At 47.5% G+C, this 47,274-nt stretch carries 36 protein-coding genes and 1 tRNA gene; 23 read left to right on the top strand and 14 right to left on the bottom strand.

Features of this window, described 5'->3' with window-relative positions; all coding sequences use genetic code 11:
- Positions 1-1,296 (bottom strand): IPT/TIG domain-containing protein (locus HMPREF0650_RS12065; RefSeq protein ID WP_004351140.1); only part of this gene is annotated, 1,296 nt, incomplete at its 3' end.
- Between the two features lie 560 nt (positions 1,297-1,856).
- Here HMPREF0650_RS12065 and HMPREF0650_RS12060 point away from each other — a divergent pair.
- Entirely contained in the window at positions 1,857-2,459 is a 603-nt protein-coding gene (locus tag HMPREF0650_RS12060) for a nitroreductase family protein (protein ID WP_004351138.1), read from the top strand.
- A 238-nt stretch (positions 2,460-2,697) separates the two neighbouring features.
- On the opposite strand, the gene HMPREF0650_RS12505 is transcribed toward HMPREF0650_RS12060, so the two are convergent.
- Both HMPREF0650_RS12505 and HMPREF0650_RS12050 read right to left on the bottom strand, forming a co-directional pair.
- Positions 2,698-3,420 (bottom strand): porin family protein, encoded by a 723-nt coding sequence (locus HMPREF0650_RS12505; RefSeq protein WP_050774880.1) that lies wholly within the window; start codon positions 3,418-3,420, stop codon positions 2,698-2,700.
- 101 nt (positions 3,421-3,521) lie between these two features.
- The gene (locus HMPREF0650_RS12050) at positions 3,522-5,186 is read right to left on the bottom strand and encodes a S41 family peptidase (RefSeq protein ID WP_040563382.1); all 1,665 of its coding nucleotides are present in this window, start codon (positions 5,184-5,186) and stop codon (positions 3,522-3,524) included.
- Positions 5,187-5,361: 175 nt separating this feature from the next.
- Between HMPREF0650_RS12050 and HMPREF0650_RS12045 the strand changes: the two genes are divergently transcribed.
- Positions 5,362-5,435, top strand: a tRNA-Asn gene (locus HMPREF0650_RS12045).
- A 145-nt stretch (positions 5,436-5,580) separates the two neighbouring features.
- Here HMPREF0650_RS12045 and HMPREF0650_RS12040 read toward each other — a convergent pair.
- Positions 5,581-5,997, bottom strand: a complete 417-nt coding sequence (locus HMPREF0650_RS12040) for a DUF2442 domain-containing protein (RefSeq protein ID WP_004351134.1) — start codon at positions 5,995-5,997, stop codon at positions 5,581-5,583.
- Positions 5,998-6,009: 12 nt separating this feature from the next.
- Positions 6,010-6,240 (bottom strand): DUF4160 domain-containing protein, encoded by a 231-nt coding sequence (locus HMPREF0650_RS12035; RefSeq protein WP_004351133.1) that lies wholly within the window; start codon positions 6,238-6,240, stop codon positions 6,010-6,012.
- Positions 6,241-6,407: 167 nt separating this feature from the next.
- Between HMPREF0650_RS12035 and HMPREF0650_RS12030 the strand changes: the two genes are divergently transcribed.
- Positions 6,408-6,614, top strand: coding sequence for a hypothetical protein (locus HMPREF0650_RS12030; RefSeq protein WP_004351131.1), 207 nt, complete (start codon positions 6,408-6,410; stop codon positions 6,612-6,614).
- A gap of 205 nt (positions 6,615-6,819) precedes the next feature.
- On the opposite strand, the gene HMPREF0650_RS12025 is transcribed toward HMPREF0650_RS12030, so the two are convergent.
- Complete coding sequence (locus HMPREF0650_RS12025) at positions 6,820-8,307, bottom strand: NAD-dependent epimerase/dehydratase family protein (RefSeq protein ID WP_211205590.1); 1,488 nt, start codon at positions 8,305-8,307, stop codon at positions 6,820-6,822.
- A gap of 830 nt (positions 8,308-9,137) precedes the next feature.
- Here HMPREF0650_RS12025 and rimP point away from each other — a divergent pair.
- The 7 genes from rimP to HMPREF0650_RS11990 all read left to right on the top strand — a co-directional run bounded on the left by rimP (position 9,138) and on the right by HMPREF0650_RS11990 (position 19,082).
- On the top strand, positions 9,138-9,605 hold the full coding sequence (gene rimP / locus HMPREF0650_RS12020) for a ribosome assembly cofactor RimP (protein ID WP_004351129.1): 468 nt from the start codon (positions 9,138-9,140) through the stop codon (positions 9,603-9,605).
- Between the two features lie 50 nt (positions 9,606-9,655).
- Positions 9,656-10,921 carry a transcription termination factor NusA gene (gene nusA, locus HMPREF0650_RS12015; protein ID WP_004351128.1) on the top strand — a complete coding sequence of 422 codons (1,266 nt, stop codon included), beginning with the start codon at positions 9,656-9,658 and terminating at the stop codon, positions 10,919-10,921.
- A gap of 116 nt (positions 10,922-11,037) precedes the next feature.
- Positions 11,038-13,950 (top strand): translation initiation factor IF-2, encoded by a 2,913-nt coding sequence (gene infB, locus HMPREF0650_RS12010; RefSeq protein WP_004351127.1) that lies wholly within the window; start codon positions 11,038-11,040, stop codon positions 13,948-13,950.
- Between the two features lie 198 nt (positions 13,951-14,148).
- Positions 14,149-15,600: a Fe-S cluster assembly protein SufB gene (gene sufB, locus HMPREF0650_RS12005; RefSeq protein WP_040563390.1), complete on the top strand. Its 1,452-nt coding sequence runs from the start codon at positions 14,149-14,151 to the stop codon at positions 15,598-15,600.
- Between the two features lie 25 nt (positions 15,601-15,625).
- Positions 15,626-16,375, top strand: a complete 750-nt coding sequence (gene sufC / locus HMPREF0650_RS12000; RefSeq protein WP_004351125.1) for a Fe-S cluster assembly ATPase SufC — start codon at positions 15,626-15,628, stop codon at positions 16,373-16,375.
- On the top strand, positions 16,375-17,715 hold the full coding sequence (sufD, locus tag HMPREF0650_RS11995; RefSeq protein WP_040563388.1) for a Fe-S cluster assembly protein SufD: 1,341 nt from the start codon (positions 16,375-16,377) through the stop codon (positions 17,713-17,715). The genes sufC and sufD overlap by 1 nt, the downstream gene beginning before the upstream one ends.
- A 152-nt stretch (positions 17,716-17,867) precedes the next feature.
- Complete coding sequence (locus HMPREF0650_RS11990) at positions 17,868-19,082, top strand: aminotransferase class V-fold PLP-dependent enzyme (RefSeq protein ID WP_004351121.1); 1,215 nt, start codon at positions 17,868-17,870, stop codon at positions 19,080-19,082.
- Here HMPREF0650_RS11990 and HMPREF0650_RS11985 read toward each other — a convergent pair whose 3' ends face one another.
- Complete coding sequence (locus HMPREF0650_RS11985) at positions 19,083-19,358, bottom strand: hypothetical protein (RefSeq protein WP_040563387.1); 276 nt, start codon at positions 19,356-19,358, stop codon at positions 19,083-19,085.
- A gap of 132 nt (positions 19,359-19,490) precedes the next feature.
- Here HMPREF0650_RS11985 and rnhB point away from each other — a divergent pair, with 132 nt between their 5' ends.
- The 8 genes from rnhB to HMPREF0650_RS11945 all read left to right on the top strand — a co-directional run bounded on the left by rnhB (position 19,491) and on the right by HMPREF0650_RS11945 (position 34,115).
- Positions 19,491-20,102 carry a ribonuclease HII gene (gene rnhB, locus HMPREF0650_RS11980; protein WP_004351119.1) on the top strand — a complete coding sequence of 204 codons (612 nt, stop codon included), beginning with the start codon at positions 19,491-19,493 and terminating at the stop codon, positions 20,100-20,102.
- 209 nt (positions 20,103-20,311) lie between these two features.
- Positions 20,312-21,256 (top strand): helix-turn-helix transcriptional regulator, encoded by a 945-nt coding sequence (locus HMPREF0650_RS11975; protein ID WP_004351118.1) that lies wholly within the window; start codon positions 20,312-20,314, stop codon positions 21,254-21,256.
- Positions 21,257-21,785: 529 nt separating this feature from the next.
- Entirely contained in the window at positions 21,786-23,075 is a 1,290-nt protein-coding gene (locus tag HMPREF0650_RS11970) for a Fic family protein (protein ID WP_004351117.1), read from the top strand.
- Between the two features lie 430 nt (positions 23,076-23,505).
- Positions 23,506-26,730, top strand: a complete 3,225-nt coding sequence (locus tag HMPREF0650_RS11965; RefSeq protein ID WP_211205589.1) for a SusC/RagA family TonB-linked outer membrane protein — start codon at positions 23,506-23,508, stop codon at positions 26,728-26,730.
- A 21-nt stretch (positions 26,731-26,751) separates the two neighbouring features.
- On the top strand, positions 26,752-28,446 hold the full coding sequence (locus tag HMPREF0650_RS11960) for a RagB/SusD family nutrient uptake outer membrane protein (protein ID WP_004351115.1): 1,695 nt from the start codon (positions 26,752-26,754) through the stop codon (positions 28,444-28,446).
- Between the two features lie 250 nt (positions 28,447-28,696).
- Positions 28,697-29,713, top strand: coding sequence for a phosphate acetyltransferase (gene pta / locus HMPREF0650_RS11955; RefSeq protein WP_004351113.1), 1,017 nt, complete (start codon positions 28,697-28,699; stop codon positions 29,711-29,713).
- A gap of 337 nt (positions 29,714-30,050) precedes the next feature.
- Positions 30,051-31,250, top strand: coding sequence for an acetate kinase (locus HMPREF0650_RS11950; protein WP_004351111.1), 1,200 nt, complete (start codon positions 30,051-30,053; stop codon positions 31,248-31,250).
- Between the two features lie 771 nt (positions 31,251-32,021).
- A complete protein-coding gene (locus HMPREF0650_RS11945; RefSeq protein WP_040563384.1) occupies positions 32,022-34,115 on the top strand; it encodes an outer membrane beta-barrel family protein in 2,094 nt (697 codons plus the stop codon).
- A gap of 256 nt (positions 34,116-34,371) precedes the next feature.
- Here the strand turns inward: HMPREF0650_RS11945 and HMPREF0650_RS11940 are convergent, their stop codons facing one another.
- The 6 genes from HMPREF0650_RS11940 to rpmH all read right to left on the bottom strand — a co-directional run bounded on the left by HMPREF0650_RS11940 (position 34,372) and on the right by rpmH (position 39,616).
- Positions 34,372-35,025: a NigD1/NigD2 family lipoprotein gene (locus tag HMPREF0650_RS11940; protein WP_004351107.1), complete on the bottom strand. Its 654-nt coding sequence runs from the start codon at positions 35,023-35,025 to the stop codon at positions 34,372-34,374.
- The gene (locus HMPREF0650_RS11935; protein WP_004351106.1) at positions 35,019-36,167 is read right to left on the bottom strand and encodes a 1-acyl-sn-glycerol-3-phosphate acyltransferase; all 1,149 of its coding nucleotides are present in this window, start codon (positions 36,165-36,167) and stop codon (positions 35,019-35,021) included. The genes HMPREF0650_RS11940 and HMPREF0650_RS11935 overlap by 7 nt, the downstream gene beginning before the upstream one ends.
- Positions 36,168-36,176: 9 nt before the next feature.
- On the bottom strand, positions 36,177-37,178 hold the full coding sequence (locus HMPREF0650_RS11930; RefSeq protein ID WP_004351104.1) for a D-alanine--D-alanine ligase: 1,002 nt from the start codon (positions 37,176-37,178) through the stop codon (positions 36,177-36,179).
- Positions 37,179-37,197: 19 nt separating this feature from the next.
- Positions 37,198-38,265: an RluA family pseudouridine synthase gene (locus HMPREF0650_RS11925; protein ID WP_004351103.1), complete on the bottom strand. Its 1,068-nt coding sequence runs from the start codon at positions 38,263-38,265 to the stop codon at positions 37,198-37,200.
- 6 nt (positions 38,266-38,271) lie between these two features.
- Entirely contained in the window at positions 38,272-39,081 is an 810-nt protein-coding gene (locus HMPREF0650_RS11920; RefSeq protein WP_004351100.1) for a PASTA domain-containing protein, read from the bottom strand.
- 379 nt (positions 39,082-39,460) lie between these two features.
- A complete protein-coding gene (gene rpmH / locus HMPREF0650_RS12910; RefSeq protein WP_004351099.1) occupies positions 39,461-39,616 on the bottom strand; it encodes a 50S ribosomal protein L34 in 156 nt (51 codons plus the stop codon).
- Positions 39,617-39,808: 192 nt separating this feature from the next.
- On the opposite strand from rpmH, the gene efp reads away from it, so the two are divergent.
- From efp to HMPREF0650_RS11895, 4 genes are all read left to right on the top strand, one after another.
- Complete coding sequence (gene efp, locus HMPREF0650_RS11910; protein WP_004351090.1) at positions 39,809-40,375, top strand: elongation factor P; 567 nt, start codon at positions 39,809-39,811, stop codon at positions 40,373-40,375.
- 317 nt (positions 40,376-40,692) lie between these two features.
- Positions 40,693-41,745, top strand: a complete 1,053-nt coding sequence (locus HMPREF0650_RS11905; protein WP_040563376.1) for a glycosyltransferase family 2 protein — start codon at positions 40,693-40,695, stop codon at positions 41,743-41,745.
- Between the two features lie 10 nt (positions 41,746-41,755).
- Positions 41,756-42,505 (top strand): RadC family protein, encoded by a 750-nt coding sequence (gene radC / locus HMPREF0650_RS11900; RefSeq protein ID WP_004351087.1) that lies wholly within the window; start codon positions 41,756-41,758, stop codon positions 42,503-42,505.
- A 147-nt stretch (positions 42,506-42,652) separates the two neighbouring features.
- Entirely contained in the window at positions 42,653-43,828 is a 1,176-nt protein-coding gene (locus tag HMPREF0650_RS11895) for a 3-keto-disaccharide hydrolase (protein ID WP_004351084.1), read from the top strand.
- Positions 43,829-44,219: 391 nt separating this feature from the next.
- On the opposite strand, the gene kbl is transcribed toward HMPREF0650_RS11895, so the two are convergent.
- Positions 44,220-45,407 carry a glycine C-acetyltransferase gene (kbl, locus tag HMPREF0650_RS11890; RefSeq protein WP_004351083.1) on the bottom strand — a complete coding sequence of 396 codons (1,188 nt, stop codon included), beginning with the start codon at positions 45,405-45,407 and terminating at the stop codon, positions 44,220-44,222.
- Between the two features lie 330 nt (positions 45,408-45,737).
- On the opposite strand from kbl, the gene HMPREF0650_RS11885 reads away from it, so the two are divergent.
- Complete coding sequence (locus HMPREF0650_RS11885; protein WP_004351082.1) at positions 45,738-47,027, top strand: ATP-binding protein; 1,290 nt, start codon at positions 45,738-45,740, stop codon at positions 47,025-47,027.
- Positions 47,028-47,274 lie beyond the last annotated feature (247 nt).

Below are 47,274 nucleotides of genomic sequence, written 5' to 3'. Positions count from 1 at the left end.
TACATAGCCCGAGTACTGGTGGTCAGCCGTATAATTGCTTCGGCCCACCGCAATGCTGGCAACGCCGTCAGGCGTGAGTTTCCAGATACAGTGATTGCCACTATCAGTAAAATAGAAGTCATATAACTCGCCGTCTGGACGAGGATTATTTACATACTCTCGGTTCTTAACAAATACACCCGCCCAGGTTGTGTGGAATCGAGCGGTTGAACCAATACCTTCCTGTGCTCCCCTTTGGGTCAGTGAGCCTGCTATGATGGTCAGGCCCTCGAACATGTGGGTTGTTGGGTTATAGTTAGAACGTAAAATAGCTCCACGCTTTTTACTGAACATATACATGTATTTACCCGATGGATGGAGGATCATCACCGTTTGTTCCCCACCTGTTGCAACCAGCTGATCTAGCTTGAAGCATAATACGCGGTCATTATCTACATGTGGTATTCCACCAGAGTTATCACCCATGCGATAGACGGCTGCATTTTTCCAACAGCAATAAAATTTGTAACCATCAGGCATGCATACCATGGCGTAGCTGCAAGGGGCATAGTTGTATGGACGTATCTTGCGGAAATTTTCAGACCGAAGCGCATAATAGATATTGGCCAGCTGTGAACTGGTAGCTTGTCCGTTGTCATCTGGGAAGAACAGCGTGTCACCGTCCACAGAGAAAGTAAAGGAGTGCATGCTTTTATATTGCGACCTTGGGAACAGTCGAGTGACGGTTCGCTGGGTAAGGTTCAGTACCCGCAGCCCATCGTAATAGTTACTTGAGAACAATAGTTTATCCCCACCGTTTTGTGGTTTGGGGTCGAATACCAACCAGTCGTTTGATGGAACCGATGCCTCTCCGTCAAAACTGCCGTCCGAGAAACCCGACTCGTTGTTCTCATCCACTTTACGAAGCAAGGTGCCTACGACCGTTCTTGTGTTGTAGGTAAATTTCTGGTCAAACGTGTAGGTCTGCGCCGTATCGCCCTTCTCGCCTTCCATCATTACTACAACTTCTCCGCTGTAGGCCCGACTTGGCACCATACAATAGATAGTGTTGCCGTCGGTTCCAATGACCTTGGCGCGTTTGCCACCGATGTTTACATGAATTTTGGATTCATCTGTACCAAAGTTGCTGCCTTTGATGTACATGCGTGTGCGCACGGCACCTTCTGTGGGCGTGAATTCCGTAAAGGTAGCCGGTCGGTTGGGGTCATAAGGCTGACCACTATCCGTGCTGTCGTCTTTACAGCCTACCATACACAGACATCCTAATAATAAGGATAGGTAAAAGGTTTTTTTCATAGACTCGTATATTTGATATTTAGGTTATCGTTTCAATTCGTATTATTTTTTTTCTGGAGCATGACGAATCATCGACCAGTCAAAAATGGTACGCAGAAATGTTTTTCAGTATGTTTGGTTTTAGGTTGTTACTTGTACTGGGCAAATTTAAATTTTTTATTTAAAATAACCAAATATTAAAACAAAAAAAATCGTGTCTGTGAGGCGTTGCCGTTATGTCTCTTTTATGTCTCTCATTGCAGAAATCTCAACAGCGGGCGTCCCAAATCAGAGTATGCCTACAGGATATGAAGATAGAGAATGCCCAATAGTAGCTCTGTAATGTTTATGACAGATGGAGGGAGTTTCATTTTGTTCTGCCCCATTCAAACATCATTTCCCGGTAGGTTATATTCGCATGTAGGTTATATTAAATAAGGTGTCACCCCATTTTTTCTACATTTTCTTCGCCGAACGAGTGGGGGTGTGCGGAATTTTTGATATATTTGTAACATGGATTTCTGATGAAATTGATAGTCAGAAGTTTATTTTTTACATCCAACTAAAGTAGAATACGAATTATGAGCAGAAGTTTTTTAGATGCCGTTGCGCATCGCCGTAGTTATTATGCATTGAAAAATGAATCGCCCATCACAGATGATGCCCTCCGTGAATTGGTGGCGCAGGCCGTGAAGCATGTGCCGTCGGCGTTCAACAGTCAATCGACACGCATCGTCGTGTTGCTGGGTGAACACCATCACAAGTTGTGGGAGCTGACCAAGGATGTGCTGCGTGCCATCGTTCCTGCCGACGCTTTCGCCAAGACGGAGGCGAAGATCAACGAGTCTTTTCAGAGTGGTTATGGCACCATTTTGTATTACGAAGCGCAAGCTCCCGTGCGACAGTTGCAGGAAAAATTCCCCACTTACGCAGACAATTTCCCCGTTTGGTCAGAACATACCAACGCCATGCACCAGTTTACCATCTGGACAGCCCTTGAAGATGCTGGTTTCGGCGCATCCTTACAGCACTACAATCCGATTATTGATGAGGTGGTTGCCAAGGAATTTAAGATAGATGCCGACTGGAAACTCCGTGCGCAGATGCCCTTTGGCGTACCTGCGGGCGAGCCGGGAGAGAAGACTTTTGAGCCGTTGGAAGAGCGATTGTTGTTCTTGAAGTAAAGCTAGGTTTCATCGCTTTGTGGCGGATGTATCAAAACCTTGCGTGAGTATTTTGATGCACTGTTACGTTGTGTCTGGAACGTAACAAACTACGTTCCTATATAACTGAACAACAGGCTGCTGCAAACTCAATGCCTTTGGTGCACAAACCCATTGACTTTGGCCTTCAAAGTCAATGGGTTTGTCCTTCAAAGTCTATGCGTTTGATGTCGCAATGCTACACCGTGTTCTGTCGTTCTCAAAACCGATAGCCCACCGTAGCTTGAAACACAAAATGATGGGGGGTGGCGGTTCCTAAGAGTAAGGCTTGAACCACTTGCAACACAACGTCTTCCTTCACGATGGGTTGGTTAGTTACGGGGGTGAGTCCAAAGCTTGTTTCGACCCCAATGATGATTCGATTGATGTCCAGCTCCACACCAGATTGAAGTCCTACGTCCATGCGTTTGAACTTTGGTAGTTCCACCAATTTCTTTTCTTCATTATAGCTGTTGCCCAGCATCTTGCTTCCTTGCTCAAACAGATTCTCCTTGAAGGTGTGTTTGTAGTCGCTATTCGCCATGCTGACTTTGGCCTTGCTGTTAAGACCGCATGCGATGTAAGGCCCTGTGTAGAGATTCAGGTAAAGGTCATCGGTCAGGTGAATGTGGGCGACAATGTTCAACGGCAACTCAACGTAGTGCATGTTGACATGATAGTGCGCCTCACTGATTTGCTCGTTGCCGAAATATCCGTTAAACTTGAAACCTTTATTGGCCAGATAAAGGGATGGCTGGAAGTAGAAAGTGCGGCCCAAGGGTACTGCCATACCCCCGCCCAGCCGATAGGACAGCTGTGGAGATTCTCCACTGTTGGCGATGAATGCACTGGACCCCAATGCTCCCTTGACGTTCCATGTTACTTTTGCCGTGGCGAAAAGAGGCCACACGACGAGTGCAAGACTCCATAATTTTTTGCGCATAACCATGATGTTTGTTTATAGACAGAACATCAGGTTCGCAGGAATCTTGCATGCGAAGAGATAAAATAAAACAGAAAACGTGAGCTGTTATCGTGTGTGGCTCATTTCTTGGGCATGAGAAGTTTGTTGTATTCTTCAGGCATCTGGAGCAGTTTGATGGCCTCTTTCGTCTGTTTGTCGTATCTCAAACCAAGCTGAACCGCCCCGGCTTGGAAATAATAAGCCGTAACAATGTCTGTGGCAATCATTTGTTTCAGTTCATCCTTGTTCAGCTCCAAGTCTTTTGCCACGTCGTGTGTCAGCTTTTTCTTCAAAGCCTCAAACTCAGGCTTGGCATCCTCATAATACTTTTCAAATTTAGCCATCTTCTCCAATTCGGCCAAAATCTTCTCCGTTCCGGGGTCGTAGGTGAACTTGTTTTTCAAAACCAGCCGCTTAAACTCGTTGTATTCGGTGTCCGTGAGCGTAAATTCGCTGGCGGGAGCGATGGTCTTGTGCTTGCTGATGTAGTCAACCACATAGTTGAACATCGTCTCCGTGCTGTCTCCGCGTTGCAGATAAGCCGAGATGTTGGCGATGGTGTCGGGCTTGATTTCCACATCCGGCATGATGCCTCCGCCGTCCCTTACCTCGCGTCCGTTCTTGGTGTGGAACACGCTGGTCAGCGAGTCGGGCAGCTGTGTGGCACTGTTGCGCCCTGCCGTGTGTTTGTAATTGATGGCCTGGATGCAGCGTCCGCTGGGAATGTAATAATGAGCTGTGGTCACTTTCATGTTGGCGTTGTAGGGCAGCTTTGTGGTCATCTGCACCAATCCCTTGCCGAAAGTGCGGGTTCCCATGATGACCGCGCGGTCTAAGTCTTGCAGCGACCCAGCCGTAATCTCGCTGGCGCTGGCCGTCATGCCGTTGACCAGAATCACGATGGGCATGGAGGCATCGACTGGTTCCATGCGCGTTTTGAACGTTATGTTGGCACGTTTCAGCTTTCCTTTGTTCGTTACCACCGTGATGTCCTTTGGAACGAAGATGTTCACGAGGTCTACCGCTTCCTGTTCGGAGCCACCTACATTGTTTCTCAGGTCCAAGATGAGACCTTTGGCTCCTTGCTTTTTCAGGTCGATGAAAGCCTGTCGCACCTCTTTCGCACAGCCTTCGTAATACTGAAGCAGATTGATGTAGCCCACGTTTCCGGCCACCATGCCGTAGTAGGGAATGGCGGGCATCTGAATGGCACGGCGCTTCACCTTGAATTTCATCACCTTGCCCGTTGACGGTCGCTTAATCTTTAAGACGAAGGTCGAGCCTGGTTCTCCCCTCAGATGCTCACTCACATACTTCGTGTCTTTGCCTACCATCGTCGAATCGTCTATCTGTAGGATGATGTCCCCTTTCTTCAACCCCACTTCCGACGACGGCATGTTGGCATAAGGCTCGTCAATCACGGCGTTCTTCAGCTGTTGGTTGTAGCGGATGAGCGCACCGATGCCGCCGTATTTTCCAGACAGGGCCTGCCGCAATTCTTGCGTTTCGCTCTCTGGGTAATATTCTGTGTAGGGGTCCAGACTGCGCAGCATGCTCTTGATGCCTGTGCCAATCACGTCATTGGCATCAAGGGTGTCTACGTACATCAGGTCCAGATTTTTATAAACGGCGTTGAACAGTTCCATGTTTTTGGCCGCCTCAAAAAGGTGGTTTTTGTCCTTTTGGGCGAATAGACTGTTAGGCATTAGTCCCAACAGCAAGAGATATAACAGTAGTTTTTTCATTGTCACAACATCAATTTGTTGAGCAAAGGTAACATTTAAGACCATAATATAGGTGGGTGCGTTCGCTTTTTTATTGTATTTTAGCTTTCCGGTCTATTTTTTTTGCAAAATGTTTGGAGGTTTCAAAAAAACGTTCTACCTTTGCATCCGCAATCAAGAATATTGATTTGTCATTGCTTCAATAGCTCAGTTGGTTAGAGCACCTGACTGTTAATCAGGGGGTCGTTGGTTCAAGCCCATCTTGAAGCGCAGAGAGCGGAAGTCCTATTGAACGGGGTTTCCGCTCTTTTTCGTAAGAAAAAAGGCTGTCAATGAAGAAAACAAGAACATATTGGAGTATGTATTTGGCAAAGATGTTTTATTTAATGTGTATCTTCTTTGTTTATTATTCAATTTACACGGCTGCCAATTCTCTTCCTAAAGCACGTAGAGCATTTTTGATTTGACAAACTCTTTCCGCACTCGGATTCTTTATACCATAGATGTATTTTGACAATAAACTTTTGTTAATGCCAAGATTTCTCGCTACTTCCGAAACATTTAATTGTGGGAAACGCTTAAACAACATGGCAATCTCATTATCATATTTCGGTTCGTCTTTTGTATAAAAACTTGAAATATGTATATCTTCGTCCAACTCAGTCCATCGTAGAGCCTCTCCATGTAATTCTATTGTATAATCCATTCGTTGCCTTTCTGTTGCATCTTTGAGCAATGGAAAAGCCTCCAAAGGGCGGCTGTACACCTTATCCTCGCTTGACAGCATATATATACGCCCTTTCTCAAACCATATATTCTTTATTGTTTCCATAATGATACTCATTTAATGATACTCGTTCCAGACATTGATGATATCCTCTTTGTACATCCCTGCAAGTTCCAAAGCTCGTTTCAAATCTTTGGCTTTTAATCCATGGTTATATACTAACTTAACTTCATCTTCTATCTGTATCTTTGCATCATCGTCACCTTTTACAACATGAACATGGATTGGTCTATGTTCGTCAGAGTAAAAGAAAAAACGAAGTCCAAATATTTCAAATATTGTAGGCATATTATTATTTTAAATCACACTACGAATATAGGGATAATATTTTATCCCTGCAAATATTTTGAAAACTATTTTACCCTCTCATCCACCCTTTATTTCTTTGTTCTATTGGTTCGTAAATCACTGCTTTTATGTAAATTTGCAAGAGTACTATTACAAACAGGTAAGATATGACGACACTGGGATTTGTCTTATTGATAATTACTTGGATAATTGTTGGCTTGGCAACAAAAGGCAGAAAGCATACGCCGCAAAATCAGTGGCAGCGGGAAGATAAGAGAAAACGCTTGGAAGAGGAGTATGCACAAAACCTTAAGGTGTGGCAGGAGTGTAAGGAAGATATGAAGAGAAGGTTAAAAGACTTTTTCGGTCGTTAATCGTATGCTTCAAGGATACTCAACGAATCTGCCTCAAATTGCAATCAACATCAGATTCTCAAGACTAATTTTGAAAAGCAGGCTAAATGTTCTTATGCTCAAACCGCAAATTAAAATTAGAGTCTCGCCACGGTTATATATTAGGTAGTAAGTCCAACAAAAAAATAGTTATTCCTTCATAAAGTTTTTCCACCTTCTTCCTTTTTCACCCTTGCACCCCTTTGATAATAGTTTCGTCATACACGTTGTGCTCGTCAGGGCTGTGCAGAGGGTTCCATACCTGGGCAAAGAACGGGTTGCGTTTGGCCTCCTCGTCGTAATTCCACGGCATGGGGAAGCACTCGGGGCACCAGTGACCACCTAATAGTACCAGTCGGGGAGAGGCTTTGAAACGATGCCCAAAGGCGCATTGCCATTCCAACTGTGTGGACAGGTCGCCGCGCACCATCTGCTTGGACAGGCATTTGCCGCCCCTGAAGGCTGCCGCTTGCCGCATATCTTCTATATCCAGTTCGTCTTTTGGTTTCGACTCGTCATATCCATGGTCCAACATCACGGGCTGAGGCGATGGGTGATACAGTTTAAACTCGTTCCAACCCGGAATAGCTCTCCATGCGTCCATGCTTCCATAGAAAGCCGTGATGCGGGGTTCGATGTTGTGCTTCGTCCAATATAACGGTCCCAAGGGCTTCTTGGCGGTGGGCTTCAACACCAGATGTTTGATGAGGCAGGAAGGGAGAAAGCCTCCTAATTTCATCTTCAATGGTGCTTTTTCAGCCATTTCTTGAATGAATTGGTCTATCTTTCCACTTCTGAAATGCAGGTACGATTCAAGGATATCAGAATCGGTGTACCACTGTCCGTGGAAGTTGCGCAGCACAAACCAGTTGGGTTCGGTGAGGTCTTTGAGGTTTCCTAAGTTCAAAGCCGTGAAGGTGTATTGCATAAACGCCCAGTTAACGGTGCGATATTCCGCTCCTCCGCCAATGTTGTAGATGCGGCACCAGAAGTCTTCGGGCAGGTCTTGATTGCAGACATGCGACAGCAGTACGCCCGAATCTTTGGCCGTCACCCATTCCAACACGCCGTTCAGAGGTTGGTGAAACATGATGGGGTCTAATGTGTTGAGAATGGAAGGGTATAAGATGCCCGTTTGACGGAGCGACACCCAATGCTTCAACCCCGATTCGATGACCTCTCTTTCGGCCAAGGCTTTCGACAAAGCGTAGATGTCATAGACGCTAATCTTGATGGGGTCGCCCACGCGTCCCCAGTGAATGGGATCGTTGCGGTCGCCCGTTTGCGCCACCGTTCCGATGTATACCAGATGTACCCGATCGGGATTGGGCTGTGCCTTGATGGCTCGGATGATGTTTTTCACCGCCCCCACGTTAACCTGCATGGTCTTTTGCGGAAAATAATCGGCTGCCGGCGACACCATTCCGCCCACATGCAGCACATAATCGGAGTCCGTCACCCCTCGCAACACGTCGTCGTAATGTGTCAAATCGCCATAAATCACTTCCACGCCCGGCAGCGAAGCGTAGGGCGAAATGGCCTTACGGTCGTTCTCGGTGGGCAACACCAGCAGGCGAATGTCAAATTCGTCACGCCGTTTCAATAGCTGTTTCAAGCCCTCTGACCCCATGTGTCCGGTGGCACCCGTGAGGAAAATCGTCTTTTTTTGCATCATTCTCATCCAGATTAGGTTGTTCAACACTCCTTGCAAAAATACAATAAATATATGGTAATGTCAACTATCTTTTGTGCAAATTCGTCGCTGTGTTTTCATTGTGCCGTGTTCGTTGCGTGTTGGTGGAATTGAAGTCATGGGGTCAATACGTTAGGAAAATATTTAACAACCAACCTCTTCATGTTTCACCTGTGGACAACCAACCTGGCTCTTGGTTGAAAATACGCTCAAAATGAGCGAAGTTTATATGTGTTTGATATTTAATTACTTGTGCCTATGTGACCTGTGTAGCCTCTGTTTTTTCGTGCATTTTTCGGCCAAAAACATGGCTTTTGTCGTGAAATAAGCATGGGTTTAGCCGTCAAAGTCATGTTTCTAACGCATCAAAGTGATACTTCTAAGGACGCAAAGTCAATGCTCTAATCGTAAAATCTGCATTTTCTTGCCCAGCCATTGCCTTGATGCTCCCCGCAGGCCTATTGATTTTTTCTAGATTGCCAGTAGACAAGTGCCGTTTTATAGGCCTTTTTTGATAAAAACAATTTACTTCCTTCGTTCATTTCCGAAGCTCATTCAACGCGCGTAGATGGTTGCGATGTGTCATCACTTTGGTGCGACGCCTGGCCGTAGCACATTATTACGATGTGAAAATTTCGTGAATAATCGCCGTTTTATTTGGATATTTCGTTGAAAAAACCTATCTTTGCACCGTTCAGTGGAATGAGGGGCTTCGCAGAAAGCTCCTCATTTTATTTTGAATACGGCCGGCATCGCTGCTTGGAAGATGCTTGGCACGAGCGGTAAGAATATATAGTACTAATTAAATATATATGATTGATAAAAGTGTCGTAAAAGGATTGGTTGAAGATTGGCTTCAGGACAAAGACTATTTCTTGGTGGATGTTGAGGTCAGTAAAGACGACAAGATTGTTGTCGAAATCGACCATGCAGACGGCGTATGGATTGAAGACTGCGTGGAATTGAGCCGGTACATTGAAGATCGGCTCGACCGTGACGATGAAGATTATGAGTTGGAGGTTGGCTCGGCTGGATTGGGTCAACCTTTCAAGGTGCCACAGCAGTACATCAATTTCATAGGAAAAGAGGTCGAGGTGCTGGATGGCGACGGACTGAAATACCGGGGGGTCTTGAAATCGGTAGATGGGAACGACTTTGTTGTGACCGTTGACGAGAAGGTGAAGGTTGAAGGAAAGAAACGCCCAGAGCTACAAGCCGTGGATCATACTTTCCAGATGGACAAGGTGAAGTATACCAAGTACCTCATCAACTTTAAATAATGAGGCAGAAACTGATCATTGAATGAAACTAATATATAACATATAACGCTATGGCAGCAAGAAAGAATGTAGAAGAAACCATCAGCATGATTGACACCTTTCGTGAATTTAAAGACACGAAAAACATCGACCGTGCCACATTGGTAAGCGTGTTGGAGGAAAGTTTCCGCAACGTGCTAGCCAAGATTTATGGTAGCGATGAGAATTTTGACGTTATCGTAAATCCAGATAAGGGCGACTTCGAAATATACCGTAACCGCATCGTTGTGCCGGATGGCGAGGTGGCGGACGAAAATAAGGAAATATCGCTGAAAGAGGCTCGCGAGATTGAAGACGACTATGAAGAGGGCGAAGAGGTTTCTGAACAGATCGACTTTGCCAAGTTTGGCCGCCGTGCCATTTTGAATCTTCGACAGACATTGAAATCAAAAGTGCTGGAGCTGGAACACGACTCGTTGTACAATAAGTATAAAGACCGTGTGGGACAGGTTATCTCCGGCGAGGTTTACCAGATATGGAAGCGCGAGGTGCTGTTGGTAGACGATGAGAACAACGAGCTGATACTGCCTAAGTCAGAGCAGATTCCGGCCGACCAATACCGCAAGGGCGAGACCATTCGCGCCGTCATCCTGCGGGTGGACAACGAGAACAACAACCCCAAGATTATCCTCTCGCGTACCAGTCCGGTATTCCTGGAACGACTGTTGGAGGCCGAGGTGCCCGAGATTAACGACGGACTCATCTCCATCAAGAAAATAGCCCGCATGCCGGGCGAGCGCGCGAAGGTGGCTGTAGAGAGCTACGACGACCGTATTGACCCGGTAGGTGCCTGTGTTGGCGTGAAAGGCAGTCGTGTGCACGGCATCGTTCGCGAGCTGTGCAACGAGAATATTGACGTTATCAACTACACGTCAAACATCAAACTGTTCATTCAGCGCGCGTTGAGTCCCGCTCGCATCAGCAGCATCAACCTGGATGAGGAAAATCGCAAGGCCGAAGTTTACCTGCAACCCGAAGAGGTGAGCTTGGCCATTGGTCGGGGAGGACTGAATATCAAGTTGGCTTCCATGCTGACAGAATTTACCATCGACGTGTACCGGGAAGTTTCAGATGCCGACGCTGACGAAGACATCTACTTGGAAGAGTTTAATGACGAAATCGATCAATGGATTATCGACGCCATCAAAGGCATCGGTCTTGATACAGCTAAACAGGTGTTGAACGCACCTCGTGAAATGTTAATTGAGAAAGCCGACTTGGAGGAAGAAACCGTCGATCACCTGATTCGGGTATTAAAATCAGAATTTGAACAGTAACACCCCGTGACGCATGCAGCCCTCTGCGAACGAGGACGCTGTGGAAAAACGTCTGCATATGGGCAGAACAGTTGGGAGTGTGAACATCAATAAGAACAAGAGTTAAATAATTATCAATGAGCATCAGATTAAACAAAGCATTACGTGAATTAAACATAGGACTTCAAACGGCAGTTGAATTCCTTGAAAAGAAAAGTGAGCTGGGAGAGGTAAAGGGCGAGCCAAGCTTTAAGTTGAGCGACGCACAATACCAAGCCCTGGTAGAGGCTTTCAAGCAAGACGCAGAGGTGCGCAATCAGGCGGAAAAGATCTTTCAGAAGAAGCCCAAAGAAAAGAAACGCACTTCGGAGGCAAAGGAAGAGCGTGTTGAAGAAGTAGTCGAGACAGCTTCATCGCAGCAGCGATACAAACCGCTCGGCAAGATTGACTTGAGCGTATTCGACAAGAAGCCTGCCGCTAAGAACGCTGATGCTCAAGACGATCAAAAGGCATCGGAATCACAAGAAAAACCGACAAAGAAGGCTGCTGCCGTCAGCCCAAAGCCTAAAAAAGAAAAAGTAGAGAAGCCCGCAGAAACACCAAAGGCAGCACCAACTGTGGTGGAAGAAAGCAAGAAGGACGACCAAAAAGCGGAAGTCAAGACCGAGGCACCAACTGTAAAGAAGGCGCAAGTGGACCAGAAACAAAAGGTTGACGAGCGTATTGAACCACAGGAAAGTGAAAAGCCACAGGAAAGTGAAAAGCCACAGCAAAACGCCGAACCACAGGAAAGTGACAAGGAGCAGGAAGGCACCGAACTTTTCCAAACCAAGGGTGAGCTGCGCTTGCAAAATGCGCCGAAGGTGAATGTGCTGGGTAAAATAGACCTTAGCACCATCAACCAGAGTACTCGACCCAAGAAGAAAACCAAGGAAGAACGTCGCAAAGAACGTGAAGAAAAACGAGGCGATGGACGCAAAAAGCGCGCACGCATTAACCAACAGCGGGTTGATATCAATGCTGCTTCTCGACAAATTGGAAACAATGGCGGTGGCAATGCTAACAAGTCTGCGTATGCTGACGGCCGAAATGCTAATAAGAAAAATCGAAAGGGCAGAGGACGTAACCAGAAACCCTTGGAGGTGAACGAGGAAGAGGTGGCACGCCAGGTAAAAGAAACGCTGGCCAGACTCACCAGTAAGGGCACCCAGAACAGGAAGGGTGCTAAATACCGTAAGGAAAAACGTGATGCCATGCAAGAACGCATGAGTGCGGAAGCAAGAGCAGAACGTAAGGAAAGTAAGGTATTGAAGCTCACCGAATTCGTGACAGTCAGCGAATTGGCTACCATGATGGATGTGGATGTCAACAAACTGATTGGAACCTTGATGAGCATAGGTGTGATGGCATCTATCAATCAACGATTGGATGCCGAGACCATCAACTTGGTTGCCGATGAGTTTGGCTTCAAGACCGAATATGTGAGCGCAGAGGTTCAAGAGGCTGTCGCTGAAGAAATCGACGACGAGAACGACCTGTTGCCTCGCGCACCCATCGTTACCGTGATGGGACACGTAGACCATGGTAAGACATCTCTGTTGGACCACATCCGAAACACCAATGTGATTGAAGGAGAGGCCGGTGGCATTACCCAGCACATCGGTGCTTATAACGTACAGCTGGAGAATGGACGATTCATCACATTCCTGGATACTCCTGGTCATGAGGCCTTCACTGCCATGCGTGCTCGCGGTACACAGGTGACGGATATCGCCATCATCATCATCGCTGCCGACGACAGTGTGATGCCTACTACCAAGGAGGCCATCGCGCATGCGCAGGCTGCCAACGTGCCCATGGTGTTTGCCATCAACAAGATTGACAAGCCAGGAGCCAACCCAGATAAGATTCGTGAAGACTTGGCTCAGATGAACTTGCTGGTTGAAGAGTGGGGTGGAAAATACCAATGTCAGGAAATCAGTGCTAAAAAAGGTATAGGTGTTAACGAATTGTTGGAGAAAGTTCTCCTCGAGGCCGACATGCTTGACTTGAAAGCCAATCCCAATCGTCGTGCGACAGGTAGTGTCATCGAGTCGAGTTTGGACAAGGGACGTGGATATGTTTCTACGGTTCTGGTCAGCAATGGTACGCTGCGTGTGGGTGATGACATCATCGCCGGGACGAGCTGGGGACGCATCAAGGCCATGTTCAACGTGCGCAACCAGCGTATTGAGTCAGCCAAACCTGCCGAACCTGCCATCATTCTCGGACTGAATGGTGCGCCCACGGCCGGTGATCAGTTCCATGTGCTGGAAACAGAGCAAGAGGTTCGAGATATCGCCAACAAGCGTATGCAGTTGCAGCGTGAGCAAGGCTTGCGTACACAGAAGCGCCTCACGCTGAGTGACATCTCGCATCGTATCGCTCTTGGGTCATTCAAGGAACTGAACATTATAGTGAAAGGTGACACCGATGGTAGTATCGAGGCATTGAGTGACTCGTTTATTAAGATGTCTACCGAGAAGATTAACGTCAATGTTATCTTCAAGTCGGTAGGTCAGATTAGTGAAAGCGACGTTACCTTGGCAGATGCTTCCGACGCTATTATTGTGGGCTTCCAGGTTCGCCCGTCTGCTTCTGCTCGTAAACTGGCCGAACAGAACGGTGTTGAAATCAACACCTACTCCGTCATCTACGACGCCATTGATGACGTGAAGTCGGCTATGGAAGGCATGCTTGACAAGGTAACCAAGGAGGTAGTCACTGGCGAGGTTGAGGTGAAGCAAGTTTACAAGATTTCAAAGGTGGGAACCGTAGCTGGTGCCATGGTGACCGATGGAAAGGTACACCGCTCAGACAAAGCTCGAGTTGTTCGCGACGGAATCGTCGTTCACACTGCTGCCATCAATGCGTTGAAGCGGTATAAGGACGATGTCAAGGAAGTGGCAACCGGTTTCGAGTGTGGTATCAGTCTGGTTAATTTCAATGATATCCAGGAAGGTGACATCATAGAAACCTTTACAGAAATAGAAGTAAAGCAAACGTTGTAAGTTTGAGCGTGTGAGTTTTGAGTTGATAAGTTTGTGAGTTGATAGGTTTTTGAGTTCGTAAATACTTCAATTTATGAACCCTTGAGCACCAACAACTCGTCAACTCGTTAACTTGTAAACTCGTCAACTAACAAACTAATCATATCATCTATTGCAGGGGCGTCCATGAAACATCAGGGAGTTCCTGCATTTACATTTATGGAAGAAGTAAATAACACGAACAACGAATACGTCAGAAAGCTGACCGAACAGAAGTACGAGTTTGGCTTTACCACTGACGTTCATACCGAGATTATAGAGAAGGGGCTTAATGAGGATGTCATTCGGCTCATTTCCGACAAGAAAGGAGAGCCGGAATGGATGCTCGAATTTCGCCTGAAAGCGTATCGACATTGGCTGACAATGACACAACCCTCATGGGGACATGTGACGTTGCCCGACATTAATTACCAAGAAATCTCCTATTATGCCGACCCAATGGCGAAGAAACCGGCCAACAAAGAGCTTGATCCGGAACTGGAGAAAACATTCGACAAGCTGGGCATTCCATTGGAAGAACGGTTGGCACTTAGTGGAACGGCCGTTGATGCCATCATGGACTCTGTGTCTGTGAAGACCACCTTCAAGGAAAAGCTGAAGGAGAAAGGCGTCATCTTCTGTTCCATGGGTGAGGCTATCAAGGAGCATTCTGCCTTGGTGCGTCAGTACTTAGGCACGGTAGTTCCTTATCATGACAATTTCTTCGCAGCCCTGAATAGTGCCGTTTTCAGTGATGGCTCGTTCGTTTTCATCCCCAAAGGCGTGCGCTGTCCCATGGAGTTAAGTTCGTATTTCCGCATCAACGCGCGTAATACCGGACAGTTTGAACGAACGTTGATAGTGGCTGAAGACGATGCGTATGTGAGTTATCTCGAAGGATGTACCGCTCCGATGCGCGATGAGAATCAACTTCATGCCGCAATCGTGGAAATCATCGTGATGAACAATGCCGAGGTAAAATACTCAACCGTACAGAATTGGTACCCCGGAGATGAACATGGTAAGGGCGGAGTGCTCAACTTAGTCACCAAAAGGGGCGATTGTCGGGGAGTCAACTCCAAGCTCTCGTGGACGCAAGTTGAAACAGGTAGCGCCATTACATGGAAATATCCATCTTGTATCTTGCGTGGAGACGGCTCGCAGGCCGAGTTCTATTCGGTGGCGGTGACCAATCATCATCAAGAAGCCGACACGGGTACGAAGATGATTCACATGGGAAAGAACACCACGAGTACCATCATTTCAAAGGGAATCAGTGCCGGACACAGCCAGAACTCCTATCGAGGATTGGTTCGTGCAACCGCCAATGCTGACAATGCGCGCAACTACAGCTCGTGCGACAGCCTGCTGTTGGGAAGCGAATGTGGTGCCCATACGTTCCCCTACATGGACATTCATAACGACAGTGCCATCGTTGAGCATGAGGCTACGACGAGCAAAATCAGTGAAGACCAGCTGTTTTATTGCAATCAACGAGGCATTCCTACTGAAGATGCCGTTGGCCTGATTGTCAATGGATATGCCAAGGAAGTATTAAACAAGTTGCCGATGGAGTTCGCTGTCGAGGCGCAAAAGTTGCTTTCCGTCTCGCTGGAGGGAACCGTTGGATAAACCGATTTATAACAAAAGAATCATTATGTTAGAGGTAAAGAATTTACATGCCACCATCAACGGCAAAGAAATATTGAAAGGAATCAATCTTGTCATCAAGACAGGAGAAGTACATGCCATCATGGGACCTAACGGTTCGGGCAAGAGTACCTTGAGCGCAGTGCTTGTGGGCAATCCGATGTACGAGGTTACGCAGGGCGAAGTGACATTCAATGGCAAAGACCTGTTGGCCATGCCGCCAGAAGATCGCGCACACGAGGGATTGTTTCTCTCTTTCCAATATCCCGTGGAAATCCCCGGTGTGTCCATGACTAATTTCATGCGGGCAGCCATCAACGAGAAGCGAAAGTATCAAGGACAGGAGCCGATGAGTGCCGGCGACTTCATCAAGTTGATGAAGGAAAAGCGAAAGGTGGTTGAGTTAGACAGTAAACTGTCCAACCGCAGTGTGAACGAGGGATTCAGTGGCGGAGAGAAGAAGCGTAACGAAATCTTCCAAATGGCGATGCTCGAGCCCACGCTCTCCATTCTCGATGAGACGGATTCGGGCTTGGATGTAGATGCGCTGCGCATAGTTGCCGAAGGTGTCAACAAGCTGAAGAGGCCCGATACCAGCACCATTGTCATCACACATTACGACCGTTTGCTCGATTTAATCAAGCCCGACATCGTTCATGTGCTATTCAATGGACGCATTGTGAAGACCGGAGGGCCTGAATTGGCCAGGGAAATCGAAGACAAAGGGTACGACTGGATTAAGGCGGAGGCAGAATGATGAACAGTGAGAAACAATATGTCGACCTGTATGCGGATGCCCGCGCCATGATCTTTCAGCATGGTTCGCCCGTGATGAACGACGTTCGTGACGCTGCTTTCGAAGATTTTAAGCGCCAAGGCTTCCCCTCACGCAAGGTCGAACGCTATCGCTATACGGATATGGCGGCGCTGTTTGAACCCAATTATGGATTGAACCTCAACCGGCTGGATATCCCCGTAAAACCCTATGAGGCTTTCAAGTGCAGCGTACCCAACTTGAGTACTTCGCTTTACTTCATCGTCAACGACGCTTTCCACGCCAAGGCGCTGCCCAAAGCGACACTGCCCGAAGGCGTCATCGTCGACTCTTTGCAGAAGGTGGCCAACACGCATCCGCAATTGGTGAGCAAGTATTATGCCCAACTGGCCGAGACAAAGGACGATGCCATCACGGCACTGAACACCATGTTGGCGCAAGATGGCCTCTTCATCTATGTGCCCAAGCGGGTTAAGATTGACCGTGCTGTCCAGGTGGTGAACCTCCTTCGCTCGGATGTTGACCTGATGGTGAACCGACGAGTGCTCATTGTGCTGGATGAAGGAGCCGAGGCCAAGTTCCTTTTCTGCGACCACACCATGGACGATAAGCATTTTCTGGCCACGCAAGTAATCGAGGCTTATGTGGGCGAGAATGCCTCGCTCGACCTTTATTGCATGGAGGAAACGCACGAACACAATACCCGTGTGAGCAACGTGTATGTGGAACAGCAGGCCAACAGCCACTTCAATCACAACGTGCTAACCTTGCACAATGGCATTACGCGCAACCAACTCAATTTGGTGTTCCGTGGCGAAGGGGCGTCTTGTTGCTGTAACGGATGTGTCATTGCTGACAAGAAGCAGCATGTGGACAACAACACGTTCATCCGTCATGCCGTGCCTCACTGCGAAAGTCATGAACTGTACAAGTATGTTCTCGATGGGCAGGCCACGGGAGCCTTCGCCGGTAGGGTGCTTGTAGAGAAGGGAGCGCAGAAGACCAACTCGGAGATGCGCAACCAAAACCTCTGCACCACGAAGCAGGCACGCATGTACACGCAGCCTGAGTTGGAGATTTATGCCGATGATGTGAAATGTGGTCATGGTTCTACCGTGGGTCAACTCAACGACCAGGCCATGTTCTACATGCGCCAGCGCGGCATCAGTGAGCAGGAAGCCAAGCTGTTGTTGGAGTTTGCTTTCATCAATGAGGTGGTCGACAGCATGCAGCTCGAACCGTTGAAAGACCGTCTGCACTACTTGGTTGAGAAGCGCTTCAGAGGCGAACTCGACAAGTGTGCGGGATGTAGAAATTGTTAATTAGCCCATCATTGCCTCCCCCAAGTGCTTTCAAAAGCAAACTTGGGCGGAGGTTTTTTCGTGAACGTTCAAACCAATCATTCGTGACTGGCCCAACCGACAGTGGGTTCCAATCGACCTTGCGGCCAGTCCCATCCATACAATTTCATTCTATGTACGATATTTCTTCCATCCGTCAGGATTTTCCCATCCTCTCCCGAAAGGTCTATGACAAGCCTTTAATTTACCTGGATAATGCGGCCACCACGCAGAAACCCTTGTGCGTGTTGGATGCCATGCGTGACGAATACCTCAACGTCAACGCCAACGTCCACCGCGGCGTGCATTGGATGTCGCAGCAGGCCACCGATCTTCACGAGGCTGCCCGCGAGACGGTGCGCCGCTTCATCAATGCCCGCTCGGCCGCTGAGGTGGTTTTCACCCGGGGCACCACCGAGGGTTTGAACCTCATCGCCGCCACCTATTGTCAGGCGTTCATGCACGAAGGCGATGAAGTAATCGTGTCTGCCATGGAGCATCATTCCAACATTGTGCCGTGGCAGCTGCAAGCTCAGCAAAGGGGCATCGTGCTCAAAGTGATTCCGATGACCGATACGGGGGAGCTGATGCTCGACGAATACGAAAAGTTGTTTACCAACAAGACCAAACTGGTGAGCCTCACGCAGGTGAGCAACGTGCTGGGTACCGTCAATCCTGTAAAGCAGATGACGGCCACGGCGCATGCCCATGGCGTGCCGGTGGTGATAGACGGTGCGCAGAGTGCGCCCCACTTCAAGGTGGACATGCAAGACATTGATTGCGATTTCTTTGTTTTCAGCGGCCACAAAGCATATGGCCCCACGGGCATTGGTGTGCTGTATGGTAAGGAAGAATGGCTCGACCGTTTGCCACCCTATCAGGGAGGAGGCGAGATGATCAGCCATGTGTCGTTCGACAAGGTTTCTTTCGAGCGGCCACCATTGAAGTTCGAGGCGGGTACACCCGACTACATTGCCACGCATGGGTTGGCCGTTGCACTCGATTACCTGTCATCCTTAGGCATGGACAACATAGCCAAGCATGAACACGAGCTGACCGCTTACGCACTTGAGCGCATGCAAACCATTCCCGGGATGCGCATCTTCGGAGAGGCGGCCCATCGTGATGCGGTCATCAGCTTTCAGGTTGGACACATTCACCACATGGACATGGGCACCTTGTTGGATAGGCTCGGCATCGCCATCCGCACGGGGCACCACTGCGCGCAGCCGCTGATGCAGCGGTTGGGTGTTTTGGGAACAGCGCGCGCCTCCTTCGCTTTGTACAACACACGCGAAGAGGTAGACCAACTGGTTGCGGGCATTGAGCGCGTCAGTCGGATGTTCTAATCAGAACACTTGCTTGCATTTCCACAAGGCGTTCAGCAGCCATAGGCAGCAAACCACGCGCACGGCGAACGGCGCTTCGATGGGAAACACGGTCATCACGAATGCCAGTTGGGCATTCAGCAGCAACAGCGTCTGCCTCGTGTTCACATCACGTTCCATCACTTTGGCGTAATAACGCCGCAAAAGTTCTATCGGCATCAATAATTTTCCGATGACGTGCTGATAATTGAAACGTGCCGAGGGTGTGCTTTCTGATAAAAGAATGTTCTTTTCCATTGTCGTTCGTATTTGATGGTTCATGTTCTGTTTGATACGGCAAAAGTACGACAAGAGTTGGAACTCATTTTTCCACACCAAACAAAGGTTGTTAATACTTGTTGTAGGTTAACTTTATTTCACATGTAGAGGATGCACAACACTTTGAAATCTCATTATTACCCCAATCTCATCGAGGCTGGATGCGATGAGGCGGGGCGTGGATGCTTGGCCGGAAGTGTGTTCGCTGCCGCCGTCATCCTGCCGCCCAACTATGACAATGCGGACCTGAACGATTCGAAACAGCTCTCGCGCAAAAAGCGCGACGCATTGCGCCAAGCCATTATCAACGATGCCGTGGCGTGGGCAGTGGGCGAGGTAACACCGCAGGAGATTGACGAAATTAACATCCTGCGCGCCAGTTTTCTGGCCATGCACCGCGCGTTGGACCAGCTCACCACGCGCCCGCAGGCCATCATCGTGGACGGAAACCGCTTTACGCCTTATCACGATTTGCCCTACACCACTATTATAAAAGGTGACGGCAAGTACCAGGACATCGCCGCAGCCAGCATCTTGGCCAAGACTTTTCGGGATGATTACATGGACCGCCTGGCGCAAGAATACCCGCAATACGACTGGCAATCGAACATGGGCTACCCCACACGAAAGCACCGGGAGGCCATCCGTGCGTATGGCATCACGCCCTATCACCGCCGTTCGTTTAATCTTTTGGGCAGTGCAGAGCTATCCTTAGATTTCTAATGCACTGCCTTTTGTCCAACTGATGCACGTTGCATCAGTCTTGTCTTATAAGATTGCGTGCTTTAGCTTGATATGCGTTGGCTTCTGATGCTTGAATGCTTAGCTTGCTGCTATAGGAGGAATCCAGCATGCACACATCCTCGTCAACTCACCAACTTAAAAACTTAAGAACTTAAAAAACTCAAAAACTCACCAATTCCTCTTTCCCCATGCGATTAGAAAAATTCGGAAACGAGCTCAAGCTGCTGCTGTTGCTCACCGACAATAACAATTACACCGCCCAGCAGTTGGCCGACAGGCTTCACGTCACGCGGCGCAACCTCTACTATTATCTCGACTATCTTCGCAACAGCGGGTTTCAGGTCATCAAGACCGGAGCCTATTACCGCCTGGACCCCAATAGTAAGTTTTTCAGGCGACTGCACGACAACATTGTTTTCACCAAGGAAGAGGCCGCGTACCTGCGCCGAATGCTGGAGGCCAGCAACAAGAAAGACCTTATCCTGGCGACCCTTAAAACCAAACTCGACCGCTATTACAGTTTGGAAGGGTCGTTCTCACCAGCCGCTTTGAAGCGCATCCACAACAACGTGCGCACCTTGAAAGAGGCCATGGAGACACAGAGCGTCGTGGTGCTCAGGGGCTATTCGTCGCCCCACAGCAAGACCGTTTCCGACCGCGTGGTGGAGCCCTACCTGCTGATGAACGACGATTTGGACGTGCGGTGTTACGAGATGCAGTCGGACATGTGCAAAACGTTCAAGGTGTCGCGCATCAAGAGCGTTGAGGTGATGGATGTATTTTGGATGAACCAGGCTAAGCACCGCGACCTGTTCACGGATATTTTCATGTTCAGTGGCGACGAAAAGCTGCCCGTGAAACTGCGTTTGGGGCAGTTGGCATACAATCTTTTGCTCGAGGAGTACCCGCAGTCGCATCCTTTTCTGGCTCCTGAGAAGGATGAGAAACACTGGATTTTCAAAGCCGACGTGGCCAGCTATCTGGGCATCGGCCGATTTGTGTTGGGTTTGTTCCAAGACATCGAGGTTCTGCAAGACCAGCGTTTCAAGCAATACATCGCCGACTGTGTAGAGCAGATGAGCCAGAAAGTTTCCGGCTCCCGTCCTGTTCGCCCACCAAAAATTGAACTTTGACATGCGCCGACTATCCTTTTCTGAATCCCAACCAGGGGAGGGTATCTTTCCTCACTCCATTTTACATTTGGAACATGTCAAGACCTCTCCGTCTTTCGGTTTTTGGACATCTGTTTCTCTCTGTATTTCAATCAGTTGCAATAGCATTGAGTTTCCCCTCCAATTGCATAGACTTTGACCTCCAATAGCATAGACTTTGGACGGTAAAGTCAAAGAGATTGAACCGGCAGCCTATTGCTACCCAAAAAAAATCCACTGTGTTTGTACTGTAGCATCGTAGGGGCGTGATTCATCACGCTCCGCCACGTTGTTGGTAAAATGGCGGGACGTGCGGGTGTGCGGAACGTGATAAATCACGCCTCTACGACGTTGGCCAATTGTACCCAATCAGGATAGTACTAAAAAATCTGCAAAAAAATGGTACTATTTCGAGTTCCCTACTTGTAAATGCGACAAAAAAAACATATATTTGTCGCAAATTTTGCGACGTTATTGCGCGATTTAGGTTGCACTCACAACTTAATAAAATATGTATATCTACGAAAGAGAAGATTGGACTGCGTTTAGATGGGATGCACTCAAATTTACGGCTGTCCTTGAAGAGGTGAATCGAAAGCAAGGTTTACTGTATGGCAGGCTTTACTCGCTTGGCTTTGACAGCAAACTGAAAGCCATGGCCGAAAATTTGACAAATGACGTGGTGTTTTCTTCAGAGATAGAGGGCATTCGTCTGAATGCGGACGAGGTGCGTTCGTCTGTCGCTCGAAAGCTGGGACTGGAGAATGTCAGGCAGACGGCACCTTCTCATTATGTAGATTCTGTTGTGGCGGTCATGCTCGATGCCTTGCATCATGTTGACCAACCATTGACCAAAGAAAAATTGTGTGCTTGGCAAGCAGCGTTTTTCCCAACAGGCTTTAGTGAGGGTTTTAAGATTGAAGTGGGAAGATACCGCACCCATGAAGAACACATCGTATCTGGTATCTTTGGCAGAGAGAAAGTGCATTACGTCGCTCCTGCTCCAGAGCGAGTGGAGGGAGAAATGGAGAAGTTTCTTCACTGGTTTAATGAAGATGAGCCAGTAAGTTCCACGATTCGTTCGGCCATAGCGCATCTGTGGTTTGTCAGCATTCATCCTTTTGAAGACGGCAACGGGCGGTTGGCTCGTATTTTATCGGACATGTTGTTGGCTCGTGCCGACAAGAGCGAATTTCGTTTCTATAACATATCATCTCAAATCAATAAGGATAAGAATCGGTACTATGAGATTTTGAAGAAAACACAGAACGGTGATGGAGATGTTACGGAGTGGATTTTATGGTATGCCAACACGCTGTCTAAAGCGCTTGACGAGGCTAAGGTGAATGTGAATACGATTTTGAACAAGAGTCTTTTTTGGCAAAATGCTTCATCCGTGGCGTTCAGTCAGCGCCAGAAGGATGTGCTAAATCTTTTCTTGGATGGCTATGAAGCAAAGATAACCTCTAAAATGTGGGCTTCACTTGCCAAATGTTCTAAGGACACCGCCATTCGTGACATACAGGATTTGGTGGCAAAAGGCATTCTACGTGAGGATTTTCCAGGTGCCAAGCGTCCAAGTTATTCCATTCGGTATAGCTCGGAGGATATCTCTGAATGTTTTTCGGATGTGGCTATCGAAGAGCAAGACGGATTTTATGTTCTGACAGCAACATATAAAAGAAATACGCCTGTGCGTGAAAGATTGCAGTCTTTGGATGCAGAACGCTTTGCAAAAGGTGATTTGCCGTTAGAAAATCTGCTTGACAAATATTGTTCATATATGAATATGTATCCCTGAACTGGGTGTATCTGTTGATATATGTAAGAATATTTTATGGAATAGATTCTTTTTCTTGAGCATGCCCTATGGGGCTGGTATGCCACATCCACCCGCTTTAGCTGTACCGTACTTACTCGGTAAAGGCAGTGTCAGAGATAGGTTATTTTAATCTTTATTCGCTAAAATATGTTAAAAAGCACACCAATTAACTCATTTTTGTTTACTTTTCGCACAAATCTCCTATATTTGTAAATTGTTAGCAAAAAGGGATGTGATATCTCCGAATGGTTCAAAGGGGTAGACCTTCGTTTACAGACTGAAATGTAAACAGGCGGGCGAGGAATGAAACCTGTATAAATATCTATCGCTAAGAGCTACTTTAATACTACTGAACAAACCATTAATAATAAACAATATGTTAAATTAGCGATTGAAAGGAGAAATTTCTATGGAAAAAAGACTAACATTGTTTCTCGCGTGCCTGTTCCTAAGTATAGGTATGGCAATGGCACAAATGCCAGTGAAAGGCGTGGTAACTTCTTCTGAAGATGGTCAGCCAATCATTGGTGCTTCGGTAAAGGTTGTCGGTACATCGACAGGAACCATTACAGATACCAATGGACGGTTCTCACTGAATGTTCCAAATGCAGGTAGCCGCTTAGAGTTTTCCTATATCGGTATGCTGTCAAAGACATTGACAGTGAAATCCGAGATGAATGTGGTGCTCGAACCCGAAAACAAGAGCTTGGATGAAGTTGTTGTGGTAGCATTCGGTACACAAACAAAATCTGCCTTTACTGGTTCAGCTACATTTATGAACTCCAAAGACTTGCAAAAGCATGTGACGACAAACGTTGCCAATGCTTTGGTAGGAAACGTTTCGGGTTTACAAATGCGTAGCAGTTCTGGTGCTCCAGGTGCTGGTGCTGGTGCCATGAACATTCGTGGTATTTCATCTTTGTATGCAGGTACCGACCCATTGATTATTGTCGATGGCGCGCCTTATACAGCCAGTCTTTCCAATATTCCACAAGGTGATATCGAATCTGTCAGCGTATTGAAAGATGCAGCCTCTGCTGCTTTGTATGGTGCGCGTGGTGCCTCTGGCGTCATCATCGTGACCACTAAAAAAGGTAAATCACGTGAAGCTGTTGTCAATGTGGATGTAAAATGGGGTGCCAATACTCGTGCGGTACAAGAGTATGACGTGCTTGATTCACCAGCGGCTTACTATGAGTCTTACTATACGCTGTTCAACAACTACGCCAAGAACGCGGGGAAGAAGAATGATGCAGACGCCAACCTGTGGGCTAATCAAATGATGATGAAGCAATTGGGTAACTACAATGTCTACACGCTACCAGAGGGACAGAACCTTATTGGTATGGACGGACATGTGGTGCCTGGTGCTAAATTAGGACGTGTATTCAAGGGTACAGATGGCTTGGATTACTATTTGACACCAGATGACTGGACTGACACAGCTTATAAATCGGCATTGCGACAAGATTACAATGTCAGTGTAAGCGGTTCTACCGATCGTTCTTCGTTCTACGTCAGCGCAGGTTACCTCAATGAAGACGGTATTATAGAGCATTCAAGCTACGACCGTTTCTCCTCTCGTATCAAGGCAGACTACCAAGCAAAGAAATGGCTTAAGTTGGGTGCAAATGTAGCATTCGTGCATTCAAACCAGTTGTCTAATCCAAATATGAGTGCTGATTTGGGACAGGTCAACTTGATGTACTATACTTCAATGATGGCACCAATCTATCCTATTTATGTGCGTACGCTTGATAAGCAAGGCAATCCTGTTATTGCAGTGGATAAATATGGACACCAACGCTTCGACTATGGTTCGTCTGGTAGCAACGGTGGCTTGACACGTGCATTTATGTTGGGTAACCCTATCGGAGCCAATCAGTATAATGAGTACAAACGGATAGGCAACCAGCTGAATGGTAACTTCTTTATGGACGTGAACATTACCGACTATTTGAAGTTTAACATGACCAACACCGTTATCTGGGGACAAACGCAATTGTCCGACTATGGTAGCTCATTTGTATTGCCAAAGAGTTCGGTAGGCGGTGAGTTGACCAAGTCGGTGAGCAACACTTTGCGTACCAACTTTGTTCAAACCCTTACGTTCTTCAAAGAATTCAATAAACACGATTTGAACGTGATGTTGGGTCATGAATACTACAAGGAGGAAGTGAACTTCCTTGAAGGCACAGCCAAAGGTAACTTCTCGCCAGACATTAAGGAGTTGGCAGCATTTGCAACCAAGTCGAACAACACTTCTTATAAAACACCATATAACGTAGAGGGTTACTTCGGAAACGTACAATATAACTACGACAAAAAGTATTACGGCTCTGTTTCCTACCGCTACGATGCAACATCTCACTTTGCCAAAGAACATCGCTGGGGTAGCTTCTGGTCGCTGGGCGGTGCCTGGATTATGAACAAGGAAAGCTTCCTCTCGGATGTGAAATGGTTGAATGTTCTGAAACTCAAGGCATCTGTAGGACAGCAGGGTAACGACAATATCGGTAATTATGCTTACACCAATCTTTATAGACTTTCCAAGGCAAGTGAAACTGCAATGAGTCCTAAATTCTGGAGAATTGGTAATCCAGAGATTACTTGGGAAACAACGACAAACTTTAATGTCGGTGTAGAGTTCGACCTTTGGCAAAGCCGCTTGACAGGTAACATCGACTTCTATTCAAAGAAGACAACCGATTTGCTTTTCTGGCTGTCTGTTCCCGAGTCAATGGGTTCACGCGGATATTACGGTAACGTGGGTGACATTCGAAACTCAGGTGTTGAAGTAAATCTTACAGGTGCTATTATCCGCACGAAAGATATAGATTGGACTGTTTCGCTGAACCTTGCACACAACAAGGGTAAGATATTAAAGTTGCCAGCTTCCAAGGTTTTGGATAATGGTGGATTCTTAGAAAGTCCTTATTGGTATGAGGAAGGTGGTGAAATGTTGAACTACATGACCTATGCTTATGCGGGTGTAGACGAAACGGGACAAGCCCTTTATTGGTACGACGAGGATATGAGTACGTTAGGTAAGGCTGACGCTACGATCACCAACCGTCCTGGTAAGAAGTATTCGGGTAAAACAACCGATCCTAATAAGGCAAACCGTTACGCACATGGTTCTAATGCTCCCGACCTTTTCGGTGGTTTCAGTACCAACTTCCGTTTCGGTAACTTCGACCTGTCATTGTCATTCGATTATCAATTGGGTGGAAAGGTTTACGATGCGCGTTACCAAACGCTGATGACTCCCCAGGCTTCAAAAGCTGAAGGATACAACTATCACAAGGATTATATCAAGGCATGGAGTGCTACCAATACAACAAGCAACATTCCACGTTGGCAATATAAAGATAAGTATGCTGCACAGGCATCAGATCGTTGGCTCACCAATGCAAGCTATCTCAACTTCCAATCATTTACGGTGGGATATACCTTGCCTAAGAATCTCGTGCCTTACATTTCAAACATCCGTATCTATGCTGCTGGCGAGAACCTTTATTTCTGGTCTAAGCGTAAAGGACTTGACCCTCGTTATGCATTCGATAGAAATGAAAGCGTGAACGTATATTCTCCAGTAAGGAATATTTCTGGTGGTGTACAATTGACATTCTAACAACTTAATAAGGAAACAACAATGAAAAATATCATAAAGACTTTTGCTGTTGCGACATTAGCTTTCAGCATGACGGGGTGTATTGAAGAATATGACCCTCAAAGTTCCACTGTGGCACAGAAACAAGTTCAGGAAGCCCCCTCAGCCTTTCAAAGTTTGGTAGATGGCATCACGTCTACTTTGGTTGGACAATTCACATATAGAGGTAATGGCAGAGCGGCCGGAAACGATTTTGGTTATCCAACATTCTATCTCATGCGCGATGTTCAGGGACAGGACATTCTGCAGCCACACATCAACTGGTATGAGGGTTTCTACATTTCACAATACTTAGGTCCTACATACGCTAACCCACAGATGCCGTGGACCTATTATTTCGGTTGGATAAAATCTTGTAATGACGTCATCGCCATTGCAGGCGAGAATCCACAGGGCGACCGTGTGGAAGGAGCAGGTATCGCTCATGCCATGAGAGCTCTCTACTATCTCGACTTGGCACGTATGTTCGCCCCTAAGACTTATGCGAAAGATAAGAATGCCGAGACGGTGCCTATCCAAAAGGAAAACATGACGACAGAACAGGCTGCGCACAATAAGCGTGCAACCAACGAACAAATCTATGCATTTATTCTGTCTGACCTTGACAAGGCTGAGAAGTACTTGGCAAATTACTCTCGTACAACCAAGACCACACCCGACCTCTCTGTAGTCTATGGTCTAAAAGCTCGTACTTATCTTACCATGGAAGATTGGGCAAATGCCCGCAAGTATGCGAAGATGGCACAGAAGGGTTACAACATCATGTCAGGTGAACAATACACCGACCGCATGACAGGTTTCAATACGCCAAATGATGCATGGATGCTCTGTGCTACTTACAAACTTGATGACCCCAACATCCGACTGAACGACGGTGACTCAAGCTGGGGATCACAGATGTGTCTCGAGGTTGACCCTGAAACATCAGGATGTGGCTATGCTGCCAGCTATGGACAGTTCTGGCTCATCGACCGCCATCTCTATGAAACGATACCACAAACGGATGTGCGCAAAAAATGCTTTGTAGACTTTGCTATTGATGATTTGAAGGGTGCTGACGACAAAGCAACAAAAGCAATGAAACTAAAAGCACTCGAGGCATATACCGACTATCCTGCTTGGGTTTACAGAACAGGCTACAACACTACAACCAATTATGTCGGTGTTGGCGGTCTGCCACTGAAGTTTAGACTTGCTGGTGGTGAAGCTGGACGTCACAACCAAATGCTTGGCTTTGCGGTATCAGTTCCAATGATGCGCGTTGAGGAGATGTATCTCATAGAAGCCGAAGCTGCAGGTATGATGAATGAGGCAGAAGGTATAGCTCTCTTGACCAAGTTTGCCAAGATGCGTGACGCTGATTATGTTTATGGTAAGCACAACGAAGCATACGGCAACACATCAACATCTAAGTTCCAAAATGAATGTTGGTGGCAACGTCGTGTTGAGTTCTGGGGAGAAGGATTGGCTACATTCGATATCAAGCGCCTGAACAAGGGCATTATCCGTAGTTATCCTAAGAGCAACCACGTTGATGGCTACCGTTGGAATACCACAACAACTCCTGAATGGATGAACTGGTGTATCGTACAAACCGAAACCAACTATAATGTAGATTGCACCAACAACCCTGCTCCAGTAGCACCAACAGGCAACACACCTGAGCATAAATGGTAAAAACCATTGGTTAACAAATAGAAGAAAAAAAGGACTGTATTCTTTCGTGGAATACAGTCCTTTTTGCGATGTTTAGTATTTTTATAGACGTTTCATTCCGCATGTCAATAATATTTGTTATTTTTGCAATTGCAATGCAGGGTGGATGTCAACGAGTTAAATCTTTCTTTTTTGCTTTGATGTCTACCGTGGGTTGCGGGCATGTGGATGCCGCTATTATGACACAAATCAAAATATAAATAACAACATCATGGATTTATTACAGCAAATTGTTGAGCGAGCAAAAGCCGACAAACAACGTATTGTGCTCCCCGAAGCATTGGAGGAGCGAACGCTACGTGCCGCTGACCGTGTATTGGCCGACGACATTGCAGACATTATCTTGATTGGTAACCCAACGGAGATTCACAAAATGGCAGAAGCGCGAGCGCTGAAGAATATTGACAAGGCTACCATCATTGACCCTGAAAACAATCCCAAGAGTGAGGAATATGCCACGCTGTTAGCCGAACTTAGAAAGAAAAAGGGCATGACACTCGAACAAGCACGCGAGTTGGTGAAGAATCCTTTATACTTAGGCTGCATGATTATCAAGACCGAAGGTGCCGATGGACAGATTAGCGGAGCGCTGAGTACGACGGGAGATACGTTGCGCCCTGCACTGCAAATCATCAAGTGTGCGCCCGGTGTCACTTGCGTGAGTGGTGCCATGCTGTTGATTACGCAGGCAAAAGAGTATGGCGAGAATGGAGTAGTGGTTATGGGTGACGTGGCAGTTACACCTGTTCCCGATGTGGATCAGTTAGCTCAAATTGCCGTGACTACCGCTGAAACAGCAAAGAGTGTGGCAGGCTTTAAGGAACCACGCGTGGCCATGTTGAGCTTCTCTACCAAAGGCAGTGCCTCTCATGAGGTCGTTGCGAAAGTGGCAGAAGCCACAAAATTGGCTAAACAGCGTGCTCCACAACTCAAAATCGACGGCGAGTTGCAAGCCGATGCCGCTTTGGTGATGTCGGTAGGACAAAAGAAAGCACCGGGAAGTGCTATCGCTGGCAATGCCAATGTATTGGTGGTTCCCAATTTGGAAGTAGGAAACATTAGCTACAAGCTGGTACAACGTTTGGGCAATGCCATTGCCATAGGTCCTATCTTGCAAGGTATTGCGCGCCCAGTGAACGACCTTAGCCGTGGTTGCTCGGTAGATGATATCTATTATATGGTGGCCATCACCGCTTGCCAGGCACAAGATGCCAAGAAAGAGGAGTAGGAGTGATATAGTTTACAAGTTACAGCCCCACCCCTTAACCCCTCCCCGAAAGGGAGGGGAATAGATAGTTGGTTTAATTGATAAGCTCACAAATTGATAGTTCTACAACATAATTCAACATCATACAGCTAACTACTCCCCTCCCTTTTGGGGAGGGGCAGGGGGAGAGGCTTTAACAAAGAAAAATAATACAAGCCAAGCCATCTACTTCCCTCCCTTTTGGGGAGGGGCAGGGGGAGAGGCTTTAACAAAGAAAAATAATACATGCCAAGCTAACTACTCCCCTCCCTTTTGGGGAGGGGTAGGGGGAGAGGCTCTTTAATTCATAAACTTACAAATGAACATCTTAGTATTAAACTGCGGAAGCAGCTCTATCAAGTATAAACTCTACAACATGACCGACGAGTCAGTGTTGGCTCAAGGTGGTGTAGAACGTATTGGTCTCGATGAGGCCTTTGTGAAAGTAACATTGCCCAATGGCGAGAAAAAGAAAATCATGCACGACATGCCCGACCACAAAGAAGGCGTGAACTTCGTGTTCTCTTTGCTCACCGACCCCGAGATTGGGGCTATCAAGTCATTAAACGAGATTGATGCCGTAGGCCATCGCATCGTGCAAGGCGGCGACCTGTTCGAGGATAGCGTGATTGTAGATAAGCATGTGGAAGACGGAATCGAGAGCCTGTGCGACCTGGCTCCCGTACACAATGCCGGTCATCTGCGTGGCTTGCGTGCCGTGGATGCACTCATGCCCACCACACCACAGGTGTGTGTGTTCGACAATGCGTTCCATAGCACCATGCCCGATTATGCTTACCTCTATGCCGTACCATACGAACTGTACAAAAAATATCATGTACGTCGTTACGGCTTCCATGGTACCAGTCACAAATATGTGTCACAACGTGTGTGTGAATTCTTAGGTAAGGACATCAAGGACATGCGCATCATCACCTGCCACATCGGCAATGGAGCCAGTGTTACAGCCATCAAGGGCGGCAAGTGCATCGATACCTCCATGGGATTGACCCCCTTGGCTGGTGTGATGATGGGTTCGCGTTCGGGCGACATCGACCCTTCGGCCGTTACCTATCTCATGGAGAAGTTGGGCAAGAAGCCTCAAGAGATGGCCGATTTCTTGAATAAGGAGAGTGGTGTACTCGGTATTACCGGCATTTCATCGGACATGCGCGAGATAGAATCGGCAGCCGAAGAGGGCAATGAGAAGGCTCTGTTGGCACTGAAGATGTACAACTACCGCATCAAGAAATACATTGGTGCCTACGCTGCTGTTATGGGTGGCGTTGACATCATCGTGTGGACGGCTGGCGTAGGCGAGAATCAGATAAGTACTCGCCTTGAGGCTTGCAGCGGATTAGAGTTCTTGGGTGTAAAGATGGATGCCGAAGCCAACAAGGTTCGTGGCAAGGAAGCCATCATCTCTGCCCCCGACTCGAAGGTCACCGTTTGTGTGATTCCTACCGATGAAGAGATTGTCATCGCACGCGACACCATGCGATTGGTGACAGAAAAATAACTTTCTTCGATATAAAAACAAGTCAAAGGGGATATGCCAAATGGTGTATCCCCTTTTAAGTTTACGCTTTGTTCACGTTGACAGAATGAGAATCATGCGTGTCCGTATGTATATTTTTCTTGACAACGTGCCTCTTCATGCTTGGCGTATTTGCAAACAACCTTGCGTCTGACCGAAAATACGCTAAGGATAAACAGCTTTTGTATCTCTTTGATAAATAGGGTTTTATGGGTTTATACTGACAATTGGCTCTCATGCTTCATGCGTTTTGTAGACAAAAGCATTGCTTTAAGCGAGCAATATGCATGCTTTAGCATGCCAACAGCCTGTAGATTAAAGGCCAAAGTGAAACCTTTAATCAGGTTAAGGCATGCTTTTGATGGTAAATAGCCGAATTTCTTGACCCAATTACTCCCTGTTTACCTCCTGCCAGCCTATTGATTTTTTCCAGATTGAAAGTTTTGAATGGCTGTTTTTAGGGGGAAATTTGGTAAAAATAGTCAACGAATTATAGGTGCTTGCCAAACGCCTATTTCCCTTGCCAACTCTCTTTCACAGAACGAACATCGGCACTGCTAATCGATGGAAAGGCCTCTTTCTTCATCATAGGATTATCCCCCCAAAGCGCTGTGCCTTTTCCTTGATGCTTCTGTTGGTAATGCTATCATTGCCACTTATATACAAGTTTTTTGGGGATTCATGATTTTATTTTATAAATTTGCGCTGTATTCATTAGTCGAATCAGTCAAACTCAACCAACATCAGCAGCAAATGAGATGTAGAATGTTTTTCTTGGGATGTATCTTGGCATCCACCTTATCCATTCACGCACAAGTGCAAAGTTCAAAGGATTCACTCACCATGGAATCCATGATGCACAATCTTCCTGAAGTAATGGTAAAGGGCTCGCGCCCCATCGTCAAGGCTGAGCGTGGCATGCTATTGTACAATATGCCGCTGCTGTTGAAGCAGTTGCCTGCCGACAACGCTTATGGGGCTCTCACACGCATTCCCGGTGTCAGCGATGCCACTGGTAGTATCTCCCTCTTGGGCAATGCGGTGACGCTGATTGTCAATGGACAAGCCACTACGTTGACGCAAGAACAGCTGGCAGACAGACTGAAAGCGATGCCTGCCGCACAGTTGGCAAAGGCCGAGGTGATGTTGTCTGCCCCAGCTCGCTATCATGTTCGTGGCATGGCTATCAACATTGTTACGAAAGATTATGCTGGCACCAATCAGTTGTCGGGACAGATGGTTGGCGGATTGCAGCAAAGCAAATATTCAACTGGCTTTGGCAATCTTTACCTTTCCATGCAAAGAGGCAAGTTTGGACTGGATGCGCAATATCAATACGTTAACGGCAATTCATACAGTGAGTCTTCACGCATAGCCAATCATCCTTTGGGCAGCAAACGTGTAAACTATTATGACGAAACTTGGCAGAAGTCGTTTGGCATCACACACGACTACCGATTGGGTATGAATTATGCGTTCAGCAAGAATCATCATCTCGACATTGCCTATACCGGAAATTGGGAAAAGGCCAGCTCCAACATCCAAACGACTGGTTTGAGTGTAGGCAGAACGCACCATGATAGTCATGAGTATCTGCACAATGTGGATGTCAACTACTCACTTCCTTTCGGACTTATCCTTAGCGGCTCGTACACTTACTATCGCACGCCGCAGCAACAATGGCTTGACGGCACGTTGCAGGTGGATGAAAATACGACTGAAACAGAACGCAACCTGACGAGTAGCAGTGAGCAGACCATCAATAAATGGATGTTTACGGCAGACCAAACCCATTCATTGTCACATGGATGGGGATTGTCGTATGGCGTGCAAGGACAGTTTGCGAGCAACAAGAGCTATCAGAACACCCTCGATAAGAAGGGAAACATTTTACCCGATGCGACCAGTAGTGTTGACATCAATGAGCGGATATGGAACATGTATGCAGGTTTCAGCAAGCAGGTCAACAAGGCAATCAGTCTTGAGGCTTCCGTTGCTGCCGAGCAATACCACTCCCCGATGTGGGATAAATGGCGCATCTATCCTACGCTCAATGCTTTGTGGAGCATCAACGACAACCATTTGCTCAATCTCTCCTTCAATTCCAATTCAGTGTTTCCGAGCTATTGGTCAACCATGAGCAATGTGTTTTACTCATCCACCTACACAGAGGTACATGGCAATCCCGATTTGAAACCATACTCCTATTATAATGTCAACCTGATGTGGCAGATCAAGAGACGTTATACGCTGATGGCTTTCGCAAGTCTGAAGCCAGATTATTTCGTGCAGTTGCCTTATCAGACAGCAGACCGAGTGGCTGTCATCATGAAGGAAACCAACTTCGATTATTCAAATAACTTCGGACTACAGGCCTCTGCCATCTTCAGTGCGGGCAAATGGTTCAACGGAAACGTGTTTGCCGTAGGAACCTACAAGCACGAGAAGAGCAGCCATTTCTTCGACTTGCCATTCAATCGAAAGAAACTTTCTGCTATATTTGGAGGTACTGCATCGGTAAAACTTTGCAAAACACAGGACTTGCGTCTTATTCTGAATCCTTTCTTTCAGTCAAAGGCAATACAGGGAGTTTATGACATCAGTCCCATCTTCCGAATGAATGCCAAACTGCAATGGTCGTCAAACGATGGAAAATGGGGGCTGCGCCTCAATGGCAACAACATCTTCAACTACAAATACGACACTCGTTCCGTACAAGGCAACCAAGACTATCGTATGAAGATCAACAACAGTTGGTCTACCGTTACTTTTGCAGTTGTCTATAAGTTCGGTGGTTACAAGGAAAAGAAAGTTAAGGAAGTTGATACCTCACGCATGGGGCACTAAAGAGAATAAAGCGTTTCTTACATGATTATACCGTATATAGGGGGTGTAGGAAACGCTGTTTATAGCCTATATATTATGGTAAAGCAGACAATAAAGCAAGCCAGACAAGAAACTATGCGGACTTGGACTGAATGTAAGGGGCTGTTCGCTTTTCGCGGCTGACAATGAGATTTTGGGGAAATAATGTATGAAAACCGCAAGCCTTTGATAGGCGGTAGTGGTTATAATTACGTTGAAAAGAAGGTGCATTGACAGCCTACAAAACAAATGTTTTCTCCACCATGCCCTGGTAGGTGTTTACTTTAAGGCGGATGGAATCGCCAGATTTGTAGGAAGCCGTGGGGATGCTGATGTAAAGGATGTTGGTGTAATAGGAAGGAACCTGGTTGCGGTTGTGCAACAGCTGTAGGTCAATGGCCTTCTTGCCATTGGTGTGTGTCACTTGCTTGTTGAGCACGATGCCAATTTTTTGCTTCTGTTTCTCGTCATTGGGCTTTCCAGACATCACGCCTAACCGCAGGTTGATGTACTTCTTGTTTTGGCTTAGCCAGCTGCTTTGCAGCTTCACGGGATCGGTGGGGGTGTTTTTTGATGGCTTCATTGGGTGCAACACCCACACCTTGACGCATGTGTTACCTTCCGTTTTGTCAGGTGATTTTTTATAATAGAGCATGGCTCGGTAGGTACTGTCGGGTGTGGTGGCCCAATGACAGCTGAAGGGAGGACTGAATGTGAGCTTCTCATCGGTGTCCGTCACGGCGTAATCTATCTTGCATTTGGCTGCGGTGTGCATGTCTGCCATCTCGGCCTTGAGGTACGAGTACTGTCCGTCGCCTGCCTCGTAGGGGTCGATGGTGCAGGCTGCTAACAGACTTACAACGCTCAAGGCAAGGACGGAGAATCTCAACATGCGGCCAAATGGTTTTTCAGGGGATTAGCATACATCGTCAGCATGCGCTCTCTCAGGTAGGCTTCATCCTTGTTGGGGATATCTATCTTGGCGAGTTGGTCCGACAAGTATTGCTCAAATGTTGCTTTGTCTTGCGGGGTGTAGTGGCTCGATGCGGCGTTGTTCCCTTCCAACAGGTCGTAGGCGACGTAGTTATTGGGATAGATGCGGTAGTTACGGTGTATCTCTTGGTCGATGTGTGCGGCTATCATGCGGTACAAATCGGCCTTTGGCATGTTGGCATCCAGCGTGCTGAGGTAATCGTCAATGCAGGGTGCACAGTGATAGTGGATGTGCCCCTTGTAGCCCATGATGCCCGTTTGCATGCTCACGATGTCGTCTTGCGGTCCTTTCTTCCATCCGGGGTTGTCGCGCTTCAGTTGGAACTCGGCTGCTTTGAGGTAGTCGCAGGGGTCGTATTCGTACGAGATGGCCAGCGGAACCAGATGCAGTTGTTGCAGTCGGTCGATGATGTTGCCCTCTCCACCCATGGCCATCATCTTCAATATGCTTTCTGCCGTGCGGTCGTCAGAATCCTTCGCACGTCCCTCTCGCTGTGCTATCCAGATGTTTTCTTTCTTCTCTCCAATGGCGAAGTGCATGTATGCGGAGAGCCGTTTGCTGGTGGCGAGCATCTCTCGGAACGACACACTGCGCTCAACGATGAAGGCCTTGTTGACCCGCACCAGGTCTTTGACCCATGGCAGCGATAGCAGATTGTCGCCAATGGCAATCTCGCAGGTGGTCGGAAAGTTGTGATCTATCAGCAGTTTTGCCAACAGTCCCGAATCGAGAACAATGTCACGGTGGTTGCTGATGAACGTGTAGTTGCGCTCATTGCTGATGGCCGTGGCATCCATGTCACAACTCTTGGCTTTCTGCGCCAACAGCTTCTGCAAGAATTCATAGCAGAAAGCCTTCTGAAAGTCAACGTTCGTCTTGCAGGCATGCAGCCGTTGGGCAATTGCATCCGTTGGCACGTTGGGATAAAGATAGGCCAACACCTGCTGAAACTGTGGGTCGGCCAACAGTCGATCAAACACTTTCGGCAGCTCTTCGGGCTCGAAAGGACGGATGGAGTCGAATTCGGATGGGATATGCATGATGGGGAGTTAGAATTGGTTTTCTACGATTTCGGTCAGCACGTCGGTGATGTTCAGGCCTGCTGCGCGTACCTGTTGTGGAATAAAGCTGGTTGGTGTCATGCCCGGAGTGGTGTTCACCTCGAGCATGTTCACCACGTCTTGGCCCGCTTCGTCTTTGGTGATGATGTAGTCAATGCGGATGATGCCGTTGCATTGTAGGATGTCATAAATCCTACTTGTTTGCTCAGCAACCTCCTTGGCCGTTTGTTCAGAGATGCGGGCAGGTGTTATTTCCTGCACCTGACCGTTGTATTTGGCATCGTAGTCGAAGAATTCGTTGCTGCTCACCACCTCTGTTGCGGGGAACACTACGCTCTTCTCGCGGGTCTTGTAGCAGCCAATGGACAGTTCGGTTCCATCCATGAAATGCTCAATCATGGCCGTGTCGCTCTCCATGAAGGCCCTGCGCAAGGCCGGAGCCAGCTGGTCTGTGTTCTTCACTTTGGTCACTCCGAAGCTCGAACCGTCAGCAACAGGCTTGACAAAGCAGGGCATGCCAAGGACATCTTGCACCTCCTGCTCGCAGAGTTTGTCCTCTTCCCCACGTTTCACCAACATACTTTTGGCCACTTTGACGCCGAATGCAGCGAGGTAGTTGTTCAGAACGTACTTGTTGAAGGTCATTGCTTCCACCAACACACCGCTGGTAGAGTAGGGTATGTGCAACAGCTCAAAGTAGCCTTGCATGATGCCATTCTCACCTGGAGTGCCGTGAATGGTGATGTAGGCGTAGTCGAAAAGCACGGCTTCGCCTTCTTTAACGAACGAGAAGTCGTTTTTATCGATGCTGGCTGTGTCGCCGTTGTCAAAGCAAACGTTCCAGTCTTGTCCCTTGATGGTGACGATGTAGACATTGTATCGCTCTTTGTCAAAAAACGAATAGAGGCCTTGTGCCGAACGTATGGATACGTCGTATTCTGATGAATCGCCACCGCAAACGATGGCAATGTTACGTTTCAGATCATTCATAGATGATGTATATTTTTGTTTATTCTTCAAAAGTATCGTTGTTAGTGCCGTGAACATAGGTGCTCCACTTGTCGAGAAGTTGCTGCATGTCGTTGGGCAAGTCGGAGGTGAAGTCCATCTGTCGGCCTGTTGTGGGGTGTACAAATCCCAATGTTTTGGCGTGCAAGGCTTGTCGGTTGCACACTTTGAAGCAGTTTTGAATGAATGCTTTGTAGGTTGAGCTGCGTTGTCCGCGCAGAATTTCGGTACCTCCATATCGCTCATCGCCAAACAGCGGGTGTCCAATGTGCTTCATGTGGGCGCGTATCTGATGCGTTCTTCCCGTTTCCAGGATACATTCCACGAGCGTTACATAGCCGAAACGCTCGAGTATGCGATAATGTGTAACGGCGCTTTTGCCTATCTCACTGTCGGGTGGAAACACGTTCATGCGCAACCTGTCTCTTGGGTCTCGCCCGATGTTGCCCTCTATACGCCCTTCCTCCTCGTTGAAGTTGCCCCACACCAAGGCGTTGTAGCTACGGTGAGTGGTCTTGTTGAAGAACTGAAGTCCAAGCTTTGTCTTGGCAACAGGTGTCTTGGCGATGACCAACAGTCCGCTGGTGTCTTTGTCGATGCGATGAACAAGCCCCACTGCGGGGTCGTTGGCATCAAACGAAGTCAAATCTTTCAGGTGCCAAGCCACGGCGTTAATCAGTGTTCCGTGAAAGTTTCCGGCACCTGGATGCACCACCATGCCGGGCGCTTTGTTAACCACCATGAGGTCGGAATCTTCATACACGATGTCCAAGGGAATGTCTTCGGCCTCAATGGTATGGTCGTGTTGCGGCGCATCCAGCATCAAGGTGATGACATCTAACGGGCGAACTTTGTAGTTGCTCTTTACGGGTTGGTCGTTTACATGCACGAATCCGGCGTCCGCGGCTTTTTGAATACGGTTGCGACTGGAGTGTTTCAGGCGTTCAAACATGTATTTGTCCACCCGCAAAGGCTCCTGTCCTTTGTCTACAACGATGCGGAAATGCTCATAAAGTTGCTGTTCCTCATCGTCTTCCAACAACGTCATGTCCTGTGCTTCTTCGGCCATCTATTCTTATTTTGGAGTGGATTTGGGTGATTTAGGCGTGGTCGGTTCGGTCTTCCTGGGTGCCGTCGGTTCTTTCTTCTGTGGCACGGTGGGTTCCGTTTTGCTTGGGTTGATGGGCTTGACCTCTTGTGGATGAGTTGTTGTTTCCTCCGTTTCCGTCACTGGTCCCGTCACTTCTTCAAATCCATCAACGTCATCCTCTTCGCTTGGGTCATATTCAGGATAAATCGGATCTACATAGTCAATCACGTCAGTGGAGTCGCGCATGCCGTTTCCCGCTTGGATAATCACCGTGTCTTCGATGGAAATCCTGTCGCCTGTCACCACATGTTTCCCTCGAACCAGAATGCCGTATACCCAGTCTTTCTCGCCTGGAATGAATTGAGGTGTGCCCACTTTGAAACCCATAGCGGTGAGTTTGGCCATAGCTTCACGCAGCGAGCTGTTGTCAATAACGTCGGGCAGGGTGATGGTTGGTGATTTAGAGGCGTTGATGGTGAGGTAGATGATGCGCCCAGTCTTCACCTTGTCGCCAGCTGCGGGCGTTTGTTCCAACACGCAGTCGGGGGGTATTGTCTTCACATATCCTGTATCACTCACCACAGCCTTAAAGCCTAACTGACTTAATATTTTCTCTGCTTCCTTGAAAGATTTTCGCTTCACGTCGGGAATGGCAATCGATTCACCGTGATGTGTGTAGATGTCGAGGCCATACCGCACACCAAGACAAACCAAAACAATAGCGACGGCCATGCCCAGGAGGTTCCCCCACAGGTAAAAGCTCTTAAATTTATTGAAAAATTCAGATGATTTCATTCCCTTTCTTGATGGCTTGTTGATGTAGCATGGCCAAATTCATGACAGCTTATCTTTATGCAAAGATAGTGCAAATTGCACAAAAAGCAAATTTGTTTACTATGCTTAGGCGCAGCCTGTCTTTTGCAAAAACAGCGCAAGCCGAGCGCAGTCAAGCTTGTTTGCAATTGCCGAGGCGCTGCCTGTTTTATGCAAAGATAGGTCAATTCGCAGATAATACAAAATAAAAGTTCTTGTTTTTTCAGCGCTGGTTAACTGTTGTCGCTGGTGCGTTGAGTGTGGGTTAACTGCCGACACCGTAGCCGTGAAAGATGCAAAAAGCAGCAAAGACCTAATTCTTTGCTGCTTTTTGGCGTCACGCCCGATAAGCTATGCTTGCTTATTTGCCGTGATGTTCGTCAGAAACGGTTAATTTCTTGCGGCCATGAGCACGACGCGAAGCCAGTACGCGACGACCATTCTTTGTTGCCATTCTCTCACGGAATCCGTGTTTGTTCACCCTTCTTCTGTTGTGTGGCTGAAATGTTCTCTTCATTGTTATTGATATTTATATTATTGTTTTCTGATTACTTTGGGGTGCAAAAGTACTCATTATTTTCGGAATAACAAAGGATTAAACTATTTTTCGGCTCAAAAAGTATGCTTTTTTGCAATTTATTCGTAACTTTGCACCGTTTTATAATGAGTTACAAGCTATATATATAATTTTTTCAAGATAAACAAACAAATGATCAATTCACAGGAAATAAAGATCGGAACATGTATCCGTCTTGACGGAAAAATTTGGACTTGCATCGATTTTCAGCACAGAAAGCCGGGCAAGGGTAACACAGTCATGATCACCAAGCTGAAGAATGTTTCAGACGGCCGTGTCTTGGAACGTACCTTTCAGATAGGTTTCAAGTTGGAAGATGTGCGTGTTGAGCGTCGTCCTTATCAGTATTTGTATGAAGATGCTACTGGTTGTATCTTCATGAATCAGGAAACTTTCGAGCAGATTCCTTTGCCCAAGTCAGCTGTGACGGGTGGAGACTTCATGAAAGAAGGCGATGTAGTAGAGGTAGTTACTGACACCAGCGACGGCAGTGTGCTGTTGGCTGAAATGCCGGTGAAGACCGTTTTGCGCATCACCCACTCTGAACCGGGCATCAAGGGCAACACTGCCACCAACGCTACCAAGCCAGCTACGCTCGAAACGGGCGTAGAAGTGCGTGTTCCGCTGTTCGTCAACGAGGGCGAACTGATTCAGGTAGACACCCGTGATGGCAGTTACCTGAACCGCGTGAGCGAATAAACGTCTTTTATAAAGAATATACAAGTCTCTCTTTACAGAGGGGAAGAACGAGAGGTTACTGCATCGGAATGGGTGTTGTAACCTCTTTTTCTTTATTGTTGATGACGCGTCTGCCGTTCGCAGTGCACAACATCGAAAACCATAGTGCGTTGTATCGAAACCCATAGTGCGCTGCATGGAAATCCATAGTGCGCTGCATCGAAACCCATAGTGCGCTGCATGGAAATCCATAATGCGCTGCATAGAAATCCATAATGTGCTGCAACGAAGCCATCAACTTGTCAACTTGTCAACTCGTTAACTCGTCAACTAAAAATATGAAATACAGCGTAATAGTTCCGGTGTACAACCGACCGGATGAGATAGATGAACTCTTGGAGAGTATGCGGCGACAAACATTCACCGATTTTGAGGTGCTGATTGTCGAAGACGGTTCATCTTGTCCTTGTGATAAGGTGTGTGAGAAATATGCAAACCTACTGGACATCAAGTATTTCATGAAGCCAAACGGTGGCCCGGGCGACAGTCGTAACTACGGCGCTGAGCGGGCCTCGGGTGAGTACCTCATCATTCTGGACAGCGATGTGGTGGTGCCGCACGACTATTTTTATGAGGTGGAAAAGGAGCTGAAGGCTGCTCCGGCCGACGCATTCGGTGGCCCTGACCGTGCACATCCGTCGTTCAGCGACACCCAGAAGGCCATCTCGTATGCCATGACCGCCTTCTTCACCACGGGTGGCATTCGTGGTGGCAAGAAGAAGTTGGACAAGTTTTACCCCCGTTCGTTCAACATGGGCGTTCGGCGCAACGTCTATCTGAAGCTCGGCGGATTCAGCAAAATGCGCTTTGGCGAGGACATCGACTTCTCCATCCGCATCTTCAAAGGCGGCTACTCCTGCCGATTGTTCCCCAAAGCGTGGGTGTGGCACAAGCGCCGTACTGATTTTCGTAAGTTTTTCCGACAGGTGTTCAACAGCGGCATTGCCCGCATCAACCTCTATAAGAAGCACCCCGAGAGCCTCAAGCTGGTGCATCTGCTGCCCACGGTGTTCACCTTGGGCGTGACGTTGCTGTGTTTTCTCATGATATTCGGACTGATTTTGTGGTCGGGACCCAGCAACCATTTCAGCACTCATAGCGTTGGCAAGTATCTCTTTTGGGGCGGGTTGTCGCCGCTTGTCATCTATTGTCTGGCCATTTTAATCGACTCTTCCTACCGCAATGAAAGCCTAAGAATAGGATTTCTCAGCATTCGGGCCGCCTTCATCCAACTCTTTGGCTACGGCCTTGGCTTCATCAGTGCTTGGTACAAGCGATGCATGCGTGGCAAGGGTGAGTTCCATGCTTTTGACAAAACGTTCTACCGATAAAATTGCCATCATGAACCACCCCCAGGACAGCAGTCGCCCGTGTTCTCTGCAGGATGAGAACAGGCAGGACGTTCCTACGCGTCTGGCCATCAACCATTGGTCGGAAGACGACCGACCGCGCGAAAAATTGGAGCGACTGGGGGCTTCCTCGCTGTCTAACGCTGAGCTATTGGCCATTCTCATCGGGTCGGGATCGACGGATGAGAGTGCCGTTGACTTGATGAAACGCCTGCTCAGCAGCTGTAACAACAACCTCAACAGTCTGGGCAAACTGTCCATTCACGACCTCACTCGTTACAAGGGCATCGGTCCGGCCAAGGCCATCACCATCTTGGCAGCTTGCGAACTGGCCAAGCGCAGAGCCATGGAGCGGGCCGAAGAACGGCAAGATTTGGGGTCGGCCGCCGCCATCTACGACTACATGCACCCCCGCATGCAAGATTTGGACGTGGAGGAGGCCTGGGTGTTGCTGATGAACCAAAACTTCAAGCTTATCAAGTCGGTACGCATCAGTCATGGTGGCATCAGCGAAACGGCCGTCGATGTGCGTGTCATCATGCGCGAGGCGGTGCTCTGCAACGCCACGGTCTTGGCCTTGTGCCACAACCATCCCAGCAACAATACCACACCCAGCAGCGATGATGACCGACTGACCAAGCGCGTGAAGCAGGCCGCTGAGACCATGCGCATCTACTTTCTCGACCACATCATCATCACCGATGGTCGCTACTACAGCTATCGTGAGGAAGGCAGGTTGTAGCCGTAACGAACTTGTGTGTGCAGGTAAGCTCAATTTAGAAATGCAACTTTTTGCGCAGCAGGCGGGATATTACAAACAAAATCCTTATTTTTGCATGGGTATGGTTGATGCCGTACCTATCATTCATTATTTAGAAAAATCTATTACATGAGAAAGAGAAACTTTTATTTTGTATGGGCAGTCTTTTTTGCCTTTTCCTTTGCTCCCCTTCAGGCCGGCGCTATCAGCCAGCCAGGCACAAACAATCTTCAGGTAAATCATCCGACGCTTGACCGCTCCTTGGATGGGGTGTACCGATTGTTGGATGAGATGAGAGCCGGCATGGATGCCAAGGCGCAGAATCGGGCAGCTGCACAAGCTGTCAAGTTGGTGGTTGCCTCCAGTAAGAATGGGGAGGTAAAAACACTGTATCTGCGTGAACTCATGCAGTTTACCGAGAGTAGTAGCCAGCAAAAAACCATCTTGAAAGAGTTGGGCAAGACGCGTTCGTACAAGGCGCTGCTGTATGCCTCCTCTTTCTTGAACCATCCGTATCTCAAGAAAACAGCTGCACAAACCGTGTCACAGTTGGTGTTGAGTCGTCCTGACTTCTTGGATGAGGGAACGAAACCCGCTGTGGAAAAAGCCTGTGCCTTGCTATCTGGTTCGAAGGCCAAAACGCTTCGGCAGCTCGTCGACAAACAAACGCGGCAACACCAAGTGAAAACCGGCTTCGTTAGTCTGTTCAATGGAAAGGATTTGACAGGCTGGAAGGGCTTGGTGGCCAATCCTATTAAACGACTTCAAATGTCCAGTCAGGAACTGGCTGCCGCGCAGGTGAAGGCCGATGCACAAGCTAAGAAAAGTTGGGTTGTAGAAAATGGTGTACTTGTTTTTACGGGGAAAGGCGACAATCTTTGCACCGTTCGTCAATATGGTGACTTTGAAATGCTGATCGACTGGAAGTTGCATCATGGCAAAGAACCCGATGCGGGCATTTATCTGCGTGGCACCCCGCAGGTGCAGATTTGGGATACGGCTCGTGTGCATGTAGGTGCGCAAGTGGGATCTGGTGGTCTATATAATAATAAGGTGTACGAAAGTAAACCTTTGAAAGTGGCTGACGAGCGAGTGGGCGAGTGGAATACGTTCAGAATTAAGATGATAGGCGACCGCGTCACCGTGTGGCTGAATGGCGAACTGGTGGTGAACAACGTGGTGATGGAAAACTATTGGGATCGCAAACAGCCTATCCCTTCTATCGAGCAGATAGAATTGCAGGCGCACGGCAGCAAGGTGAGTTATCGTGATATCTACATTCGTGAGATTCCACGAAAACCATGACGCCTGATTGCTTTTGAGGACTGGATAGGTAAGTGCGTCCACAAAAGCCACAGGCTGCATCATCATTCCTATGTTGTTTTAGTGGTGGCGTGTCAAAAAAAAGTTTCTGTTTTTTGACACGTCACCACTGCTGTTTTTTCTTAGTGTGTGGCAATTGGTTTTCAATAGCATGGAGATTGACCGTCAAAGTGATTGAGGTTGAGCATCAAAGGCATATCGTTTGTGCCCTAATTCCATATCTTTTGCCGAGCTGGATTTTTGCCGTTGATCATCAGATGTTTACGATTACTGCCCCGTACCATAAAAAACGCTGTACAGCCAGAGCCGTACAGCGTCGATTTGTTTTAAATAGTTTGTTTTTTTTCAAAGTGCGTTTGACGTCGCACGCGCATTATTTCAGTACGTCCAACTCCTTGCCAATCTTGATAAAGGCATTGATGCACTTGTCCAGTTGTTCGCGCGTGTGTGCGGCAGAGAGCTGAACACGGATGCGAGCCTCGCCCTTCGGCACTACCGGATAGTAGAAGCCGGTGACGTAAATGCCCTCGTCGAGCAATTTAGCCGCATATTTCTGTGACAGCGGCGCATCGTAAAGCATCACGGCACAGATGGCACTCTGCGTGGGTTTGATGTCAAATCCTGCTGCCAGCATCTTATCACGGAAGTAGGTAACGTTCTCCACCAGTTTGTCATGCAGGCTGTTGCCTTCTTTCAACATCTTGAAGACCTCCAGACTGGCGCCGATGATGCTCGGTGCAAGCGAGTTGGAGAAGAGGTACGGACGACTGCTCTGGCGCAGCATGTCGATGATTTCCTTGCGGCCAGTGGTGAATCCTCCGAGGGCACCGCCAAAGGCTTTGCCCAACGTTCCCGTGTAGATGTCCACGCGGCCGTAGGTGTCTTTCAGTTCACTCACGCCGTGACCGGTTGCGCCAACCACACCTGCCGAGTGGCTCTCGTCTACCATCACCAAAGCATCATACTTCTCTGCCAGGTCGCAAATCTCATCCATCGGTGCCACGTTGCCATCCATCGAGAACACGCCGTCGGTGCAGATGATGCGGAAACGCTGTGCCTGTGCTTCTTTCAGGCATTTCTCCAGCTCGGCCATGTCGCCGTTGGCATAGCGGTAACGCTTGGCCTTGCACAGCCTGACGCCGTCGATGATGGATGCGTGGTTGAGCGCATCCGAGATGATAGCGTCTTCGTCGGTGAGCAATGCACCGAACAATCCGCCGTTGGCATCAAAGCACGCTGCGTAGAGAATGGTGTCCTCGGTCTTGAAATATTCGCTGATGGCGGCTTCCAACTCTTTGTGAATGTCTTGTGTGCCACAGATAAAACGGACGGAAGACATGCCGAACCCGCGGCGATCCATCATCTTCTTAGACGCCTCAATCAGGCGCGGATGGTTGGAAAGTCCCAGATAGTTGTTGGCACAGAAGTTCAACACTTCTTTCCCTTTCACCATAATGGCTGCGTCTTGCGGACTCTCAATGATTCTTTCCTCTTTGTAAAGACCTGCTTCTCTTAGTGCATCGAGGCTCTGACTAAGATGTTCTTTCATTTTACCGTACATAATATTAGGTTTTTAATTTGTCCTTCCTACAAAGTAAGTCATTATTTTTGACATGACAACGGATTTCATGTTATTTTTTATAAAAAGTGCCTGGCTCCTTCGTTTAAAAATAAAACGCGTGGGAAAAAATGTGGCGTATGTAGGTTACAACTAAGGTAAAATATCAAACAATCACATCTAAAACTATAAATAAATCACATCTAAAACTACAAATAAAACAGCACAAAAACTTAAAATAAAATGCAGCAAAAACTTAAAATATATATGGCAATTGAATAAAAATGAGTATCTTTACAGGCAGAAATAAGAAAAGCCAAAAAACAATAGAAGATGGTATATTTAAAACGTGTTTTTGATGATCAACTTAAAGCTCATCTGAAAGCAATGGGAGCCGTGCTTATAGAGGGACCGAAATGGTGTGGCAAAACAACCACAGCCAGACAATTGGCCAACAGCGTTATCAGTTTGCAAGACACAGACCATCGCGATGAGTATATGGCAACAGCCAGGACAAAGCCATCGTTCTTGCTGGAAGGAAAAGTACCGCGTTTGATTGATGAATGGCAAGATGGCCCGATGTTATGGGATGCAGTGCGTACAATAGTCGACGAGCGTGGTGTGCCGGGACAATTCATCTTGACAGGGTCTAACGCTGTAGATGACCGAAACATTCATCACAGTGGAACTGGACGCATCTCTCGAGTGGAGATGTTGCCCATGAGCCTGTGGGAATATGGAGAATCTAATGGCAGTGTGTCATTGATGGAGATGTTTGAGAACCCACAAGAAGAAGTTTACGCTACTTCAGAGCTGAAAATGGAAGAAATTATCTTTTCTGCATGTAGAGGTGGTTGGCCTGCAACATTGAATTTAGGTGACGATAAGTCAAAACTGCTTGTTGCCAAAGAGTATGTGAAATCTGTATATAAAAATGACATATCACGTATAGACGGAGTGAAAAGGAATCAGAAGTTGGCGCACGCAATTATGAAATCATACGCACGCAATATCTCCACATTGGCAAAAACAACCTCGATATTGGCTGATGTTACCGCAGCAGATGATATAGAATGCACCAGACCTACTCTTGAAAGCTACGTTGAAGCATTGGAAAAGCTGTTTGTCATTCAGGATATTGAGGCCTGGTGCCCATCCATTAGAAGTAAGACCGCAATTCAAAGCAGACCCAAACGATCGTTCTGCGACCCTTCAGTTGCAGTGGCATCGCTCAATCTTTCACCGCATGTATTGATGACCCAACTGAAAACATTCGGCTTTATTTTCGAACAAATGTGTGCACGTGATCTTAGGGTGTATTCTGCTTCTCATGACAGCCGCTTGTCATATTACCGTGACCGCTATGGTTTGGAAGCCGACTTGGTGCTTCATCTTGATGACGGGCGATATGCGCTGATAGAGTGTAAGCTTGGCAGTCGTGAAGTAGAAGAAGGAGCCAAACATTTGTTGGAAATAAAACGACTCGTTCATGAGCATAACAAAACGGAAAAGCAAGTGCCACTGCGAGAGCCTGATTTGATGATTGTCATGACGGGTGGCAGTATGGCCTACACACGTCCTGACGGTGTTAAAGTCATACCGCTTGCTTGCTTAAAAGATTAGGATACCCACGTTTCGGATTGAGATTCGGCAGTTGATGCATCTTCATGAAAAGGCTTAAGGAATTTCCTGTGGCCACCGAAATGGCATCTTAAATGAATAAGCGTAACGATAGGGCTTTGCAGTGGCCTTTATAGGAAAGAACGTAATAGGAGTTTCCTAGATTCAATTAGTTGCTAAAGTAAACTCCCAATAGACATGGGACTGAATGGTGACATGGCAACGGCTTTCATGTTATTTTTTATAAAAA

This window comes from Hoylesella buccalis ATCC 35310, assembly GCF_000177075.1.
GTDB lineage: Bacteria > Bacteroidota > Bacteroidia > Bacteroidales > Bacteroidaceae > Prevotella > Prevotella buccalis.
The sequence above is the reverse complement of the archived record's forward strand: the minus strand, read 5'-3'. Positions and strand labels throughout refer to the sequence as shown.

Coding starts and splice junctions, on each gene's coding strand:
- HMPREF0650_RS11950 (WP_004351111.1), top strand. CDS start 30,051: ATGAACATCTTAGTATTAAACTGCGGAAGCAGCTCTATCAAGTATAAA.
- HMPREF0650_RS11935 (WP_004351106.1), bottom strand. CDS start 36,167: ATGCATATCCCATCCGAATTCGACTCCATCCGTCCTTTCGAGCCCGAA.
- nusA (WP_004351128.1), top strand. CDS start 9,656: ATGGCAGCAAGAAAGAATGTAGAAGAAACCATCAGCATGATTGACACC.
- HMPREF0650_RS11945 (WP_040563384.1), top strand. CDS start 32,022: ATGAGATGTAGAATGTTTTTCTTGGGATGTATCTTGGCATCCACCTTA.
- rimP (WP_004351129.1), top strand. CDS start 9,138: ATGATTGATAAAAGTGTCGTAAAAGGATTGGTTGAAGATTGGCTTCAG.
- pta (WP_004351113.1), top strand. CDS start 28,697: ATGGATTTATTACAGCAAATTGTTGAGCGAGCAAAAGCCGACAAACAA.
- sufB (WP_040563390.1), top strand. CDS start 14,149: ATGGAAGAAGTAAATAACACGAACAACGAATACGTCAGAAAGCTGACC.
- infB (WP_004351127.1), top strand. CDS start 11,038: ATGAGCATCAGATTAAACAAAGCATTACGTGAATTAAACATAGGACTT.
- HMPREF0650_RS11895 (WP_004351084.1), top strand. CDS start 42,653: ATGAGAAAGAGAAACTTTTATTTTGTATGGGCAGTCTTTTTTGCCTTT.
- sufD (WP_040563388.1), top strand. CDS start 16,375: ATGAACAGTGAGAAACAATATGTCGACCTGTATGCGGATGCCCGCGCC.
- HMPREF0650_RS11970 (WP_004351117.1), top strand. CDS start 21,786: ATGTATATCTACGAAAGAGAAGATTGGACTGCGTTTAGATGGGATGCA.
- kbl (WP_004351083.1), bottom strand. CDS start 45,407: ATGTACGGTAAAATGAAAGAACATCTTAGTCAGAGCCTCGATGCACTA.
- efp (WP_004351090.1), top strand. CDS start 39,809: ATGATCAATTCACAGGAAATAAAGATCGGAACATGTATCCGTCTTGAC.
- HMPREF0650_RS12505 (WP_050774880.1), bottom strand. CDS start 3,420: ATGCGCAAAAAATTATGGAGTCTTGCACTCGTCGTGTGGCCTCTTTTC.
- HMPREF0650_RS11960 (WP_004351115.1), top strand. CDS start 26,752: ATGAAAAATATCATAAAGACTTTTGCTGTTGCGACATTAGCTTTCAGC.
- HMPREF0650_RS11905 (WP_040563376.1), top strand. CDS start 40,693: ATGAAATACAGCGTAATAGTTCCGGTGTACAACCGACCGGATGAGATA.
- HMPREF0650_RS11940 (WP_004351107.1), bottom strand. CDS start 35,025: ATGTTGAGATTCTCCGTCCTTGCCTTGAGCGTTGTAAGTCTGTTAGCA.
- HMPREF0650_RS11885 (WP_004351082.1), top strand. CDS start 45,738: ATGGTATATTTAAAACGTGTTTTTGATGATCAACTTAAAGCTCATCTG.
- HMPREF0650_RS11985 (WP_040563387.1), bottom strand. CDS start 19,358: ATGGAAAAGAACATTCTTTTATCAGAAAGCACACCCTCGGCACGTTTC.
- rnhB (WP_004351119.1), top strand. CDS start 19,491: ATGCACAACACTTTGAAATCTCATTATTACCCCAATCTCATCGAGGCT.
- HMPREF0650_RS11965 (WP_211205589.1), top strand. CDS start 23,506: ATGGAAAAAAGACTAACATTGTTTCTCGCGTGCCTGTTCCTAAGTATA.
- HMPREF0650_RS11925 (WP_004351103.1), bottom strand. CDS start 38,265: ATGGCCGAAGAAGCACAGGACATGACGTTGTTGGAAGACGATGAGGAA.
- HMPREF0650_RS12030 (WP_004351131.1), top strand. CDS start 6,408: ATGACGACACTGGGATTTGTCTTATTGATAATTACTTGGATAATTGTT.
- HMPREF0650_RS12040 (WP_004351134.1), bottom strand. CDS start 5,997: ATGGAAACAATAAAGAATATATGGTTTGAGAAAGGGCGTATATATATG.
- HMPREF0650_RS12035 (WP_004351133.1), bottom strand. CDS start 6,240: ATGCCTACAATATTTGAAATATTTGGACTTCGTTTTTTCTTTTACTCT.
- HMPREF0650_RS11930 (WP_004351104.1), bottom strand. CDS start 37,178: ATGAATGATCTGAAACGTAACATTGCCATCGTTTGCGGTGGCGATTCA.
- HMPREF0650_RS12025 (WP_211205590.1), bottom strand. CDS start 8,307: ATGATGCAAAAAAAGACGATTTTCCTCACGGGTGCCACCGGACACATG.
- radC (WP_004351087.1), top strand. CDS start 41,756: ATGAACCACCCCCAGGACAGCAGTCGCCCGTGTTCTCTGCAGGATGAG.
- rpmH (WP_004351099.1), bottom strand. CDS start 39,616: ATGAAGAGAACATTTCAGCCACACAACAGAAGAAGGGTGAACAAACAC.
- HMPREF0650_RS12050 (WP_040563382.1), bottom strand. CDS start 5,186: ATGAAAAAACTACTGTTATATCTCTTGCTGTTGGGACTAATGCCTAAC.
- sufC (WP_004351125.1), top strand. CDS start 15,626: ATGTTAGAGGTAAAGAATTTACATGCCACCATCAACGGCAAAGAAATA.
- HMPREF0650_RS11920 (WP_004351100.1), bottom strand. CDS start 39,081: ATGAAATCATCTGAATTTTTCAATAAATTTAAGAGCTTTTACCTGTGG.
- HMPREF0650_RS12060 (WP_004351138.1), top strand. CDS start 1,857: ATGAGCAGAAGTTTTTTAGATGCCGTTGCGCATCGCCGTAGTTATTAT.
- HMPREF0650_RS11975 (WP_004351118.1), top strand. CDS start 20,312: ATGCGATTAGAAAAATTCGGAAACGAGCTCAAGCTGCTGCTGTTGCTC.
- HMPREF0650_RS11990 (WP_004351121.1), top strand. CDS start 17,868: ATGTACGATATTTCTTCCATCCGTCAGGATTTTCCCATCCTCTCCCGA.